58 protein-coding genes and 2 tRNA genes (1 of these 60 cut by a window edge) are annotated in these 54,609 nt (G+C 67.7%); 31 read left to right on the forward strand and 29 right to left on the reverse strand.

Translation table 11 applies throughout. From position 1 onward, the window contains the following. From IEY81_RS03770 to pknB, 6 genes are all read left to right on the forward strand, one after another. On the forward strand, nucleotides 1-476 hold the 3' portion of the coding sequence (locus tag IEY81_RS03770) for an FHA domain-containing protein FhaB/FipA (RefSeq protein WP_008355644.1). It extends 4 nt beyond the left edge of the window; only the last 476 of its 480 coding nucleotides appear in the window; the start codon falls outside the window, past its left edge; the stop codon is at nucleotides 474-476. Further along, on the forward strand, nucleotides 473-1,807 hold the full coding sequence (locus tag IEY81_RS03775; RefSeq protein WP_189117113.1) for a PP2C family protein-serine/threonine phosphatase: 1,335 nt from the start codon (nucleotides 473-475) through the stop codon (nucleotides 1,805-1,807). The genes IEY81_RS03770 and IEY81_RS03775 overlap by 4 nt, the downstream gene beginning before the upstream one ends. Further along, on the forward strand, nucleotides 1,804-3,234 hold the full coding sequence (locus tag IEY81_RS03780; protein ID WP_189117114.1) for an FtsW/RodA/SpoVE family cell cycle protein: 1,431 nt from the start codon (nucleotides 1,804-1,806) through the stop codon (nucleotides 3,232-3,234). The genes IEY81_RS03775 and IEY81_RS03780 overlap by 4 nt, the downstream gene beginning before the upstream one ends. Before the next feature lie 79 nt (nucleotides 3,235-3,313). Further along, nucleotides 3,314-4,780 (forward strand): peptidoglycan D,D-transpeptidase FtsI family protein, encoded by a 1,467-nt coding sequence (locus tag IEY81_RS03785; protein ID WP_189117115.1) that lies wholly within the window; start codon nucleotides 3,314-3,316, stop codon nucleotides 4,778-4,780. After that, nucleotides 4,777-6,357 (forward strand): serine/threonine-protein kinase, encoded by a 1,581-nt coding sequence (locus tag IEY81_RS03790; protein WP_189117116.1) that lies wholly within the window; start codon nucleotides 4,777-4,779, stop codon nucleotides 6,355-6,357. The genes IEY81_RS03785 and IEY81_RS03790 overlap by 4 nt, the downstream gene beginning before the upstream one ends. After that, complete coding sequence (pknB, locus tag IEY81_RS03795; protein ID WP_189117117.1) at nucleotides 6,350-8,146, forward strand: Stk1 family PASTA domain-containing Ser/Thr kinase; 1,797 nt, start codon at nucleotides 6,350-6,352, stop codon at nucleotides 8,144-8,146. Before IEY81_RS03790 ends, pknB begins: the two co-directional genes overlap by 8 nt. A gap of 25 nt (nucleotides 8,147-8,171) precedes the next feature. On the opposite strand, the gene IEY81_RS03800 is transcribed toward pknB, so the two are convergent. After that, complete coding sequence (locus tag IEY81_RS03800; RefSeq protein WP_229787304.1) at nucleotides 8,172-8,900, reverse strand: DUF881 domain-containing protein; 729 nt, start codon at nucleotides 8,898-8,900, stop codon at nucleotides 8,172-8,174. Nucleotides 8,901-9,003: 103 nt separating this feature from the next. On the opposite strand from IEY81_RS03800, the gene IEY81_RS03805 reads away from it, so the two are divergent. Beyond that, nucleotides 9,004-9,465, forward strand: coding sequence for a cell division protein CrgA (locus IEY81_RS03805; protein WP_189117119.1), 462 nt, complete (start codon nucleotides 9,004-9,006; stop codon nucleotides 9,463-9,465). Between the two features lie 156 nt (nucleotides 9,466-9,621). Here the strand turns inward: IEY81_RS03805 and IEY81_RS03810 are convergent, their stop codons facing one another. From IEY81_RS03810 to IEY81_RS03840, 7 genes are all read right to left on the reverse strand, one after another. Then, nucleotides 9,622-10,455, reverse strand: a complete 834-nt coding sequence (locus tag IEY81_RS03810) for a rhomboid family intramembrane serine protease (protein WP_189117120.1) — start codon at nucleotides 10,453-10,455, stop codon at nucleotides 9,622-9,624. A gap of 105 nt (nucleotides 10,456-10,560) precedes the next feature. Beyond that, nucleotides 10,561-11,076 (reverse strand): peptidylprolyl isomerase, encoded by a 516-nt coding sequence (locus IEY81_RS03815; protein WP_189117121.1) that lies wholly within the window; start codon nucleotides 11,074-11,076, stop codon nucleotides 10,561-10,563. A 70-nt stretch (nucleotides 11,077-11,146) separates the two neighbouring features. Further along, on the reverse strand, nucleotides 11,147-11,518 hold the full coding sequence (locus IEY81_RS03820) for a DUF3817 domain-containing protein (protein WP_229787306.1): 372 nt from the start codon (nucleotides 11,516-11,518) through the stop codon (nucleotides 11,147-11,149). After that, nucleotides 11,515-12,375 carry an SURF1 family protein gene (locus IEY81_RS03825; protein WP_189117122.1) on the reverse strand — a complete coding sequence of 287 codons (861 nt, stop codon included), beginning with the start codon at nucleotides 12,373-12,375 and terminating at the stop codon, nucleotides 11,515-11,517. The genes IEY81_RS03820 and IEY81_RS03825 overlap by 4 nt, the downstream gene beginning before the upstream one ends. A 22-nt stretch (nucleotides 12,376-12,397) precedes the next feature. Next, entirely contained in the window at nucleotides 12,398-13,297 is a 900-nt protein-coding gene (locus IEY81_RS03830; RefSeq protein ID WP_189117123.1) for a hypothetical protein, read from the reverse strand. Between the two features lie 81 nt (nucleotides 13,298-13,378). Further along, nucleotides 13,379-14,383, reverse strand: a complete 1,005-nt coding sequence (locus tag IEY81_RS03835; protein ID WP_189117124.1) for a TauD/TfdA family dioxygenase — start codon at nucleotides 14,381-14,383, stop codon at nucleotides 13,379-13,381. Nucleotides 14,384-14,669: 286 nt separating this feature from the next. Beyond that, a complete protein-coding gene (locus IEY81_RS03840) occupies nucleotides 14,670-15,089 on the reverse strand; it encodes a MarR family winged helix-turn-helix transcriptional regulator (RefSeq protein WP_189117125.1) in 420 nt (139 codons plus the stop codon). A 165-nt stretch (nucleotides 15,090-15,254) separates the two neighbouring features. Here IEY81_RS03840 and IEY81_RS03845 point away from each other — a divergent pair, with 165 nt between their 5' ends. Genes IEY81_RS03845 through IEY81_RS03855 form a run of 3 tightly spaced genes read left to right on the forward strand, consistent with a single transcriptional unit; the run spans nucleotide 15,255 to nucleotide 16,651 of the window. Beyond that, nucleotides 15,255-15,656 carry a DUF1304 family protein gene (locus IEY81_RS03845; protein ID WP_189117126.1) on the forward strand — a complete coding sequence of 134 codons (402 nt, stop codon included), beginning with the start codon at nucleotides 15,255-15,257 and terminating at the stop codon, nucleotides 15,654-15,656. A gap of 45 nt (nucleotides 15,657-15,701) precedes the next feature. Further along, the gene (locus tag IEY81_RS03850; RefSeq protein WP_189117127.1) at nucleotides 15,702-16,040 is read left to right on the forward strand and encodes an ArsR/SmtB family transcription factor; all 339 of its coding nucleotides are present in this window, start codon (nucleotides 15,702-15,704) and stop codon (nucleotides 16,038-16,040) included. Next, nucleotides 16,037-16,651, forward strand: coding sequence for an SRPBCC domain-containing protein (locus tag IEY81_RS03855; RefSeq protein WP_189117128.1), 615 nt, complete (start codon nucleotides 16,037-16,039; stop codon nucleotides 16,649-16,651). The genes IEY81_RS03850 and IEY81_RS03855 overlap by 4 nt, the downstream gene beginning before the upstream one ends. Here IEY81_RS03855 and IEY81_RS03860 read toward each other — a convergent pair. From IEY81_RS03860 to IEY81_RS03870, 3 genes are read right to left on the reverse strand one after another with little or no spacing between them, the layout of a single operon-like run. Further along, the gene (locus tag IEY81_RS03860; RefSeq protein WP_189117129.1) at nucleotides 16,624-17,958 is read right to left on the reverse strand and encodes an MFS transporter; all 1,335 of its coding nucleotides are present in this window, start codon (nucleotides 17,956-17,958) and stop codon (nucleotides 16,624-16,626) included. The two genes, IEY81_RS03855 and IEY81_RS03860, sit on opposite strands and share 28 nt — an antisense overlap. Beyond that, nucleotides 17,955-18,794 carry an SDR family NAD(P)-dependent oxidoreductase gene (locus IEY81_RS03865; RefSeq protein ID WP_189117130.1) on the reverse strand — a complete coding sequence of 280 codons (840 nt, stop codon included), beginning with the start codon at nucleotides 18,792-18,794 and terminating at the stop codon, nucleotides 17,955-17,957. Before IEY81_RS03865 ends, IEY81_RS03860 begins: the two co-directional genes overlap by 4 nt. Continuing rightward, nucleotides 18,791-20,140: a flavin-containing monooxygenase gene (locus tag IEY81_RS03870; protein ID WP_189117131.1), complete on the reverse strand. Its 1,350-nt coding sequence runs from the start codon at nucleotides 20,138-20,140 to the stop codon at nucleotides 18,791-18,793. Before IEY81_RS03870 ends, IEY81_RS03865 begins: the two co-directional genes overlap by 4 nt. Nucleotides 20,141-20,252: 112 nt before the next feature. Here IEY81_RS03870 and IEY81_RS03875 point away from each other — a divergent pair, with 112 nt between their 5' ends. Both IEY81_RS03875 and IEY81_RS03880 read left to right on the forward strand, forming a co-directional pair. After that, the gene (locus tag IEY81_RS03875; RefSeq protein ID WP_189117132.1) at nucleotides 20,253-20,894 is read left to right on the forward strand and encodes a TetR/AcrR family transcriptional regulator; all 642 of its coding nucleotides are present in this window, start codon (nucleotides 20,253-20,255) and stop codon (nucleotides 20,892-20,894) included. A gap of 4 nt (nucleotides 20,895-20,898) precedes the next feature. Further along, a complete protein-coding gene (locus tag IEY81_RS03880; protein WP_189117133.1) occupies nucleotides 20,899-21,744 on the forward strand; it encodes a pentapeptide repeat-containing protein in 846 nt (281 codons plus the stop codon). 461 nt (nucleotides 21,745-22,205) lie between these two features. Here the strand turns inward: IEY81_RS03880 and IEY81_RS03885 are convergent, their stop codons facing one another. Then, nucleotides 22,206-22,361, reverse strand: coding sequence for a hypothetical protein (locus IEY81_RS03885; protein WP_189117134.1), 156 nt, complete (start codon nucleotides 22,359-22,361; stop codon nucleotides 22,206-22,208). A 414-nt stretch (nucleotides 22,362-22,775) separates the two neighbouring features. Next, on the reverse strand, nucleotides 22,776-24,458 hold the full coding sequence (locus tag IEY81_RS03890) for a DUF6119 family protein (protein ID WP_189117135.1): 1,683 nt from the start codon (nucleotides 24,456-24,458) through the stop codon (nucleotides 22,776-22,778). Between the two features lie 262 nt (nucleotides 24,459-24,720). Here IEY81_RS03890 and IEY81_RS03895 point away from each other — a divergent pair, with 262 nt between their 5' ends. Beyond that, nucleotides 24,721-25,200 carry an HDIG domain-containing metalloprotein gene (locus tag IEY81_RS03895; RefSeq protein WP_189117136.1) on the forward strand — a complete coding sequence of 160 codons (480 nt, stop codon included), beginning with the start codon at nucleotides 24,721-24,723 and terminating at the stop codon, nucleotides 25,198-25,200. Here IEY81_RS03895 and IEY81_RS03900 read toward each other — a convergent pair whose 3' ends face one another. Both IEY81_RS03900 and IEY81_RS03905 read right to left on the reverse strand, forming a co-directional pair. Continuing rightward, nucleotides 25,201-25,692 (reverse strand): NUDIX hydrolase, encoded by a 492-nt coding sequence (locus IEY81_RS03900; RefSeq protein ID WP_189117137.1) that lies wholly within the window; start codon nucleotides 25,690-25,692, stop codon nucleotides 25,201-25,203. 17 nt (nucleotides 25,693-25,709) lie between these two features. Further along, nucleotides 25,710-26,444 carry a helix-turn-helix domain-containing protein gene (locus IEY81_RS03905; RefSeq protein WP_189117138.1) on the reverse strand — a complete coding sequence of 245 codons (735 nt, stop codon included), beginning with the start codon at nucleotides 26,442-26,444 and terminating at the stop codon, nucleotides 25,710-25,712. A 122-nt stretch (nucleotides 26,445-26,566) separates the two neighbouring features. On the opposite strand from IEY81_RS03905, the gene IEY81_RS03910 reads away from it, so the two are divergent. Genes IEY81_RS03910 through IEY81_RS03945 form a run of 8 tightly spaced genes read left to right on the forward strand, consistent with a single transcriptional unit; the run spans nucleotide 26,567 to nucleotide 32,287 of the window. Next, nucleotides 26,567-27,034 carry a plasmid replication, integration and excision activator gene (locus IEY81_RS03910; RefSeq protein ID WP_189117139.1) on the forward strand — a complete coding sequence of 156 codons (468 nt, stop codon included), beginning with the start codon at nucleotides 26,567-26,569 and terminating at the stop codon, nucleotides 27,032-27,034. Continuing rightward, a complete protein-coding gene (locus tag IEY81_RS03915; RefSeq protein WP_189117140.1) occupies nucleotides 27,034-27,378 on the forward strand; it encodes a hypothetical protein in 345 nt (114 codons plus the stop codon). The genes IEY81_RS03910 and IEY81_RS03915 overlap by 1 nt, the downstream gene beginning before the upstream one ends. Then, nucleotides 27,375-27,551 carry a hypothetical protein gene (locus IEY81_RS03920; RefSeq protein ID WP_189117141.1) on the forward strand — a complete coding sequence of 59 codons (177 nt, stop codon included), beginning with the start codon at nucleotides 27,375-27,377 and terminating at the stop codon, nucleotides 27,549-27,551. Before IEY81_RS03915 ends, IEY81_RS03920 begins: the two co-directional genes overlap by 4 nt. Continuing rightward, complete coding sequence (locus tag IEY81_RS03925) at nucleotides 27,515-28,975, forward strand: FtsK/SpoIIIE domain-containing protein (protein ID WP_189117142.1); 1,461 nt, start codon at nucleotides 27,515-27,517, stop codon at nucleotides 28,973-28,975. The genes IEY81_RS03920 and IEY81_RS03925 overlap by 37 nt, the downstream gene beginning before the upstream one ends. Further along, nucleotides 28,972-29,247 carry a hypothetical protein gene (locus tag IEY81_RS03930; protein ID WP_189117143.1) on the forward strand — a complete coding sequence of 92 codons (276 nt, stop codon included), beginning with the start codon at nucleotides 28,972-28,974 and terminating at the stop codon, nucleotides 29,245-29,247. The genes IEY81_RS03925 and IEY81_RS03930 overlap by 4 nt, the downstream gene beginning before the upstream one ends. Further along, the gene (locus tag IEY81_RS03935; RefSeq protein ID WP_189117144.1) at nucleotides 29,244-30,875 is read left to right on the forward strand and encodes a replication initiator; all 1,632 of its coding nucleotides are present in this window, start codon (nucleotides 29,244-29,246) and stop codon (nucleotides 30,873-30,875) included. Before IEY81_RS03930 ends, IEY81_RS03935 begins: the two co-directional genes overlap by 4 nt. 12 nt (nucleotides 30,876-30,887) lie before the next feature. Then, complete coding sequence (locus tag IEY81_RS03940; protein ID WP_189117145.1) at nucleotides 30,888-31,082, forward strand: helix-turn-helix domain-containing protein; 195 nt, start codon at nucleotides 30,888-30,890, stop codon at nucleotides 31,080-31,082. Continuing rightward, on the forward strand, nucleotides 31,079-32,287 hold the full coding sequence (locus IEY81_RS03945; RefSeq protein WP_189117146.1) for a site-specific integrase: 1,209 nt from the start codon (nucleotides 31,079-31,081) through the stop codon (nucleotides 32,285-32,287). The genes IEY81_RS03940 and IEY81_RS03945 overlap by 4 nt, the downstream gene beginning before the upstream one ends. Nucleotides 32,288-32,367: 80 nt before the next feature. On the opposite strand, the gene IEY81_RS03950 is transcribed toward IEY81_RS03945, so the two are convergent. The 4 genes from IEY81_RS03950 to IEY81_RS03960 form a co-directional block, all read right to left on the reverse strand. Beyond that, nucleotides 32,368-32,440 (reverse strand) — tRNA-Ala (locus IEY81_RS03950). 17 nt (nucleotides 32,441-32,457) lie between these two features. Further along, nucleotides 32,458-32,577 carry a DLW-39 family protein gene (locus tag IEY81_RS24045; RefSeq protein ID WP_229787308.1) on the reverse strand — a complete coding sequence of 40 codons (120 nt, stop codon included), beginning with the start codon at nucleotides 32,575-32,577 and terminating at the stop codon, nucleotides 32,458-32,460. Between the two features lie 80 nt (nucleotides 32,578-32,657). Continuing rightward, nucleotides 32,658-33,599 carry a hypothetical protein gene (locus tag IEY81_RS03955; protein ID WP_189117147.1) on the reverse strand — a complete coding sequence of 314 codons (942 nt, stop codon included), beginning with the start codon at nucleotides 33,597-33,599 and terminating at the stop codon, nucleotides 32,658-32,660. A gap of 112 nt (nucleotides 33,600-33,711) precedes the next feature. Then, a tRNA-Ile gene (locus IEY81_RS03960) sits at nucleotides 33,712-33,785 on the reverse strand. A gap of 153 nt (nucleotides 33,786-33,938) precedes the next feature. On the opposite strand from IEY81_RS03960, the gene IEY81_RS03965 reads away from it, so the two are divergent. Continuing rightward, nucleotides 33,939-34,661, forward strand: coding sequence for a type IV toxin-antitoxin system AbiEi family antitoxin domain-containing protein (locus IEY81_RS03965; protein ID WP_189117148.1), 723 nt, complete (start codon nucleotides 33,939-33,941; stop codon nucleotides 34,659-34,661). 68 nt (nucleotides 34,662-34,729) lie between these two features. Here IEY81_RS03965 and IEY81_RS03970 read toward each other — a convergent pair whose 3' ends face one another. The 5 genes from IEY81_RS03970 to recF all read right to left on the reverse strand — a co-directional run bounded on the left by IEY81_RS03970 (nucleotide 34,730) and on the right by recF (nucleotide 42,240). Then, nucleotides 34,730-35,275 (reverse strand): DUF3566 domain-containing protein, encoded by a 546-nt coding sequence (locus IEY81_RS03970; RefSeq protein WP_189117149.1) that lies wholly within the window; start codon nucleotides 35,273-35,275, stop codon nucleotides 34,730-34,732. Continuing rightward, the gene (gyrA, locus tag IEY81_RS03975) at nucleotides 35,275-37,977 is read right to left on the reverse strand and encodes a DNA gyrase subunit A (protein ID WP_189117150.1); all 2,703 of its coding nucleotides are present in this window, start codon (nucleotides 37,975-37,977) and stop codon (nucleotides 35,275-35,277) included. The genes IEY81_RS03970 and gyrA overlap by 1 nt, the downstream gene beginning before the upstream one ends. Nucleotides 37,978-38,085: 108 nt before the next feature. Then, a complete protein-coding gene (gene gyrB / locus IEY81_RS03980; protein WP_189117151.1) occupies nucleotides 38,086-40,176 on the reverse strand; it encodes a DNA topoisomerase (ATP-hydrolyzing) subunit B in 2,091 nt (696 codons plus the stop codon). 326 nt (nucleotides 40,177-40,502) lie between these two features. After that, nucleotides 40,503-41,081, reverse strand: a complete 579-nt coding sequence (locus tag IEY81_RS03985) for a DciA family protein (protein WP_229787310.1) — start codon at nucleotides 41,079-41,081, stop codon at nucleotides 40,503-40,505. Then, nucleotides 41,074-42,240: a DNA replication/repair protein RecF gene (gene recF, locus IEY81_RS03990; protein ID WP_189117152.1), complete on the reverse strand. Its 1,167-nt coding sequence runs from the start codon at nucleotides 42,238-42,240 to the stop codon at nucleotides 41,074-41,076. Before recF ends, IEY81_RS03985 begins: the two co-directional genes overlap by 8 nt. 54 nt (nucleotides 42,241-42,294) lie before the next feature. Here recF and IEY81_RS03995 point away from each other — a divergent pair, with 54 nt between their 5' ends. Together IEY81_RS03995 and IEY81_RS24050 are read left to right on the forward strand one after the other, a co-directional pair. Then, entirely contained in the window at nucleotides 42,295-42,717 is a 423-nt protein-coding gene (locus IEY81_RS03995) for an NINE protein (RefSeq protein ID WP_189117153.1), read from the forward strand. Between the two features lie 22 nt (nucleotides 42,718-42,739). Then, complete coding sequence (locus IEY81_RS24050) at nucleotides 42,740-43,138, forward strand: DUF2752 domain-containing protein (protein ID WP_229787312.1); 399 nt, start codon at nucleotides 42,740-42,742, stop codon at nucleotides 43,136-43,138. A gap of 85 nt (nucleotides 43,139-43,223) precedes the next feature. Here the strand turns inward: IEY81_RS24050 and gnd are convergent, their stop codons facing one another. From gnd to dnaA, 3 genes are all read right to left on the reverse strand, one after another. After that, on the reverse strand, nucleotides 43,224-44,192 hold the full coding sequence (gene gnd / locus IEY81_RS04005; RefSeq protein WP_268244484.1) for a phosphogluconate dehydrogenase (NAD(+)-dependent, decarboxylating): 969 nt from the start codon (nucleotides 44,190-44,192) through the stop codon (nucleotides 43,224-43,226). A gap of 19 nt (nucleotides 44,193-44,211) precedes the next feature. Next, nucleotides 44,212-45,351, reverse strand: coding sequence for a DNA polymerase III subunit beta (dnaN, locus tag IEY81_RS04010; RefSeq protein WP_189117155.1), 1,140 nt, complete (start codon nucleotides 45,349-45,351; stop codon nucleotides 44,212-44,214). A 695-nt stretch (nucleotides 45,352-46,046) separates the two neighbouring features. After that, nucleotides 46,047-47,897, reverse strand: coding sequence for a chromosomal replication initiator protein DnaA (gene dnaA / locus IEY81_RS04015; RefSeq protein WP_373292213.1), 1,851 nt, complete (start codon nucleotides 47,895-47,897; stop codon nucleotides 46,047-46,049). Nucleotides 47,898-48,312: 415 nt separating this feature from the next. Here dnaA and rpmH point away from each other — a divergent pair, with 415 nt between their 5' ends. From rpmH to IEY81_RS04040, 5 genes are read left to right on the forward strand one after another with little or no spacing between them, the layout of a single operon-like run. Further along, nucleotides 48,313-48,450 (forward strand): 50S ribosomal protein L34, encoded by a 138-nt coding sequence (gene rpmH, locus IEY81_RS04020; protein WP_141778545.1) that lies wholly within the window; start codon nucleotides 48,313-48,315, stop codon nucleotides 48,448-48,450. 25 nt (nucleotides 48,451-48,475) lie between these two features. After that, nucleotides 48,476-48,829: a ribonuclease P protein component gene (rnpA, locus tag IEY81_RS04025; RefSeq protein ID WP_189117157.1), complete on the forward strand. Its 354-nt coding sequence runs from the start codon at nucleotides 48,476-48,478 to the stop codon at nucleotides 48,827-48,829. Next, nucleotides 48,826-49,158: a membrane protein insertion efficiency factor YidD gene (gene yidD, locus IEY81_RS04030; RefSeq protein WP_189117158.1), complete on the forward strand. Its 333-nt coding sequence runs from the start codon at nucleotides 48,826-48,828 to the stop codon at nucleotides 49,156-49,158. Before rnpA ends, yidD begins: the two co-directional genes overlap by 4 nt. 3 nt (nucleotides 49,159-49,161) lie before the next feature. Further along, nucleotides 49,162-50,151 carry a membrane protein insertase YidC gene (gene yidC, locus IEY81_RS04035; RefSeq protein WP_189117159.1) on the forward strand — a complete coding sequence of 330 codons (990 nt, stop codon included), beginning with the start codon at nucleotides 49,162-49,164 and terminating at the stop codon, nucleotides 50,149-50,151. Next, a complete protein-coding gene (locus IEY81_RS04040; protein ID WP_444544143.1) occupies nucleotides 50,148-50,666 on the forward strand; it encodes a Jag family protein in 519 nt (172 codons plus the stop codon). The genes yidC and IEY81_RS04040 overlap by 4 nt, the downstream gene beginning before the upstream one ends. 72 nt (nucleotides 50,667-50,738) lie before the next feature. On the opposite strand, the gene IEY81_RS04045 is transcribed toward IEY81_RS04040, so the two are convergent. Both IEY81_RS04045 and IEY81_RS04050 read right to left on the reverse strand, forming a co-directional pair. Next, a complete protein-coding gene (locus tag IEY81_RS04045; protein ID WP_229787314.1) occupies nucleotides 50,739-51,494 on the reverse strand; it encodes a L,D-transpeptidase family protein in 756 nt (251 codons plus the stop codon). 648 nt (nucleotides 51,495-52,142) lie between these two features. Then, complete coding sequence (locus tag IEY81_RS04050; RefSeq protein WP_189117161.1) at nucleotides 52,143-52,433, reverse strand: GIY-YIG nuclease family protein; 291 nt, start codon at nucleotides 52,431-52,433, stop codon at nucleotides 52,143-52,145. Nucleotides 52,434-52,714: 281 nt separating this feature from the next. Between IEY81_RS04050 and rsmG the strand changes: the two genes are divergently transcribed. After that, the gene (gene rsmG, locus IEY81_RS04055; protein WP_229787316.1) at nucleotides 52,715-53,434 is read left to right on the forward strand and encodes a 16S rRNA (guanine(527)-N(7))-methyltransferase RsmG; all 720 of its coding nucleotides are present in this window, start codon (nucleotides 52,715-52,717) and stop codon (nucleotides 53,432-53,434) included. A 280-nt stretch (nucleotides 53,435-53,714) separates the two neighbouring features. After that, nucleotides 53,715-54,518, forward strand: a complete 804-nt coding sequence (locus IEY81_RS04060) for a ParA family protein (protein ID WP_189117259.1) — start codon at nucleotides 53,715-53,717, stop codon at nucleotides 54,516-54,518. Nucleotides 54,519-54,609: the final 91 nt, after the last annotated feature.

A 54,609-nucleotide genomic window follows, 5' to 3' on the forward strand; every position in this document is an offset into this window, starting at 1 on the left:
GCGAGCTGACCCTTTTCCTGATCCGGGTCGCCTACCTGGCGATCCTGTGGATCTTCGTGCTGGCCGCGTTGTCCGTGATCCGCTCCGACATGTTCGGCGCGCGGGTCACCAACGCCTCCGCCGGCCAGCCCGCAGCGGCGCCGGGTCGAGGCAAGTCTCCCGCGGCGCGGGCACCGCGGCGCGGCGTACCCACGCACGTCGCGGTCACCACCGGCTCCAACGCCGGTGTCACCGTGCCCCTCTCGCAGGCGCCCATCGTCATCGGCCGCGGCAGCGACGCCGCGATCATCCTCGACGACGACTACGCCTCCACCCGCCACGCCCGCATCGCCGTCTCCGGCGACCAGTGGTTCGTGGAGGACCTCGGATCGACCAATGGCACCTACATCGGGTCCGTCCGGATCAATCAGCCGACCGCTATCTCTCTCGGGACCCAGGTGCGGATCGGTAAGACAATCCTGGAGCTGCGCAAGTGACCGCTGCGACCGACCCCACGCCCGACCCGGCTCCCAGCCCCGGTGCCCCTGGCGGACGACCCTTCCGCCTCGAGTTCGCCGCGGTCTCCGACGTCGGCCGGGTACGCAAGGACAACCAGGACAGCGGGTACGCCGGTCCGTGGCTGCTGACCGTCTGTGACGGCGTCGGTGGCGCTGCCCGCGGCGACATCGCCTCCAGCACCGCCGTCCAGCAGCTGCGCAAGCTCGACGAGGAGCCTGCCCTCGGGCTGGTCGACGACGACCTGATCGGCCTGGTCTCCCACGCGCTGCACATGGCCCACGACGAGATCGGCCACCTGGTCGACCACGACCCGACGCTCAACGGCACGAGCACGACCTCGACCGTCGGCCTCTTCGACGGCTCCAAGCTCACCGTCGGCCACGTGGGCGACAGCCGCGCCTACCTGCTCCGCAACGGCGCGATCCACCAGGTCACCCACGACCACACCTTCGTGCAGACGCTTCTCGACGAGGGGAGGATCACCGAGGAGGAGGCCAAGACCCACCCTCACCGCAACCTGATCCTCAAGGCCCTCGACGGCACCCGTGAGCTCGAGCCCGACCTGTTCATCGTCGACCTCGCCGCCGGCGACCGACTGATGTTCTGCAGCGACGGCGTCTGCGGCTACGTCGACGACCCCCGGATCGCCGACATCCTGGCGACCGGCACGCCCGAGTACGCCGCCGTCGAGCTGGTCCGCGTCTCCCTCGACTCCGGCAGCACCGACAACGTGACCTGCGTGGTCGCCGACGTCGTGCCCAGCGACACCATGCCGTCGGCCGGACTCGAGGCCCAGATGGTGGGTGCTGCGGCGGAGCTCAAGCGGAGGACCACCAAGACCGGCCAGATGACTGCGCTGTTCCGCGGCCACCGGATGGGCGACACCGGCGAGCTCGACCCGATCGACGAGGAGATCCCCGACGGCGCGATCGCCGCCGACCCGGAGGAGATGCGCTACGCCCTCCAGGCGCCTGCCAGGTTCCTGAAGCTGCGCTGGGCCTTCGGGCTGCTGGCCATCCTCGGTGTGGTCTGGGTAGCGGCGGCGACGGCGTTCGTCTGGTCGCAGAACCAGTGGTACATCGGGCAGCAGGACGGCAACGTCACCATCTTCCGTGGTGTCCCGACCACGATGATCGGCCTCGACCTCTCCGAGCCCTACCAGACCTCTGACCTGAAGGTCGAGGACCTGGCCGAGACCTACCAGCACCAGCTCGAGGACGGCATCCACAGCAAGGATCTGGCCGGCGCCCAGGAGAAGGTGCAGTCGCTGGCCGACCAGAGCGCGGCCGACACAGGTAACGCGTCATGAGTGGGTTCACCCCGGCGAGCTCCATGCCCGTTTTCGTCCACCGGTCGCGCCGGGGGGCCGAGCTCGTCCTGATGATCCTGGCCCTGGCGGTCGGGATCGGCGCCTACGCCGCGGTCGGCCTCGGCGTGCAGGAGAAGGTGCCGGTCGACATCGTCGGCTACGGCACCTGGCTGGTCGCGCTGCTCGTGGCGGCCCACATCGGCGTACGTCTTCTGGCGCCGTACGCGGACCCCGTGCTGCTCCCGCTGGTCGCGATGCTCAACGGCTTCGGTCTCGCCGTCATCCACCGTCTCGACCTGGCCGCTGGGGCGAGCGAGTCCGACGCCTTCGCCCGCCAACAGCTGATCTGGATGTCGCTGGGCGTGGTGCTGTTCCTGATCACGCTCTTCGTGGTCCCCGACCACCGGATGCTCCAGCGGTTCACCTACACCGCCGGCCTCGGCGCGGTGGTCATGCTGATCCTGCCGATGCTGCCGATCATCGGAAAGACGATCAACGGCGCCCGGATCTGGATCAACCTCGGTCCGGTGAGCTTCCAGCCCGGTGAGGTCGCCAAGGTGCTGCTGGTGGTCTGCTTCGCCGGCTATCTGGCGGTCCACCGCGACGCGCTCGCCCTGGCCGGTCGTCGGTTCGTCGGCATCGACCTGCCCCGCGGCCGCGACCTCGGTCCGTTGCTGATGATGTGGGTGATCAGCCTCGCGATCCTCGTGCTGCAGCGCGACCTCGGCTCCAGCCTGCTCTTCTACGGCCTCTTCGTGGTGACGCTCTACGTCGCGACCGAGCGCAAGGGCTGGATCGTCGTCGGTGGGCTGCTCTTCGCCGGCGGTGTCTTCGCCGCGATCAGCCTCTTCAGCCATGTCCGCGTCCGCGTGCTGACCTGGCTGAACCCGTTCGACTACTACCCGGACCCGGTCAACGGCACATCCTCCGGTCAGCTCGTCGAAGGCCTCTTCGGGATGGCCTGGGGCGGCATGATCGGCCGCGGCTTCGGGTCCGGCGAGCCCTGGCGGGTCCCCTACGCCAACTCCGACTTCATCATCCCGGCGATCGGTGAGGAGCTCGGTCTGACCGCGCTCCTCGCGCTGCTGCTGTGCTACGGCCTGATCGTCGAGCGCGGCCTGCGCACGGCGATCGTGGCCCGCGACGACTTCGGCAAGCTGCTCTCGGTCGGCCTGGCCACCTCGGTCGCCCTGCAGACCTTCGTGGTCGTCGGTGGCGTCACCGGCCTGATCCCGCTGACTGGTCTGACCACCCCCTTCCTCTCGTATGGTGGGTCTTCGCTGGTCGCCAACTGGGTGATCGTCGCCTTGCTGTTGCGCGTCTCGGACCAGTCCCGCCGTCCACTGCCGACGGCTCCGTCCGACGAAGACCTCGCCGCTGAGGAGACCCAGATCGTCAAGCTCGACAAAGGGGCGATGAACAAGTGAGCGAGCGCCAGCGAGCGAACCACGAGCTCAACACGCGACCGCGTCCGTACACTTGCGCTCGCGCTACGGAGGTGGCCGCGTGAACCGCCCCATTCGCACGCTCAGCGTCGGCTGCCTGATCCTCTTCGTGGCGCTGATGCTGAACCTGACGTACGTCCAGTTCTTCAAGGCGAGCTGGTACAACGACCGCGCCGACAACCGCCGGGTCACCGAAGAGGCCTACGCACAGCAGCGCGGCGACATCCTGGTCGGCAAGAAGGCGATCGCCACGAGCAAGCCGAGCGACGACAAGTACGAGTGGCAGCGCACGTATCCCGGCGGCAAGAAGTACGCCCCGATCACGGGCTTCATGTCCTACTCCTACGGCCAGACCGGGATCGAGAGGTCGCAGGACTCGGTGCTCTCGGGCCAGGACAACAAGCTCTTCACCAACCGCCTGGTCGACCTGGTCACCAACTCCGAGCCCGCCGGCGGCAACGTCGAGCTCACCATCGACCCGAAGGTCCAGGACGCCGCGTACGAGGGCCTGACCGCTCTCGGTGAGGACGTCCAGGCGGCCACGGTGGCGATCGAGCCGAAGACCGGCCGGATCCTGGCGATGGCCTCGACCCCGACCTACAACCCCTCCAAGCTGGCGACCCACGACTTCGGCGCCGCGAGCAAGTCCTTCAACAACCTCTCGAAGGACGAGGACGAGCCGCTGCTGAACCGCTCCATCCAGACCGCGCTTCCGCCGGGCTCGACCTTCAAGCTGGTCACCGCCGCGGCCGCGATCGAGAAGCTCGGCATGGACGGCGACAGCAAGGTCTACGGCGGTGCCAGTCTCGACCTGCCGGGCACCACCACCGACCTGCCCAACCTCAACGGCACCAGCTGTGGCGGCGAGCAGATCACCCTCACCCGGGCCCTGGAGGTCTCCTGCAACACCGCGTTCGGCCAGCTCGGCATGGACCTCAGCGACGAGGACATGCGGGCCCAGGCCGAAGCGTTCGGCTTCGGTCAGCACTACCTCGACGACATCGGCCCGCAGGCCAAGAGCCGCTACCCCACCAACGACGGCAAGGACAAGCAGGCCCGCGCCGCGATCGGTCAGCAGGACGTGATCGCGACCCCGCTGCAGATGGCGATGGTCTCGGCCGGCATCGCCAACGGCGGCGAGGTCATGAAGCCCTACCTGGTCGACCGGGTCACCTCGTCCTCGCTGGACGTCATCGACCAGGGCAAGCCGACCACGATCGACAACCAGCCCGCGATCTCGCGGGACACCGCCGAGATCCTGACCCAGATGATGGTCAGCGTCGTCGACAACGGCACCGCCGAGGTCGCCTCGATCCCCGGGGTGAGCGTCGCCGGCAAGACCGGCACCGCGCAGAGCTCCAAGGAGCGCGCTCCCTACGCCTGGTTCACCTCGTTCGCCCCGGCGGAGAACCCGTCCATCGCGGTCGCCGTGATGGTCCAGAAGAGCGGCACCGAACGCAGCGAAATCGCCGGCGGACGGCTGGGCGGACCAATCGCGAAGGCCATGATGGAGGCAGCGATCTCATGAGTCGTTACGTATTCCACGAGCTCATCGGCACCGGCGGGATGGGCGAGGTGTGGCGGGCGACCGACACGACCCTCAACCGCGAGGTCGCGATCAAGCTCCTCAAGCCCGAGCACGCCGAGGACCCGATCGGCCGCTCCCGGTTCGAGTCCGAGGCGAAGCACGCCGCCGCGCTCCACCACCCCAACGTCGTCGCCGTCTACGACGTCGGCGAGATGCCGACCGCCTCCGGCCTGATGCGTCCGTTCCTGGTGATGGAGCTGGTCGACCACAAGCCGCTCTCCGAGCTGATCCGTGACGGCCGTCCGCTCGACCCCGAGGTCGTACGCGACCTGCTCGGTCAGGCCGGCGACGCGCTGGCCGCCGCTCACCGAGCCGGCATCGTGCACCGCGACGTGAAGCCCGCCAACCTGCTGATCACCCCGCAGCGGAAGGTGAAGGTCACCGACTTCGGCATCGCCCGTGCACAGGCCTCGACCGGCATCACCGGCACCGGCCAGGTGATGGGCACGCCGCAATACCTGAGCCCCGAGCAGGCTCGAGGCGAGAAGGCCACCCCGGCCTCCGACGTCTACTCGCTCGGTGTGGTCGCCTTCGAGTGCCTGGCCGGCTACCGGCCGTTCCAGAAGGAGACCCCGGTCGCGACCGCGATCGCCCACCTGCACGACCCGGTCCCGCCGCTGCCCGACCACGTCCCCGCCGACCTGGCCGCGGTCGTGATGCGGAGCCTGCAGAAGGACCCGAGCCTCCGCTACGCCGATGCTGCCGCGTTCACCACCGCGATGATCGGTCACGGTGGTGGTGCGGACCCGGACGCCGAAGCCACCACCGTCGTTGCCGCCGCGCCTGGTGACGCGACCGCGACGTCGGTCATGGACCCGGTGCCCTCGCCCTCGGCCACCCAGAACTACGTCGGCATGCAGGGCGGCGCGGGCGGCCCGATGGGCCCCGAGGGCCCGCCGCCGCCCCGCTACCAGGACCCCTACGACAGCTACGACGACGATCAGGACCAGCGGCCCTGGTACAAGAAGCCGTTCAACATCGTCGTGCTCGTGATGCTGGTCGCGGTGATCGTCGCGATCATCTGGATCATCTCGACCCTCGCGTCGGGCCCGGACAACAGTCCGGCCGACGACGCCTCCCCGACGCCATCAGCATCTCCGACGCCCACGCAGACGGAGCAGGCGGAGGAGGAGCCGAAGCCCGTCGAGATCGACGAGGACGACTACGTCGGCCGCAACGTCGACGAGGTGCGCCGCGAGCTGAGCGACCTCGGACTGGTCCCGAAGGTCTCGGTGCAGGAGAACGACGGCAGTCAGGGCGCCGACGTCGTCTCCGGGCTCGACCCGACCCGCAACCTCTACGAGGGCGACCCGATCACCATCCGCTACTACGGCGAGCCGCCGGCCGCCCCGCCTCCCAGCCAGGAGGAGCCCGACCAGGGCGAGGGTGACAACGAGGAAGAGGAGCCCACCGACGACGGCGAGTCCCCCGACGGCTGGAACTTCCCGGACCTCCCCGGTGGCGACGAGGGCACCGGCAACGGGAACGGGAACGGCAACGGGGGCGGCAATGGCTGAGCCGGCACTCCTCGCCGGCCGCTACGAGGTCGGGGAGCTGCTCGGCCGCGGCGGGATGGCGGAGGTCCGCAAGGGCACCGACCACCGGCTCGGTCGCGTGGTCGCGATCAAGCGGCTGCGGATGGACCTGGCCAGCGACGCCACCTTCCAGGCGCGCTTCCGGCGCGAGGCGCAGTCCTCGGCCAAGCTCAACCACCCCTCGATCGTGTCGGTCTACGACACCGGCGAGGAGAAGAGCGACGACGGCGTCGCCCAGCCCTACATCGTGATGGAGTACGTCGCCGGCCGCACGCTGCGCGACGTGCTCCGCGAGGGTCGCAAGATCCTGCCCGAGCGCGCGCTGGAGATCAGCTCCGACGTGCTCAACGCGCTCGACTACAGCCACCGCAACGGGATCATCCACCGCGACATCAAGCCCGGCAACGTGATGCTCACGCCGGCCGGTGACGTGAAGGTGATGGACTTCGGCATCGCCCGGGCGCTCAACGACGCCCAGTCCACGATGACCCAGACCGCGGCCGTCGTCGGCACCGCGCAATACCTGAGCCCCGAGCAGGCCCGCGGCGAGCAGGTCGACGCCCGCTCCGACGTCTACTCGGCCGGCTGCCTTCTCTACGAGCTGCTCACCGGCCGACCGCCGTTCGTCGGTGACTCGCCGGTCTCGGTGGCCTACCAGCACGTACGCGAGCACGCGCAGCCTCCTTCGACCCACGACCCCTCGCTGACCCGCGAGCTCGACGCGATCGTGATGAAGTCGCTCGCCAAGCGGGTCGAGGACCGCTACCAGTCCGCGCAGGAGATGCGCACCGACATCGAGCGCTATCTCGCCGGGCGTCCCGTCCAGGCGGCCGTCCCGCCGAGCATGGACCAGACCCAGGTCGCTCAGAACCGCGCCGTCCCGCCCTACGGAGACCCCAACAGCGGCTACTACCCGCCCCAGGACGACCGGCCCCAGGGGCCGCGCCCCTGGGTGCTCGTGCTGCTCGGTCTGGTGATCATCGGCCTGATCGCGGTGGGCGCCTACTTCCTGCCGACCGCTCTCGGGCCGCAGAGCACGCCCGCGCCCGACGTCACCGGTCTCACCCAGGAGAAGGCGATGGCCGAGCTGAGCGCGGCCAAGCTCAAGGGCAAGGTGAAGCAGGAGCCGAGCGACAGCGTCGCGGTCGGAGTGGTGATCTCGCAGGACCCACCTGCCGGCCAGGAGATCGAGGAGGGCGAGACCGTCACCCTGACGGTCTCCACCGGTCCACCCAACCGCGAGATGCCCAACGTGGTCGGGATGTCGCAGAAGGCGGCCAAGGACCTGCTCGAGGACGATCCCTACAGCTTCTCCGTGAAGATCGAGACGGTCGACTCCGACGAGCCCAAGGGCACGGTGATCGAGTCCGACCCGGTTGCGGACCAGAGCGTCACGACGGGGAAGAGCACCGAGGTCGTCCTCTCCGTCTCCAAGGGTCCCAACAAGGTCCCCAACGTGGTCGGGAAGAGCGTTCAGGAGGCTGAGGAGATCCTCCGCAACGCCGGCTTCACGCCTGTACGCAAGGACGAGCCCAACACCGACAAGCCCAAGGACACCGTCGTCGAGCAGACGCCGGGCAAGGGCACGCCGCTGAAGAAGAACGGCGAGGTGATCATCTTCGTCTCGACGAAGGAAGCGCCGCTGCCGAGCTGTCAGACCCTGGTGCCCAACCCGGACGACCCGTCGGCCACGGCCACCCAGACCGCCGAGCCCGGCGACCCGCCGACGTGCGACCCGGCGCTGCCGCCGACCTCTCCAGCGGCCCCCTGACCGTCGCTCCGCCGAGGCCCCTGTCTCAGTCGCCCTGAGGCAGGGGCTTCGCGTACTTCACGTCGAGCAGGCCGTCGTAGGCGGGCGCGGTGAGGTAGGTCAGCGGCTTGAGGGCCCAGCCGATCTGGACGTTGGGGTCGCGGGCGTCGGCGCGGTAGTTCTGCACGTGGTCGTCACGGTCGATCGCGGCCTGGAGCTGGTCGGGGTCGCCGACGGCCTCGATGACGTACGGCTGGGGATAGGGGACGCCGTCGAGCTGCACCGTGCTGCCGGAGCACTTGATGCCGGTGGTGGTGATGATCCGCTCGCCGGCGATGGTGATCGCCTCGGCGCCACCGGCCCACAGCGCGTTGACGACCGCCTGGATGTCCTGCTGGTGCACGACGAGGGAGTTGGGGTCGTCACCGGTGTAGCTCTTCTGGACCTCCGAGGGCGCGTCGCCGAGCACGATCTGCATCCCGGCGCCGCTGTGGTCGGAGGTGCCGGCCGGGTCGGCGAGCCGCGCGGACTGCCGCTGGAGCTTCTTGACGTCCTTGTCGGTGACGCCGCTGGTCATCCCGTCGACCTCGCTCTGCAGCTCGGCGAGCTGGGCCTCGAGACGGTCGTAGCGGCTGCGCTCTCCGTCGACGAGGGTGGCAAGGTCCTCGTAGCGGCCCGGCCGCAGGTCGGTGCCGTCGGCGTTGACAAAGCTCACCGCGAGCAGGCCGCCGCAGAGGATGACGACGATAGGCGTACCGAGCCTCCATGAGGTCATGCGGGACCAACGCTTTGGCTTAGAGGTGGGGTTAGCCTGGGTTCCGGAGCTCACGACCATTAGGGTATGCGCAGCAATCACATTTGTCTGAGGAGCATCACCCGTGGCCAAGCTCAAGCTCTCGAAGAAGAGTGATCTCGACCTGCCCAAGGATCCGATCTTCACTCCCCGCTTCGGGATCGCCCTGTTGCTGATCGCCCTCGGCATCGGCTGGATCGTCTACTACTACACCGGCGTGCGCCCCAACGAGGTCGGCGGCGACTTCACCGGCCCGAAGCCGGTGCAGAAGCTCGAGGGGTGGAACTACCTCATCGGCTTCATCCTGCTCTTCGCGGGCCTCGCGTTCGCCGCCCACCCGAAGACCCCGCTCGGCCGTGGCCGCGGCGTCGTGGTCGGCATGCTCGGCTGCTTCCTGATCGGCCTGGTCTGGATCTGCGTCTTCTACATCTTCGCCAACGACCACCTGGACAAGATCTGGGTCTTCAACGACCTCGGTCAGAAGAACCTTCTGGTCGGTATCGGCTTCATGGCGGTGGGTTTCACCTTCGCCACGAAGTGGGAGTGAGCCCCGGTCCACTCCGGCCGACACGACACGAAAGCGGCGCAACCCTTGGGGTTGCGCCGCTTTGCGTTACACGGGTGTGATTCTCCACAGGCTCCTCCACACCTGTGGATTTGTCCACGGCGGGAAAACGCGCCGAAAACACCTGCCGCGAAGGCGTCAGAACACCAGGATCCGTACGCCGACGAGAGCAAGCAGCACCACGGTGAACCCGCCCAGGGCAGCCCACTGCAAGGGAGCCTTCCGGTCGGCCCGGAACGTGGTGAAGATGCCCGCGACCGCGAGACCGCCGATGAAGCCACCGACGTGACCCTGCCAGGAGATGCCCGGGCCGAAGAAGGTGATCGCCGCGTTGATCAGCAGCACCGGGAGCAGCGGGGAGAGCGACTGCCCGGCGCGGACGAAGAGCACCACCAGCACGCCCAGCAGCCCGAAGATCGCGCCCGAGGCGCCGACCGTCGTGGCGGCCGGAGCGGTCGCCCAGACCACCAGCGCCGAACCGGCCAGACCGGAGATCAGGTAGAAGACGAGGAACCGCAGCCGTCCCACGATCGGCTCGAGGAACGAGCCGAGCATGTAGAGCGAGAACATGTTGACGGCCAGGTGGAGGATCGCGACGTGGGTGAACGTCGAGGTCAGCAGCTGCCAGACCGCGCCGTCGTCGACACCGAGCACCCAGTGGGCGGCCGCCCCCGAGCTCTGCAGCGTCGAGCAGATCTGGTCGGTGGTGACGTTGGGGAAGTAGCCGTTGCCGTCGTCGGCGACGCACGCACCCCGGAAACGCAGAGCGACTAGGTCGGCGATCCTCGACCCGGCGCCGCCGGTGAGGATGATGCCCAGCCAGACCAGGACGTTGACGCCGATCAGCGAGAAGGTCACCGGGAGCGCCCGGAAGCCGATCCGCGCGCCCGTGAACCGCTTGGGCCGGCGTACGGACTTGTTGCCCTCACGCACGCACTCGGGGCACTGGAAGCCGACCGAGGCGGCCGTCATGCAGTCAGGGCAGATCGACCGGGAGCAGCGCTGACAGCGGATGTGCGTCTCACGGTCGGGGTGTCGGTAGCAGACCGGCACCCCGACCGGGGTCGTCTCGGACAATCAGCCCTCGACGATCTCGACGGTCTCGATGACGACCGGCTCGACCGGACGGTCCATCGCACCGGTCTTGGTGCCGGAGATCGAGTCGACAGCCTTCTTCGACGACTCGTCGGCGACCTCACCGAAGATGGTGTGCTTGAAGTTCAGCCACGGCGCCTGGCCGGTGGTGATGAAGAACTGCGAGCCGTTGGTGCCGGGGCCGGCGTTCGCCATCGCGAGCAGGTAGGGCTTGTCGAAGGTGAGCTCGGGGTGCGGCTCGTCCTTGAAGGTGTAGCCCGGGCCGCCCGTACCGGTGCCGAGGGGGCAACCGCCCTGGATCATGAACCCGTCGATGACGCGGTGGAAACCGAGGCCGTCGTAGTAGGGCACGCCGGAGCGGCCGGCGTCGTCCGTGTACTCCTTGGTCCCCGTCGCGAGGCCGACGAAGTTGGCGACCGTCTCCGGCGCGTGGTTGGGGAACAGGGTGATCGTGATGTCACCGTGATTGGTGTGGAGGATGGCCTTCTGGTCAGCCATGACCTGCCCTTCCGACATTGGGATTGGTACGGGGTGCAACGCCTCGATCCTCCCACATGGCGGGTCGGGATCAGGCGGCTGAGGCCTCGATCGCGACCTTCGTCAGCTTGGTGGCGCGGTGCTCGGCCCAGAAGCTGAGCACCGGGATGGTGCCGCACAGCGCCGTGACGATCGTGAAGGGCATCGGCCAGGCCGCCTTGCGGGACAGCAGGAACGCCGTCAGCAGGAAGATCATGTACAGCCAACCGTGCGCGACACCGAGGTACTGGGAGATGTCAGCGCCCAGCTGCCAGCCGGCGCCGCTGCCCTCGGCCAGCCAGGCTGCGTCGCTGACCCAGTAACCGTAGTGGAGCGGGAGGCCGATCAGGCACAGCACGACGAGCAGCACACCCACGATGGTGGCCATGATCCGATAAGCGATCAGATTGCCGGAGAGACTCACGCCTCGGAGGGTACGTGGCTTTCCTGAGGCGCTTTCTCAGGGGGCGGCGTCGCGTCGTCACCCTCGTCACCCTCGTCGTCCTCGTCGTCGGGCCGGCGCAACGTGTCCCGCACGTAGCGCCACCACACGTAGATCGCGAAGACGCCGAAGAGCCACCACTCGATCGCGTACAGCAGGTTGCGCAGCCCGGTCGTGGCCTCGGGCTCGGGCAGCTGCGGGGCGGGTACGTCGGCGACGTCGGTCGCACCGTCGTTGACCGGCATCGAGCTGGCCGGCCAGTTGTCCTCGACCGGCGAACGCACCATGTAGGCGCTGTAGAGGTCGTAGCTGGTGCGCGAGATCAGGTCGGCGATGTCGAGCTGCGGGAAGACGTTGTCAGACTTGCGGTCGTCGGCGACGTCGGCCCAGTCGCTGGGCTGCAGCCAGCCGGTGACGGTGACGTGACCGCGCGGCGCCGGCGGGGCGGAGGCGACCTCCGGTGTCCACCCACGGACGACGTAGACGGCCGACCCGGTGTCCTCCACCAGCACCGGCGTCACGGCCCAGTAGCCGACCTCGGACCCGCGCTCCATCCCGTCGATGAAGATGGTCTCGCTGGACATCCAGATGCCGGAGACGGTCACCGGGCGGCCGATCTGCTCCCACGGGAAGGAGTCGTTGGGACCGATCAGGTCGGTGAACGACTTGGGCTTCGCGTGCACCAGCTGGGCCACCTGGTCCTGCTTGTCCTGCTGGCTCGACTCGTACTGCCACACCCCGAGCATCACCGCACCCGTCACGAAGACGATCACGAGTGCGTGGGCGCCCCACAACCTGGGGGAGAAGATGCTCCGCGGGGGGCTGGTCTGGGCGGCCATAGCACCCCCAGCGTACGGCCCCTCAGTCGCAGACCGCGAATGGCACGGGCTTGCTGGTGACCAGCGTGGCGGCCGTCACGGGGTTCTTCACCCGGAAGCCGATCCGACCGGTGGACGGGTCCGCGACCCCGTGCGTGAACGTCTTCTTGTACGCAGCCACCCGGTCGCCCAGCTTCAGCCGGTGGAACAGGTCGTCACGGTCCTCGCCGAGGCGCAGGGTGGCCAGTCCGCCACCGAACTCGACCGAGTAGGCCTCGACGGGCGCCAGCCTGGTCTTCTCCTTCGGCCCGCCCTCGGCGCAGCCCTTGACCACGTAGGTGGAGGTGGCCGGGCCGCCGGCGACGGCGGTCATCGTCTCCTCCGAGGCCCAGTTCTCGTCTCCGGGTGCGGCGGTGTGCTTGGTGATCAGGTGGGTCTCCCGATCGAACTTCGCCCCCTTCAGTGGTCCGACCCCGGCCTTGATCGCCGGGCCCGGCTTGATCCGGTCGGGGACCTTGATGACGAACCCGCCCTTGCCGCCGGTGAACCTGGCCTCCCAGACCACGTCGGCAGCGCCCCAGTCGTACTTGTCGAGCAGCTGCTGGTCGACGTCTCGCAGCACCCCGCCGCTCACCTGGGCGGCTTCCTTGTCGGCTCTGCTCCACAGCTCGTTCTGCTTCGCGGGATTGGACTTGCCGGTGACGTCGTCGAACCCGAAGAGCGATTTCACCTCGTCGTAGTCGGTCACGGCCAGCGTCTTCGCGCTCGCCGGCACCAGCGTCATCGCCGCCATGACCGGGTCCATGTCCGCGGCGTAGACGGGAACAGTCGTCTCGGTCGGCGCGGCCTCGGGCCGCTTCGGCTCGTCGTCGCCCCCGCAGCCGGCCAGCGCCAACGTCAGCCCGGCGGCCAGCACTGCAACGCTCCATCGCCTCACGCTCACGCGGTTGAGTATCCCTGATCCTCGCCGGGAAATAGATGGAGGCCGCAGGCTGAACGCCTGCGGCCTCCGTGATCCCGAGCGTCAGCGACCGGCGCCTGTGAGCTCAAGGGATGTGGGAAGTGGCTCGAGCACCGGGTCGATGATCCGCGAGGAGGCCTCAGACCGTGCGACCCGACTGCGGCGCAGGTCCTTGACAGTCGTGAGGCGGCGGAGCCAACGGTCGGTGCCGTCGTAGCGAGCCGTGAACGGCTTACGGCCGTGCAGAGCACGGTGGTTGTCGACGATGAGGATCTCGCCGGGGGCCAGCGCGACGTCCTCGACGTTCGCGGAGAGCTCCATGATCAGCAGCTGCAGCGCCCGGTCGGCCTCCACGTCGCCCGGGAGGGCGGACATGTAGGGCGGGTCGAGCCGGACGTCGGGGGCCTGCGGGGAGCCGGAGAGCACCGCCGTCGGCGCGGCGAGCAGCTCGTCCTCGCTGACGCCGGCCTCGCGCAGGTTGCGCAGGTGCTCGTCGTCGGGGTGGATCACGTAGCGCGGCTCGAAGAGCGGCGCGAACTCCGGGCCGCTCACGTCGATCGAGCTGATGCCGACCGCGGTGGTCGGGATCAGGTCCTCGTTGCGCAGCGAGATCAGACCGAGGTGGTCGCAGCGCAGGCTGCTGAAGGCGTCCTCGATGTGCAGGTCGAGGACGACGTCGCTGCTGTGGCCGGTCTGCAGGCTCTCCTGCTTCTGGATCGGCAGGATGTTGTTGACCAGCTGGCCGCCCTGCAGCGAGGACCAGGAGACGGCGTCACCGAGCTGCGCCATGATCAGCGCGAGCCAGAAGTCGGCCATGTGCGGCGCCTGGGCGTCGGGGTGGTTCCAGTGCGGCGGGGTCGGACCGGCCGTCACCGGGAGGCCGCTGATCACGAGGGCGTCGGTCGCATCGCCGTAGCGGAAGGAGCGGATGGCTCGGGCGACACTCTCGGGGAGGTCGCCGCCGAGGAACGGGGCGGTCTCCAGGAACTCCGAGGAGACCGGGCTCTGGAAGCGGTCGAACAAGGACTCTGCCAGCTTCGCTGCGGCCTGGGACTCTGCGGTGGTCATCTCGACCCGGGTGACTACGGACTGTGCGCCCACAACATTGACCTCTCGGACTTTGCGGTGGTGGGTTTCGTCAGAGCGATTTCTGGCGCCCCGCCAAAGGATTGCCTAAGTTCAGAGCCACTTTGTTCCGCCGTACGGAATTCAAACGAGTGATAGGTCCAAATGTCGAGACGATAGGTATTAGGCCCCTTGCGCTGGCGGCGCGAACGTGTTTAGGGAATGTATCTCCGTTGCGGTCTCGTAGTTACCAGTGCTTTGCCTGGCCCGAAGGCGATTTCGGCGTCTCTCACCGGTAGGGATCGACGAGCTCGCGCAACGATGTGAGCGCCTCACGCAGCGCCGTTGCGAGTGGCGGTCCGAGGTGGTCGTTCCACTCCTGCTCGACCGCCATCACCAGCTCGCGAGCATGATCCGCCGCAGCCTGACCCTCGGCCGTGAACCTGATCAGGCGCGCCCGGCCGTCGCTCGGGTCCGGCACCCGCTCGACGTACCCCTTCTGCTCGAGGGCGGCGACCAGCATGCTCGCCGTCTGCTTGGTGACCTGCGCCTGCTCGGCGAGATCGACCAGGCGCGAGCCGTCCTCCGCGATCCGCTGCGCGAGGCGGGCCTGCGCCACGGTGATGTCGTAGCCCGCCTCCCGCATCGCCGAGACGATCCGGTCGTCCATCGCCCGATAGGCGATGAACATGAGCGTTGCGACATCCATCCGACCCCTTGACAGTCTCGACGACCAGGCGAAATATGGTCAGTAAGACTGACTATATCGCTCTCCGGTGTCCAGACAGCCGTCTGTTCACGGGGTTCTGCCGGACGCGTGTTGCCTCCCCGATCTCCACACCTCGCACCGCGAGGCCGCCCCGAGCAGGTCATCATGAACGCAGTCGCTCAACTCAGCGCCGGCATCTCCGCGCTGGTCCTCATCGCCGTCTTCCCCTTCGAGGCGTTCTTCATCGACCGCCCCGGGGTCCAGCGGTTCCTCGACATCGAGCCGCACGGCATCCGCAACGTCCACCTCTGGTCGTTCTGCATCGGCGCCCGCAACGCCCTCGTCGGCGTCGGCACGCTCATCGGCCTGTGGATCGTGAACTTCGGCGACGAGTCCATCGGTGTCACCGTCGTGGTCGTCACCTGCATCTACATGCTCCTGTCCTCGCTCTTCATGGCGGTCGCCGACCTCCTCGGGTTCTGGCTCCCGCGGGGCGGCAGCGTCAAGGGCACCCTCGCCTCCGCCGTCCTTCCGGCCGTCACACTGATCGCGATCGCAGTCTCCTAGTTATATTCCTTGACAGGAATATTCCGGTTGAGGCATGTTTGAGAGGTGCCCAGCCGTGACGTCTTCACCGCCATCGCCGACCCCACCCGTCGGCAGATCCTCGATCTGCTCTGCCAGCGGGAGATGGGGGTGGGCGAGCTGGTGGAGACTCTCGGGCTCGCCCAGCCCAACGTGTCCAAGCACCTGCGGACCCTGGGCGAGGCAGAGCTGGTGCACGTACGCGTCGACGGACCGCGCCGTCACTACCGGCTTCGACCCGACCGGCTCCGCGAGCTGGAGGAGTGGCTGGCTCCGTACCGACGGATGTGGGCCGACCGTCTGGATGCCCTCGAGCGCCACCTGGACCGCTCGACGACCCCGACCACGAGGAGGACTGAGAGATGACCACGACGACCGGACCGATGGGCGAGGTGATCCGCGAGGGCGAGCGGACGGGCCTGCGCTACGTACGCCTTCTCCGGCACGCGCCGGAGAAGGTGTGGCGGGCGCTGACCGAGTCCGACGGCCTGCGGCACTGGTTCCCGACCGACATCGTCGGCGAGCGGGTCGCCGGGGCTCGCCTGAGCCTGCCGTTCTGGCCCGAGGGCCTCGAGCTGGCGAACACCACCGATGCGATCGAGGAGATGGGCGTCGACCCGGAGAGCTTCGTCTCCGCAGGTGAGCTGCTGGTCTGGGACCCGCCGCACACCTTCGAGTTCAGCTGGGGGATGGACGGCCGCGCCGACCTGACCGACCTGCTCCGCTTCGAGCTCGAGCCCACCGACGACGGCACCCGGTTGACCTTCACCACCTGGTTCGGTGACCCCACGCCCAACACCGACACCGCGGTCGGCTGGCACGTCTGCCTCGACGAGCTCACCGGCCTCCTCGACCACGGTCCCTCGTCGCCGACCGGGGACGCGGCCGCGGTCGTGCAGAACGTGATGTCGCAGGCGGACGAGCTGCGACCGGCGTACGTCGACCTCCTTCAGGACGCGGTGGAGTCCAGCTCGTAACGACGCTGGAAGAGGATCGCGCCGGCCATCAGCACGGCGGGGACGATGGTGAACCCGATGATCACCGCGGTCAGCGCCGAGTCGGACTGGACGACGTCCTCACCGGCCGTGGCCGAGACGAATCCGCCGAGGCCGAGCACGCCAGCGTAGATGTAGGGTCCCAGCGCCGTGCCCAGCGCCTCGGTGGCCGTCCAGGCGCCGGTGTAGGCGCCGGCGCGCGAGACCCCGGCGGAGCGTGCGGCGTCGACCGCGTCGGGCACCATCGAGAACGCGAAGAGCTGCAGCCCCGCGAAGGCGACGCCGAGGGCGACGACGGCAGGTGCGGTGACCGCGATCCCGACCGCAGCGCCGGCCAGGAGCACGAGCGAGCCCACCACGAAGATCGCCTGGCACAGGAGCAGCCCGCGCTGCTTGCCGATCCGCTTCGACAGCGCACGCCACGCGGGTCCGGCGACCAGTGCGGGGCCGAGGAAGAGGCCCATCAGCAGCGCGGTCAGCTTGTTGTTCTCGAAGATGTGGTCGGTGACGAACGGCAGCGCGGCCAGGAACAGATGGGTCGTGGTGCCGGTCAGCAGGTAGGAGAGCGCCAGGAAGCGGAAGTTGCGGTCGCGCCAGGCGACCCGGAGGTCGTCGAGCACCGAGTGGGTGGCGTTCGCCTCGGGCGGCCGCACCCCGCACCGCTCGGTCAGCCGCCGTACGCCGCGGATCGCGACGAACGCGGTGACCACGATGACGACGCCGAGGATGACGGCCATCCGGGCGTACGCCGAGCGTTCGCCGGACGCGGTCAGCGCCGGGGCGATCACGCCGGCGCTGAGCAGCCCGACGGTCAGGAAGGCCATCCGGTAGACGAAGACCCGGGTGCGTTCGTGATAGTCGATGTCGAGGTCGGACGCCGTCGTCAGGTAGGGCACCTGGAAGCTCGCGAAGAGCAGGTTGCCGACGACCAGCCAGCAGCAGACCCAGATCGCGGCCGTCCAGCCGTCCAGACCGCCGGGCACGGCGAAGAGCGCGGCCATCGCCACCCCGAGCATGGCGCCGCGGGTCATCATCGAGCGGCGGTGGCCGAGGCGTACGGCCTCGCGGTCCGAGCGGGAGCCGAGCAGCGGGTGGACGATGACGTCGACGATCTTCGGCGCGAGGATCGTCAGACCGGCCAGGAACGGCGTGACCCCGAGGACGTCGGTGAGGAAGTAGAGCAGCAACAGGCCCGGGACGGTGACCCAGACGCCCATCCCGATGGAGCCGGTGCCGTACGCCGACAGGGTGCCGGGAGTCGCGCCCCGCACGGTCGGGACGGTGGTCATGCCAGCTCCCGGTGTCTGCGCACGACGCCGGCGGCGAGCTCGGCCGCGTCGAAGGCGCCTGCTCGTGCTCGGGAGGCCAGGGTGCGTTGGACGATGCGGTCGGAGAGGGCAGGCAGGTGGCGCGCGATGAAGAACTCGATCGCACCCTTGCGGGTCGTGGTGACGTCGCGGAGCACCCGGGTCGAGAACGCTGCCCGGACGATCGCGTCCACGACGCCCTCGAGCGGCTCGTAGGTGCTCATCCCTTCCAGGGAGAGCCCCGCCGCCGCGGTGGAGTCGTGGATCGGGCTGCGCACCGCCGACGGGTAGACGCAGGTGACGCCGACGTGGGTGCCGAGCTCGTGGCGCAGCGCGTCCGCGTAGGCGACCATCGCCCGCTTGGAGGCGCCGTACGCAGCAGCGAGCGGCAGCTGGAGCACGGCCATCCGCGAGGTCACCATCACCACCCGGCCGCGGCTCGCGACGAGCGCGTCCACGCAGGCCGCGGTGACCCGCCAGGTGCCGAGGAGGTTGATGTCTAGCTGACGGCGCACCTCCTCGCTGGGTGCCAGCTCGGCCGGAGCCGGGCCGCCGACACCGGCGTTGTTGACCAGGACGTCGAGCCGTCCACCGAGCCGCGCGACGGCGTCCGCGACGGCCGCGGTCACGCTGGCGTCGTCGGTGACGTCGCACTCGACGACCGGGAAGAGCTCGTCGCCGGTCGGGCGCAGGTCGAGGCCGACGACCTGGGCGCCCGCGGCGACCAGCCGGGCGCCGAGCGAACGGCCGATCGTTCCGGACGCGCCGGTGATCAGCACCCGCTTGCCGCGTACGTCCTGCTGGGTCTGCTTGCTCATGCGCGGGCTTCCTCACTGCTGGTCGAAAGTGTCCGGGGCGGGCCGACGCGGCCGATCCCGGCCGCGAGCTCCCGAGGCACCGCGGCGACGTACTGGTCGAAGTCGATGCGCATCATCGGCCGCTTCGCGCCCCAGCGCGCCAGCGCCGCTGCGTACGCCCTGGTGGTCGCGGCGCGCTGGGCGGCCGGTGCGGGCAGGCCGTAGCGACCGCTGAAGCAGGCCGCGACGAGCTTGGCCTGGGCCTCGACGACCGGGAGCGCGGCGCCGGTCGACTGCATCAGTCCGGTGAAGGCCAGGGTCGGGTCGTCGAGGTGGAAGACGCGCATGAACAGCGGCATCGACTCGGGGTCGCTGCCCGTCCACTCCTCCCCGAGGAACGGCAGGCTGACGCGGTATCCGGTCGCCCAGACGATGACGTCGACCTCCTCGGTGGTCCCGTCGGTGAAGGTCACGGTGCTGCCGTCGAAGCGCTCGATGCCCGGCCGCGCGACCACCTCGCCGTGGGTCAGCCGGTGCAGGATCGTGTCGCTGATGGTGGGGTGGTTCTGGAAGAGGCCGCCGGCCGGCGCCGGCAGGCCGTACGCCTCGGGCCGGCCGACCGCGACCCGCAGCATCGTCTCGGCGATGCGCTGACGCAGCCGCCAGGGGAGTCGGGCGAGGGCGGCGCCGGTGGCGTCGGCGGGGCGGCCGAAGAGGTACTTCGGCACGATGTGGGTGCCGTGGCGGGCGGAGAGCAGCACCGGCCCGTTGCTGACGTGCGAGGCGTCGACCGCGATGTCCATCGCGGAGTTCCCCATCCCGACCACCAGCACCCGCTGACCGGCGAAGACACTGGGGGAGCGGTAGTCGTGGGCGTGCATCTGGCGTCCGCTGAAGTCGCCGGGGTAGGGCGGATCCGGCCAGCGCGGGTCCCAGTTGTGACCGTTCGCGACCACGACCGCGTCGTACGTCTCGGTCGCCGGGCCGTCCGGGCCTGCGGCGGTCACCTCCCAGCGCGCGCTCGTGCGGCGTACGTCGGTGACGGTCTCGCCGAAGCGGATCCGCTCGGTCACGCCGTGCTCGTCGGCGTAGGTCTTCAGGTAGCCGGCGATCATGTCCGCGGACGGATAGTCGGGCCAGTCCTCGGGCATCGGGAAGTCGGCGAACTCGGTCCGGCCCTTGCTGGTGTTGAGGTGCAGGCTGTCGTACGCGGGCGAGAGACCGCTCGCGTTGTCACGGGCCCAGAGCCCGCCCGGACGGTCGCCGCGCTCGAGCACGGTGACCGACAACCCCTCGTCGATCAGCGCCTTCGCCGCGGTGAGACCGGCAGCACCGGCACCGATCACTGCCACGTCGGTGACGTCCATGAGCCCTCCTGATTGCTCCAACTCGGCCGTCAGTCAATCGCATGATGGAGAGACCGACAAGAGGTTGTCGCGGATTTCTCCAACAACTGATGGAGACGGTTATCCTCGGGCCATGAGCCAGCGGCCGGACGACGTCCACAGTCGAGAGCGCATCCTGGCTGCGGCGACGACGCTCTTCGCCGAGCGCGGCTACGACGCCACCAGCACCCGAGCGATCGCGGACGCCGTCGGTCTCAACATCGCCACCGTCGCCTACCACGTCGGCAGCAAGCCGCAGCTCTACCGCGAGGTGATGCGCCGCGCCCACGAGGCCCAGCGCGACGTCGTCCTCGAGGCGCTGAAGCGGCTGGAGACTGTCGACCCGACGCCGGCCGCGACCGTCGCCGGGCTGATCGACTTCGTCGACGCCTACCTCGCGTTCTGCCTCGACCACCGCGAAGTTCCGGCCCTGTGGATGCGGCGCTGGCTCTCGGAGGGCAAGGACCTCATCGAGTTCGAGAGCGACCTCGCCGGGCCGCTGATCGCCGACGTGGTCGCCTCGGTGCGCACGGCCCTGTCGCGCGCCGGGATCGACGCCGACGTCGACGTCGAGATGCTCGTCTTCACCATCGTGTGGACGGCACACTCCTTCGGTCAGGCCGGCGTCATCGACGCCTCCGGCAACCGTGTCCCACCCGGCGAGGGCGCCGCTCTGGACCGCTTCCGCGCCCACCTGCACACCGTGATCGAGCGAATGGTGCCGACGCTAGGCTGACGAGGTGGACAGCCGCACGTACGTCCCGCTCGGCCGCGCGGAGCTCAGCGCCGACTGCTCGAGCTGCTTCGGCCTCTGCTGCGTGGCCCTGACGCTCGTGAAGTCCGCCGACTTCCCCCGCGACAAGCCCGCCGGCGAGCCCTGCGAGCACCTCGACGATCACGACGCCTGCCGCATCCACCCCGCCCTGCGCGACCACGGCTACAAGGGCTGCACCGTCTTCGACTGCTTCGGCGCCGGCCAGAAGGTCTCTCAACACACCTTCTCCGGCCGCTCCTGGCGCGAGGATCCGCAGGTCAGGGCCGAGATGTTCACCATCTTCCCACTCGTACGCCGCCTCCACGAGCTGCTCTGGTACCTCTCCTCTGCCGTCACGCTCGCCGAAGGTCACCGGGACGGCGTGTCGCCATGGGTCTCCGCCCTCGAGCGGGTCCGCACCCTCAGCGAACTGCCGGCTCCCGAGCTCTCGAGCGTGGATGTGGATGCCGAGTACGACGCCGCGCGGTCGCTCCTCGTCGAGGCCAGCGAGATCGCCCGGTCGGTCGCCTCGCCCGGCCGTCGAGCTCGGTCCCTCGGGCCAGGCAGCGACCTGCTCGGCGCGAACCTGGCCGGTGCCGACCTGTCGGGCGCCTGCCTCCGCGGCACCACCGCCATCGCCGCTGACCTCTCCGACGCGACCCTGCACCTCTGCGACCTCCTCGGCGTGGACCTCCGCGACGCCGACCTACGCGGAGCGGACCTTCGTGGCGCGATCTACCTGACCCAGATGCAGGTCAACAGCGCCCGAGGCGACGCTCGAACGATCCTTCCCGAAGGTTTCGAGCGACCTGCGCACTGGACCGCTCGCTGACCAGCGACCCTGCAGCCGTCGACCTCCGGTGGTCGAGCCTGTCGAGACCACGCCCTGAAATGACATCAGGGGCGACCGGCTTGCGGTCACCCCTGAACGAGGTGGTGGAGCGTAGGGGACTCGAACCCCTAACCCCCTGCTTGCAAACGACAATCCCGCTGAGCTCAGGGACCCGGTTTACGCGGGGAAACGTCCGTGTTCGTCCACCTTCGGCGCTGCCGGGCGTCGTTCATTGTCAGGCAGTTTGTCAGGCAACAGCGTCAGTCCGTATCGCGGGGGCGGAGCGTGACCCTGGCCGGCACCTGGCCCCATTGGCGGGGGTCTGGGGGCTTGCCCCCACGCTGCTTAGCCTCGCCCGACATAGAAGCGTCGCGGGGAGTGTCCCCACCGGCAGCAGCGCCCACCTCCCCCTCGTCATCAGCCATAGGACTGTAGCGGGCTGGTCGGGGCTGGCGACGCGTCTAACTCTGGCGGCGGGTGAACCATTTGACGACTGTCTGAACCTTGCCGATGACGGCCTCGTAGTGGACGCCGATGGACGTGATCACGATGCCGACCGCGAGCATGCCGGCGAGACCGAGGTGATCGTGGAGTGCGTCGGCGATCGGGTTGTACATGATCGAGGAGGCTAGCGGTCGTAGCGGTTCGGGATGACGGGTATCGCTGATGCTGTCTCGAGCTGTCGCACCTGGGAAGTGAGCGCTTGGTCTACGGACTGGGCGCTTTTCTTCATTTGCGCGGCACGTAGGGGGACCGGCCGCCAGGCCGCACGCCCCCGGAGGCCGCGCCCGCGGCCGGAGGCCGCCTTGAGTCAGTAGAGAAAGTTCTCACAGATCTGACCACGTCGGCGAAGACCTGAGGCTTGCACCGCCCGCCGCTCCCGATGCCGCGGGACATTCGCCCCCGGACACAGATCGGTCGCGTGGCAGAAGACGACGCCAGCAGGCGAGAGGGACCATTGGCATCCCCCGGCTCGCCAGGCGCGACCGGCAGCATGAGCACAGACGAGTCACACCGTGAGTCGCTTGAGGCTATTGGTGCGCCTCACCGTCAATAGACACGATCCGAACGGGCACGCTGCGCCCTTCAAGGGCCTCCACGTGTCGCACCAGGTTAACCATGGTAAACGTGAACAAGTCATCCGCAGTAAATGGTCTACCGTTCCTGCGATGCATTGCCAGGATCACACGTTTCGGCTTAAGACCGATGCCGACGGGATCGCCAGCCGCCTCGGTGATCCGCGCACGGACTTTATCGCGCGCCTTCTCGTCCTTGCATAAGGCATCTGCCGAAACCAGCGCTTGCGCAATCAGGTGACTCGCAGCCGTAGAGCGTCCGACTTCCTTTACGTGGATCAATGTTCCGTCTGGAAGATAGACGTCACAAGCCTCGATTCCACGGCGATGCAATTCCGTGGTGATCAACTTCTTGTCAAGACAAACTCCACCAAGCGCCTTGGCCAACTTCTTGTTGTATTTGTCTTCATCATCCTTCTCTAACCACGGAATAAAGTCCAGATCTTCAACCTTCCGGGCAAAGATTGCGGCCGTCCTCCTTTTAATATTCTTCGCATAGTCGTGGTGTATCTGGAACCACGCCCCGTCGTAAAGCGCGAAAGTGTGACCATCCATCTCCGCCTGATACGCGATCCAGCGGCGAAGCGGGATGGCCGAACTGATTGCGCTCTCTCCTCCCGCATCTCGGAACAGTTGAATCGCAGACCGATCAAGACGGGCGAGCCGGTCGCCGGGCGGCCATTGCTCCAACGCCTCTAAGATCTCACTCCACTCAGGCTGCCCTGGCTTGACCTCTTTCCGTCTCCGACCGGGCCAGAGGGCCACTGGCAGCCAAGCGTCCGGCGTGCCGTTCTCGTCGACACGTTCATGAGGCCACGATAGGCCGATCGCACCCGGCGACCCGTCAGCCACTGCTTCGTTAAGCGCCTTGGCTAGGACGACGTCGAGTCGATCCTTGACGTCAGGGTTCTTTACTGCCGTGAGCTGCTCTAGGAGCTTAAGCGCCTCAGGCGGCTTCTTGGCGAGAAGAGTCTCGAGCGCGTCCAAGTCTGAGATAACTTCTGCAGGGGTGCGCCCGAGCGGCACATTGAGAGCGTCCGCACCGCGTATCTGGAACGGCTTCCCGTCCGACCTTGAAAGGCTCGGGAGGTTTGCGATCGCGACGACCCTACTCACCGCCTCACCCACATCGCCTAACCCAAAGCCAAGCAGTCCGTCACCTTGCGCGATGGTTGCTCGCGAAGTTCGAGAACGCTCGTCCATTGTTGTTACCGTGAGCGAGCGGAGCTTGTTGGGCTCGGCAGTGCGTATCGCGATTTTCTGCCCGAAGAGGTTGTCTAGACGCCCTTGATCCAATAGTTGGAAGCCCATCCCGTAGGTGAGGGCATACGCTACATCGGCATCACCGGTCGCCTTAGAGGACTCGCTCGACGGCCGCACGATCAGAATTCCAACAGGAGTGACGCTGTTGACGGCAATATCGGTCTCGGTGAGAACCGAGACGGCCTCGCACCATTCGGCCTTTTCTTTGAACATCGATCCAGTGACCAATAACCCACTGCGCGCGCCGACATTCACGGTAACCAAATCGAACCGTTCGTCGAGGCGATACTTCGAACGAATCGCTTGCTCGAAGTTCTCTACGCCCGTCAACCTGTAGATAGTTGTGCGCCTACCCGCCTGCGCCCGTTCGGTCACGCTACCCCCTGAAAGTCTGCGTTGTTCGAGGCTAGGCCGTTGGGGCGGCGCAGCAGACCAGACCGACAAAATTTCACGGCAGGCATCCCCGATTGTGGGTACGACGCCCCCGCGGCAGAGAGAAAGTTGCCGAGATGCGGCTCTTGCCCCCTCCAGCCGCCTGTCTCTCACCCTCAGCGCTAGCGTGGTCAGTGTGAGCCGAAATCTTCAAGCCGCCCGCGACGAGGCCCGATCACTCGTAGAACCGTTAGGCCAGAGGTGGATGCACGTTTCAGCGGTAGGCCGGAAGGCGGAGACGGTTGCTGTTGAGCTCGGCTTAAGCTCAGATCTGCTCGGGGCAGCCTGTTGGCTCCATGACATTGGGTACGCCCCCGCATTGGTCCAGACGGGGATGCATGCGATCGACGGAGCACGTTACCTCCGTCGCACGGGATGGGACGAGCGGATCGTCTCGATGGTTGCCCACCACTCCTGCGCGATCCTCGAGGCCGAAGAGCGCGGGCTTGCGCATGAGCTTGCCGACTACCAGCGCCCCCCAGAGGTGTATGAGGATGCAGTCTGCTTCTGCGACATGACCACAGGGCCCGACGGGTCCCCCGTCATTGTCCGTGACCGGCTGGCCGAAATTGAGGTCCGCTACGGGCCAGAGCACTTGGTGACGCGGTTCATCCGTCGGGCTCGTCCGCAAATTATCGACGCGGTTGTGCGCGTTGATGAGCGACGTGCGGCTGCTTCGGCGTGATTAAGTCGAGGCGTTAATTTGGTCGATGTGGGGCCAACGCTTGTTGAGCGCCCAGTCGATGCGTACGCGCTGGCTGCGGTCCATCTGGAGGCTTGGCACCTTCTCGGGGTCGACCCATTCGACGCTGAGGCTCTCCTTGCTCGGCTTCGGATCGCCGGAGAGGTATCGGCCGGCGTAGATGACGGTGAACTCTTGGCGGACCTCGCCGTCTGAGGTGTACTCGATCCGGTGGAGCGGGTCGGTCCAGATGCCGACTAGATCCGTGATGGCGACAGAGATTCCGGTCTCCTCGAACGTTTCTCGAGCTGCGCATGCAGTGAGGGATTCGCCGGGGTCCATCGCTCCGCCGGGCATTGACCAGTTGCCGTTGTCGTCGCGGCGGATGAGCAGGACTCGCCCGTCCTCGTCGCGCACGAACGCTCCAGCGCTCGGTTTGATGCTGTTGACCTCCGGCGCGGCGGGGTCGTCGTACCAGTCGATCCTTCGGCCCATGCCCAACAGGCTACGACTCAGGCGGGCGCGGCGTCCTTCCAGACCCGATCGAAGGCGGCGGCGTAGTAGTTGAAGAGATGCGCGTCGGCCGCTCGCTGGTAGTGGAAGACGGGCGAGTCTTTCGCCGGCGCTCCGTGGGTGTGCGTGTTCGCGAGGACCTCATCGTCGAAGCGGTAGAGCGATACGTACAGCGGGGCGTCCTGCTGTCGCACCTCCACGCCAGGCAGGCCCTTGACCTCGGCGAGGTACTCCAGGGTGGATCGCGCCCGCTCGGGAAGCGCCGGCAGACCTTCGTTGAGGCCTCGCAGACGGACGGCTTCGCTCTCTGGGTCACCCAAAGCAATACGGACCTGTCCCCCGGCCGCTGAGATGCGCTCGATCTCCGCAGCCAGCCCGTAGACCTCGACCAGGAATCCACCGGAGTAGGCGAGCACGTCCAGGCGCTTCGATGTGCGCGTTAGCAGGGAGCGCCACACATCGCCGGGGACGCTCTCACGACTGGGCCACAGCTGCACCAGCTCGGACTGAGCAGATGATGCAGCTCGAGAGTCCAAGAGCAGCTGAGGCCACAGGTGGGTCTCCTCGTAGCCGAGGGCCTCCGCCACGCGTGCGCGGGTTCCCGGGTGAGGCACACGTCCCTGACTGATCCAGCGCTCAACGCTCTTCGGGTCGACGCCTACAGCCCCGGCCAGGGACGCGGCAGTCATGCCCTTGTTCGTGAGTGCGGATCGGATGCGCTGGTTCGCTGCCATGACTCCATTCTCGGGCAAATGTCCCCAAATGTCCATCGTTTGAGGTGAAGACGTCCCCTGGTTTCGCGGGTCAATGGATACAAGCCGGAAGAGGTCCGGCCAACCACATTGGAGATCAAGTCATGGCGATGAAGCAGCGTTTCGCAGTCCAGCACGGCGACGTGTTCCCGCAGGGAGCGTTCCTCAAGGGCGAGGTCGAGCCGGTCCTCGACTTCCAGGCCGGCAAGCGGGCCGATGGGTCGATGCCCCAGCAGCTCGACAAGGACACCGGCCTCCCGGTCTGGCAGGTCGTCATCCTCGACGCCGACGACACCGCGGGAAAGAAGGACACCGCGATCACGGTCAAGTTCGCCGCCAAGCACCAGCCCGTGCCCCCGGCCAACGACACCCCGTTCCCCTGGACTCCGGTGGAGTTCGTCGGTCTGACCGCTCTGCCGTACGTGGAGTACACGGGCGGGAAGAACAAGGAGAACCAGGACCGGACCCGGATCACCTGGTCCTACCGCGCCGAGTCGATGGTCAAGCCCGGCGAGAACCCCGCACGCAAGCCCGCTGCCGGTGCTGCTGCCGCGAACTCGAAGGCCGCGTGATGAGTGCCGCCCCCGCCTCCGACAAGCCCGCGGGGATCGTGCTGACTGCGGTGAGCCGACGTTTTGCTCTCGTCGATGCCCCGGCACTGACGGACTCGAAGGGCAAGACCTTCTACGCCGCGGTGCTGCTGGTCGAGGAGTACACCGACGATGCGGTGGCGGTGACGATCTCGGGGCAGATCTTCGACGAGATCGGCCCGGTCGACCGTAGCTCGTCCATGCGTTGGCTCGACGGCGAACGGTTCGCGGGCGGGATCGCCAAGGGCATTCCCGCCCTCGCGACCGCTCCCGGCTGGGTGGTCGACCTCGTCGAGGACGTCCTGATTCCTAGGGACGCAGCGTGAGTGTCTACCTGGTGTGGATCGGCGATGGGTCCGACCCCGCGCACTTCGCCGGGCTCAACGCCGATCTCACCCTGTGCGGGCGACCCAACGCCGGGACCTCCTGGACCTGGGACTACCCCGATCTCTCAACCCCGGTGTGCCCGACCTGCCGCGCCAAAGCCGCTCGCCTGTGAGCACACCCCACATTCGCCCGCCGGCCGTCATGGAAGGGGAAGCCGTGGCGGCTGGCGGGATCCAGCAACAGCAGCAACACGAATGGAAGGAGTACGTGATGAACGAGACGATCATCTACGGCCTCGGCGGCTTGGTCGCCTTGGCGATCGCGGTCCTGGTCGTGATCAAACCGACCCGACCCGCTGCGCTGGCTGCCCTGGGGTGGCTGGCCTCGATTGGCCGGCGGGCCTGGTGGTGGCTGCGGTTCCGCCTCACCTGGAAGTCAGTCGCCCGTGAGGCCGGCCTGTCCAAGCGCCGCACGAAGCGCGTCAAGCGGATGGGTGTTGGTGAGGAGTCCATCGAGAAGTGGCGCGATCCTCGCCTCAAGCGAGTGAAGACCTCCGCGCACTCGGTGACGCTCAAGGTCCGTACCCGCAGGGGCCAGGCCCTGGCCGACCTCGAGGCCTTCGCCCCCAAACTGGCCGCGACCTACAGCGCCGACGCCTACCGGGTGTTCCCGGCCAAGCGCCGCGCCGGCTCGACGGTGATGTTCGAGCTGGTGATGCGGGACCTGATCAAGACCCCCGCTGTCGCGGCGAAGCCCGACCCTCGGATGCAGACCGAAACCGTCCGGCTCGGCCGCCGGCAGTCCGGCAAACCGTTCGATCTCCAGATCGAGCAGCGCCACACCGTCGCGGTGGGTGCCTCCGGCTCCGGGAAGGGCTCAATCCTGTGGGGCGTCGTCGGTTCCCTGGCTCCCTCGATCGCTGTTGATGCGGTCCGTGCCTACGGCATCGACCTCAAAGGCGGCATGGAACTCACCATGGGCGCCCCGCTGTTCACCAAGATCGCCGTCACTGGTGAGCAGGCCGTGGAGATGCTGCGCGACTTCGTAGCGATCGCTGACCAGCGCACCGAGGAACTCCGTGGGCACTCGCGCAATCACAAGCCCGGACCGGGGGATCCGCTCTACCTCCTGGTCATCGATGAGCTGGCCTCGCTGACCGCCTATGCGGATCGGGAGGTGAAGCAGGAGGCCGAGCGGCTGTTGAAGCGGCTTCTCTCCATCGGCCGCGCTGTGGGCGTCGTGGTGGTCGCGTTCGTGCAGGACCCGCGTAAGGAGGTCATCGACATGCGCGGCCTGTTCACCCAGACCATCGCGCTCCGGCTCCGCTCGGCCATGGAGACCAACATGGTCCTGGGCGACGGCATGGCCCCCTTCGCCCCGGCACACCGGATCCTCAAGGGAGCACAGGGCACGGCATGGATCATCGACGAGGACGGCTCCACCGACCGCGTACGGGCCGACTACTGGTCCGATGACCTCATCCGCCGTGTGGCTTCGCTCTACCCGGCAGAGCCGGAGCTGGTCACGATTTCGGACGCTGCTCCTGGTGACCTGCCGGGAATGCAGCTCTCCCTCACCGATGGGGGCTCGCGATGACTACGCCGGCTTGGATGGAGCACGCCGCGTGCACGACGCGAGAGACTCGCGGTCTGCCGTGGACCACCGACGAGATCGAGACCCCGTCGGTCCTGGTCGAGCTGATGCAGGAGACCTGCGCCAGCTGCCCGGTCCGGCTCGCCTGCGCCGCGTACGCCCGTACCGCTACCGGTGGCTGGTGGGCCGGCGTCGACCGCGCCTCTGAGCCTGCCGACCTCCTCGACTTGCTGGACGTTCTCCCCGTGACTTCCCTCCTGGACGGTGCCGCGTGACCATCTCGACCAGCTCGACCATGGATGCGCCGGGCATCCACAGTGACGCATCGTCCTCGGCTCGGGGCTCGTTCCCTGGGTATGGGGAGGATGCGCCGCTGGATCTGTCCGGACTCACCCCGGCCGCCTTCAGCGCCGTGGGCGCCCGACTTCTCGACGGCTCGTTCGACGCCTGGGCCGAGACCGCAGCCGCGGTGAAGTACTGCGCCCACCCGATCCGGCTCTCTGGATCCTCGACCACGATTGATGCCCGTAGCGGGGAGCTTGTCGGCACGTTCTCGTCCGCGAATGCCCCGCTCGGGGTGCTCTACCGTCCCTGCGGCAACCGCCGCGCCGACGTCTGCCCCTCCTGCTCGAGGACCTACGCCCGCGACACCTACGCCATGATCAACGCCGGCCTGGTCGGCGGGAAGACCATCCCCGCCACGGTCGCAGACAACCCGCTGCTCTTCGTCACCTTCACCGCACCCTCCTTCGGCCACGTCCACGGACCCCGCCCGAAGAACGGACAACCGGTTGGCGGACGGTGCCGGCCACGCTCCGCCAGGCCCGGACAGCCTGTCACCTGCGAGCACGGCCGCCCCCTGGGCTGCATGAGCGTCCACGGTCCCGACGATTCCGCCAATGGCGCGCCACTGTGCCCCGAGTGTCACGACACCAACAGCGCCGTGATCTGGCAGTGGCACGCCCCGGAACTGTGGCGACGCACCACCATCGCCCTGCGCCGTGCCCTGGCGCACCAACTCGGCGTCACCGAGACCCGCCGCAAGCCCACCAAGAAGAACCCGACCCCTCCGCCGCCCCTGGCCGATGTGGCCTCGGTGCAGTTCGCCAAGGTCGCCGAATACCAAGCCCGCGGCCTGATCCATTTCCACGCCCTCATCCGCCTGGACGGTCCCGATGGTCCCGGATCACCGGCACCCCTGGACGGCCGCACCCTGGGCCGGCTCCTGGAGCACGCCGCCGGCGACGTCCACCTCGAGGCACCTCCCGTCGACGACAGCGACACTGCCCGGGTCCTGTGCTGGGGGAAGCAGCTCGACGTCCGGGTCGTACGCGACACCAACCGCACCGACGACCCCGACGGGCCGCTGACCCCGGGACAGGTCGCCGGCTATCTGGCGAAGTACGCCACCAAGGACGCCAACTCGATCCGAGCTGACCGGCCGGTCGAGCACATCGCCGAGTTCGCCTCGAGGTGCCGACTACTCAGCGCTCGAGCACGTGAGCACTACGGGCCCCACGTCGACGCCAACGGAACGCCGGCCAACCCCTACCAGCTCCTGGGGAAGTGGGCGCACATGCTCGGGTTCCGGGGCCACTTCTCCACCAAGTCCCGCCGCTACTCCGTCACCCTCGGCCAACTCCGCCGCGCCCGCGCCAAGTACCGCGACCTCGTAGCGACCGCCGAGCACGACGAAGACGCCCGTAAAGCCCTGCTCGACCTCGAGGAGCTCGAAGCCCGGCTCCTGGCCGACGACACCGAAACAACCCTCGTCATCGGCAACTGGACCTACCAAGGCACCGGCTGGACCAACCCCGGCGACGAAACCCTCGCCCTCGCGGCCGCGGCTCGAGCCCGTGAGTACGAGCAATGGAAAGCCCAGACCAAGAACACCAACCGATGAAGGAGTGAAGTGATGAGCGAGACAGTCGTCGTCCCGGTGCTCTACCGGGTTGAGGAAGCGGCCGAGGCGATGCGCATCAGTCGGTCTGTCATCTACGAGCTGATCCGTTCGGATCGTCTGCGGACGGTCAAGGTCGGTCGTAGCCGCCGGGTTCCGGTCGATGCCCTGGCGGAGTGCGTCGCCCTGCTCGCTGAGGAGGCGGCATGAGCACCGAAGACAAGAAGTCTCGTCGAGCTCGAGGCGATGGTGGTGTGCGCTGGGATGAGAGGCGCCAGCGCTACATCGCTGAGAAGACGGTGGGATACGACGGTCGCGGGAAGCGCATCGTCAAGACCGGCACCGGCAAGAGCGAGTCGGCGGCTCTGCGCAACCTGCGCGATCGCATCCGTGAGTACGAGGTCGGCCTCATGCCCGCGGCTCATCGGGTGACCGTGGCTCAGGTCTGTGAGGACTGGTTGAAGTTCGAGCGCTCGGACGTGGGGGAGAAGACGAAGGAGGGCGACAGTGACAAGTACCGGGTGCACATAAAGCCGCATCTGGGCGGGCGTCGTCTGAAGGATCTTCGTCCGGATGAGGTCGACAAGTGGCTGCTCAAGCTGTCGTCGGATCTGTCGACCTCGACGCTCAAGCAGGTTCGCTCCGTGCTGCGGCGGTCGATCAATCGGGCGGTGAAGCGTGGGCTGGCTGAGCGAAACGTCGTCGACCTGTGCCCTGCTCCGAAGGGTCGGACGGGTCGTCCGTCGAAGTCGCTGACGCTCCAGCAGGCCTCGGACATCCTGGAGAAGACGCGCACGCACCATATTCACCCGTACATCGCGGTCTCGCTGCTCGTCGGCGTACGTCCTGAGGAAGTCCGGGCGCTCCGGTGGGATCGTGTGCACCTCGACGAGGCGACCCCCTACATCGAGGTGTGGCGTTCCGTGCGGGCCGGCGGAGACACGAAGACGAAGAAGTCGAAGCGGACTCTCGCGGTCTCCGGTTACGTCGTGGCGATGCTTGAGCGTGCCCGACGTGAGCAGGTCGAGATTCGGGAACGTGCGGGGGATCGGTGGCAGGAGAACGACCTGGTGTTTCCGTCCCTCGTCGGCACCGAGCAGGATGCACACAATGTGCGCCGGATGTTCCGCGATGCTCTTCGCCTGGTTCCCGGCATCGATCCCGACGAGTGGGTGCCTTACGAGCTGCGTCACTCGTTCGTCTCGATCCTGTCCGAGCGGGGGATGCCGGTCGAGGAGATCTCGCGTCTCATGGGCCACAAGGGAACGGCGGTGACTGAGCTGGTCTATCGTCACGAGCTGCGACCGGTGATCGAGTCCGGGGCCAGTGTCATGGACAGCGTATTTCCGCTCTCCCTCGAGGACGCCGGCGAAGACGTCGAGGACGAGGAAGGCAACGACGATGATGCAGCGTAGTCAGGCAGTTCGTCAGGATTTGGCCCTTCGGCCGCTGCCCTCGGCTCAGTCGCTCTCGCGTTTTGCCTGGTCAGAGTGGGTGGAGCGTAGGGGACTCGAACCCCTAACCCCCTGCTTGCAAAGCAGGTGCGCTACCAATTGCGCCAACGCCCCGGACGGGTGTCCGTCGGTCAGTTCACCTTGTCGGTCGCATCGGCCCAGTGGCCCCGCTCGGGGGTGGTCTGGTCGAGCTTCTTCTTGGCGAGGATGATGCCAGCCGCGGCCAGCAGTACGAGGACGAGCTTCTTCATGTCTTCTCCTGCGAGTCGTGGTGAGCATCGCTGCCCGTTAGACCCGGAAAGCGTACCGGCCCGCCATGATGCGTACGAAATCAACCGGCCTCGGGGTCCGGCGCCAACCCGAGGGCGGCGATCGGGGTGCAGGTCATGTGGGTGCTCGCCCACATCCGGCCGATCAGGATCCCGAACCCGTACGCAGCCGGCCGGCTGTAGGACGAGGCGCCGGACTCGTAGGTGGTGATGAGGTCGCCCGCGACCTCGACGATGGCCTCGGCCATGTTGGGGAACTTGTAGGTGCGCTGCACTGCCCCGACGCCGCCGTCACGTTTGCGCTTGCAGATGTAGATCTTGCTCGGGCGGTGGCGGCCGAACGAGGAGGAGAAGACGTACTCGTTCTCGCGCACGACGACGCCCTGGACCTTGGGCGGGGTGGTGGTCGAGACCACGGGCTCGTCGAAGTTCCAGGTGCCGTCGTCGTTCTTCTCGTAGGCGTACAGCTTCTGGTCGGCGAAACCGCCGACGTAGATGCGGTTGCCTCGGACGCGGCAGTAGGAGCCGGCCGCCACCTTCGCGGGGGTCTCGACCGGCTCGACCTCGGCACCCTTCTCCGACTCGCGGATCGCGGCGAGGGAGTAGCGGAAGAGACGAGAGTTCTTGCCGCCCTTGGAGACCCAGACGTCGTCGCCGTCGATCGCGACCCCGCCCGCATGCCCCGGCCCGGCCTTGCCGCCGCGGCCGACCAGGAGCACCTCGGCCGCGGTCTTGCCACCCTTCAGGTCCACCAGCACCAGCGCCGAACCCTTGTCGTGGGAGTAGTAGCTCTGGGCGAGCGTCTTGCCCTCCGGGTCGTACCCCAGCCCCTGCGGCGTCCAGTCGTCGGCGCCACCGGTGGCGAGGGTGTTGGGGATGAGCGGGCCCACGCGCCCGCCGAGCTTCCGCCCCCACCTGTCGGTCCGCTTCATCCCGCCTCTGACCCACCGGCGAGTGCGGCGCGGGATGGAATCGAGGTCGAACGGCAGGTCGATCTTCGTCATGGGGGCGATGTTCGCATGCGACCCAGCGAGACGGAACGACCAACCCGTAGGGCGGCCGAACGAGCCGCCGAGAAGCAGAAACGCCCCGGACCGGAGTCCAGGGCGTGTGCTGTGCGCTTAGGAGGACTTGAACCTCCGACCCCCACATTATCAGTGTGGTGCTCTAACCGTCTGAGCTATAAGCGCAGGCGCCAACTGGGGGTGGAAGCCCCACCAGCAGGCGAGAGGAAACATTACCCGGCCGCCGCCCCGGGAGCCAAAACGATGAGACCTCGTCGACCCTGGGGAGACTCTTCCGAGCCCGGTTCGGACAGAGCTCCCCAGGGTTAGGGTTCCAGCATGTCCGACGCCACGGATGAGCAGGCAGCCTTCGACCGCGAGCACGCGGCGCTGCTGCTCGATGCTCAGCGGCGGATGCAGGATGGTGTCACGAGCCACGCTCAGCTCGTCGCGAGCGGCCTCAGCCGCATCGACATCGAGCGAGGCGTACGCCGCAACGAGCTGCGGCGCGTGCATCCGCGGGTGTACGTGAATCACACCGGCCCGCTCACCTGGGAGCAGCGCGCTTGGGCAGCGGTGCTCTATGCCGACCCGGCGGTGCTGTGCTGGGGGAGTCTCGAGGCGCCGAAGGGACGCGACGACGGGCGGCCGATCCATGTCGCCATCGACCATTCCCGCAAGGTGATGCCTCAGCCTGGCATCGTCGTCCATCGGATGCGCGGCCTGAGCCTGAAGGCGTATGGCGGTACGCCGCCACGGCTCGAGGTCGAGGACAACGCGTTGGCAATGGCCAACGAGGCGAAGACGGAGATCGATGCGATCGCCCGGGTGGCCGAGGTGGCGAGCAGGTCGTACGTCACAGCGGCGACGCTCCAGTCGGCTCTCGACCGGGCGCGCTTGGACGATCTGGCGCAGCTGGGGGCGGTCACCGCCCGGCTGAGGTTCCACCAGGTCTTCGGCACCCCGCGCCAGACAGCAGCACGCCTAGGCCGGATCCTCACCCGGAACGGATGGACGGGCACGATCCGCGACTGCGGGGAGAGCTGCACGGCAAACCAATGAGACCTGGGGAGGGCCATCCGAACACTGTTCGGACGACCCTCCCCAGGTCTTCGAGAAGCTCAGTCGGCTCAGTTCTCGGTGAGCTCGACCTCGACGCCGCCCAGGAGGGCGGCAGCCATGTTGTAGAGGAACGCGGCGAGGGTGGCGACGGCGGTCATCAGCACGATGTTGACGACCGAGACGACCATGGTGAAGCCCATGACGCGGGCGAGACCGAGGTAGTCCTGCACGTTCCAGCCGGCGCTGGAGTCGCCGACGACGTCCTGGACCGCCTGGTTGATCGCATCCCACACGCCGGCGGCACCGAGCACCGACCAGATGACGAAGACGGCGACGATCAGCACGACGCTGAGGGCGATCGAGAGCAGGAAGGCCATCTTCATGACCGACCACGGGTCGATCCGGCTCAGCAGGAGACGCGCACGGCGGGACGAGCCGCCGGCTGCGGCCCGCTCAGCGCCGGCCGGGCCGGAGGTGCGAGCGGTCGAGGCCACCGCGGAGCCGGTGCGCTTCGCCGCGTTGGCGACCGAGCCCGTGATCCTCTGGGTTGCGGTCTCGTTCCGCTCGGTCATCGCGACTCCCCCAGTCGTGCTGTCGGCGGTGCGGTCCGTCATCAGGATTCATCTTCCGTAGTCGTCTCGGACGACGCTCCGTGCTCGCCGTCTGCACCGATTGTGTCATCATCCGCAACCTCTGTCCCGGCGGCGACGTCACCGTCGACCTCGCGGGCCTCGACGGAGCGTGCGACGACGGCGACCGAGTCACCCTTCTTGGGCGAGACGAACTTGACGCCCTGGGTGGAGCGGCCGGTGGCTCGGAAGTCGGAGTTGATCGGGCTGCGTACGACCTGGCCGTTGGCGGTGATCGAGAGGATCTCGTCGCCGTCGACCACGATGAACGCACCGACCAGACCGCCGCGGTCGGCGTTGGTCAGGGCCATCGTCTTGATGCCGAGACCGCCGCGCGACTGCAGCCGGTACTCCGAGATCTTCGTACGCTTCGCGTAGCCGCCGTCGGTGATCGTGAAGACGAACTGCTCCTCGACCTCCTCCGGCGACTCGGCACCGGTGACGGGAGCCTCGACGTCGGCGGTGTCCTCGTTGGCCTCGGAGAGCCCGGCCGCGATCTCGGCGGCGACGTGCTCGGCCCGGATGACCGACATCGACAGCAGCGAGTCGTCCTCGCGGAACTTCATGCCGGTGACACCCGAGGTCGCCCGGCCCATCGGCCGGAGCTGGCTGTCGTCGGCCCGGAAGCGGATCGCCTGGCCCTTGCGGGAGACCAGCAGGATGTCGTCCTCGGAGTTGACCAGCTGGGCGCCGATCAGCTCGTCGTCGTCCTCGCGGAAGTTGATCGCGATGACGCCGGCCTGACGCGGCGAGTTGTAGTCGGCGAGCCGGGTCTTCTTGACCAGACCGGAGCGGGTCGCCAGCACGAGGTAGGGCGCCTGCTCGTAGTCGCGGATCGCGAGCACCTGAGCGATCGACTCGTCCGGCTGGAACGAGAGCAGACCGGCTACGTGACCGCCCTTGGCATCACGTGCCGCCTCGGGGAGGTTGTAGGCCTTGATCCGGTAGACCCGGCCTGCGGTGGTGAAGAAGAGCAGCCAGTGGTGGTTGGTGGTCGCGATGAAGTGCTCGACCACGTCGTCGCCGCGCAGGGTGGCGCCGCGTACGCCCTTGCCGCCGCGCTTCTGGGTGCGGTACTCGCCCGCGAGGGTGCGCTTGGCGTAGCCACCGCGGGTGATCGAGACGACCAGGTCCTCATCGGGGATGAGGTCCTCCATGGAGAGGTCGCCGTCGGCCGCGATGATCTGGGTGCGGCGGTCGTCGCCGTACTTCGCAACGATCTCGTCGAGCTCCTCGCCGACGATCTGACGCTGGCGGGAGACGTTGGCGAGGATGTCCTCGAGGTCGGCGATGATCCGCTCGAGCTCGGCGAGCCGGTCGACGATCTTCTGCCGCTCCAGCGCCGCGAGACGACGCAGCTGCATGTCGAGGATCGCGTTGGCCTGGACCTCGTCGATCTCGAGCAGCCGGATCAGCCCCTGGCGGGCGTCGTCGACCTCGGGGGAGGAGCGGATCAGCGCGATGACCTCGTCGAGCTGGTCGAGCGCCTTGACCAGACCGCGCCAGATGTGGGCGTCCTCCTCGGCCTTGCGCAGCCGGAAGGCGGTGCGCCGGCGGATGACGTCGATCTGGTGGTCGACCCAGTTGCTGATGAACTGGTCGAGCGAGAGCGTACGCGGCACGCCGTCGACCAGCGCCAGCATGTTGGCGGAGAAGTTGGTCTGCAGCTCGGTGTGCTTGAGCAGGTTGTTGAGTACGACCCGGGCGACCGCATCGCGCTTGAGCACGACCACGAGCTGCTGCCCGGTGCGGGAGGAGGTGTTGTCCTTGACGTCCGCGATGCCCTGCACCTTGCCGGTGTCGGCCAGGTCGGCGATCTTCTGGGCGAGGTTGTCCGGGTTCACCATGTAGGGGAGCTCGGTGATGACCAGGGTGGTGCGGCCCTTGCTGTCCTCGTCGACGTCGATCACCGCACGCTGGGTGATCGAGCCGCGACCGGTGCGGTAGGCCTGCTCGATGCCCTCGCGGCCGACGATCAGCGCGCCGTTGGGGAAGTCGGGGCCCTTGACCCGCTCGATGAGCGCGTCCAGGAGCTCCTCGCGGGTGGCGTCGGGGTGCTCGAGCGCCCACTTCGCACCGGCGGCGACCTCACGCAGGTTGTGCGGCGGGATGTTGGTCGCCATCCCGACCGCGATGCCGGCGGAGCCGTTGACCAGGAGGTTGGGGAACCGGCTGGGCAGGATCGCCGGCTCCTGGGAGCGGCCGTCGTAGTTGGGCCCGAAGTCGACGGTGTCCTCGGTGATGTCGCGGACCATCTCCAGCGCCAGCGGCGCCATCCGGCACTCGGTGTACCGCATCGCCGCGGCCGGGTCGTTGCCGGGCGAGCCGAAGTTGCCCTGACCGTTGATCAGCGGGTAGCGCAGCACCCACGGCTGCGCCAGCCGGACCAGGGTGTCGTAGATGGCCGAGTCGCCGTGGGGGTGGTAGTTACCCATCACCTCACCGACGACGCGGGCACACTTGGAGAACCCGCGGTCGGGGCGGTAGCCACCGTCGTACATCGCGTAGAGCACGCGCCTGTGGACGGGCTTGAGGCCGTCGCGTACGTCGGGGAGTGCTCGGCCGACGATGACGGCCATCGCGTAGTCGATGTAGCTGGCCTGCATCGAGGACTGCAGCTCGATGGTCTCGATCCGGCCGCCGTTGGGGACGATCCCGGAGGATCCTTCCGGAGGAGTCTCGGTCACGAATTCTCTTTCTGCGTGCGTCTATCGGTATCTAGGGCCTCGGCGAGACTCAGATAACTCGGCCATATCGACATCATTGCGGGGCTCCTCGCTTGCGCTCGTCACTCCTCAGATGTCGAGGAATCGGACGTCCTTGGCGTTGCGCTGGATGAAGGAGCGTCGCTCGGCGACGTCCTCACCCATGAGGATGGAGAAGATCTCGTCGGCGTGGGCGGCGTCCTCGAGGGTGACCTGGAGCAGCAGTCGCTGGCTCGGGTCCATCGTGGTCTCCCACAGCTCGTCGGCGTTCATCTCGCCCAGACCCTTGTAGCGCTGGACCGGGTTCTCCTTGGGGAGCTTCTTGCCCTGCTCCAGACCGTCGCGCATGAGCGCGTCACGCTCGGCGTCGGAGTAGACGAACTCGTGCTCGGCGGGCTTGTTCCAGCGCAGGCGGTAGAGCGGCGGCTGGGCGAGGTAGACGTAGCCCTGCTCGATCAGCGGCTTCATGAACCGGAACAGCAGCGTCAGCAGCAGCGTGTTGATGTGGTGACCGTCGACGTCGGCGTCGGCCATCATCACGATCTTGTGGTAGCGCAGCCGGTTGATGTCGAAGTCGTCGTGGACGCCGGTGCCGAGCGCGGAGATGATCGCCTGCACCTCCTGGTTGGCGAGCACCTTGTCGATCCGCGCCTTCTCGACGTTGAGGATCTTGCCTCGGATCGGGAGGATCGCCTGGATGCGCGGGTCGCGACCGGACTTCGCCGAACCACCCGCGGAGTCACCCTCGACGATGAAGATCTCGCACTCTTCGGGGTTGGTCGACTGGCAGTCGGCCAGCTTGCCGGGGAGGCCGCCGCCACCGCCGATGCCCTTGCGGTTACGGGCCAGGTCGCGGGCCTTGCGGGCCGCGATCCGCGCAGACGCGGCGGCCATCGACTTGCGGATGACCTCCTTGCCCTCGGCCGGGTTCTGCTCCAGCCAGGCGCCGAGCTCGTCGTTGACCGCGCCCTGCACGAAGCCCTTGACCTCGGTGTTGCCGAGCTTGTCTTTGGTCTGACCCTCGAACTGCGGCTCGCCGATCTTCACCGAGATGATCGCGGTGAGACCCTCGCGGATGTCGTCACCGGTGAGCCGGTCCTCCTTCTTCTTGATCAGACCCCACTCCTCGCCCCAGCGGTTGACCAGGGTGGTGAGCGCGGCGCGGAAGCCCTCTTCGTGGGTGCCGCCGCCGGGGGTGTTGACCGTGTTGGCGAAGGTGTGGACCGACTCGTTGTAGGAGGAGGCCTGCCATTGCATCGCGATCTCGACGCTCATCGGGTTGGGCGCCTTCTCGTCGGTCTCCGCCTCGAACGCGATGATGCTGGAGACCGGCGTCTTCCGCTTGTTGAGGTGGTCGACGTAGTCGGCCAGGCCGCGCTCGTAGTAGAAGGACTGCTCGAGCACCCGCTCACCGTTGCCGGTGCCGTGCAGCTCGTCGGCGTTGTCGGTGTCGTTCTCGATCGTGCCGTCCTCGACGGCCTCGGCGATCGCGGAGGCCTGCGGACGCTCGTCGCGCAGCTCGATCCGCAGCCCCTTGTTGAGGAACGCGGTCTCGCGGAAGTGGCTCGAGATGGTCTCGAGGTTGTATTCGGTCGACTCGAAGATGTCGTCGGAGGCGTTCCAGGAGATCGTCGTGCCGGTGCGCTCACCGTCCTCGAGCTCGCGCACCTCACGGAGGTCGTAGTCGGGTACGCCCTTCGTGAACTCCTGCTCCCACAGCCGGCCCCGGTTCTTGATCTCCATGTGGAGCTTCGAGGAGAGCGCGTTCACCACGGAGGAGCCGACGCCGTGCAGACCACCGGAGACCTTGTAGCCGCCGCCACCGAACTTTCCACCGGCGTGCAGCACGGTCAGCGCCAGGGTCGCGGCCGGGATGTCCTGGCCGGCGGCGGTGTCGGTCGGGATGCCTCGACCGTTGTCGGAGACGCTCACCCAGCCGTCCTCGCGCAGCGTCACCTTGATCGTGTCGCAGTAGCCGGCGAGGGCCTCGTCGACCGCGTTGTCCACGATCTCCCAGATCAGGTGGTGCAGGCCGCGGGCGCCGGTCGACCCGATATACATACCGGGTCGTTTGCGGACCGCTTCGAGTCCTTCGAGAACCTGGATGGCAGACGCGTCGTATGCGACTCCGTCTGCGGTCTTGTCGTCCGGCGTAGGAGTCGTCTGGTCGGCAGCGGTCACCGGTGCGATCCACCTGTCATTTCGGTCCGGATACGGACGTGGTGTCGGTCGGGCATGCAACGGGCCGACCAGCTCCGGGGAAGTGGAACCTACGGCGATCGACCCAACTCCTATGTTACCCCGTAGAACGCCGGATTCCACGCACGCGGCGTTCCCTGAGGGGGAACTGTGATCGAAATGAGCGTCTGTGCGTCTCGTGACGGTGTCTCTGCGCGCTCGGCAGGGTGCTCGGTGAGTCCCTATACGTTCACGGTGCGCTCAGAGCGGCAGATCGCAGCTCAGACATCGCGCCTCGAACATCTGTTCATCCGCCGTCGTTCTCAGGCTCAGCCGTACGTGTCGCGGGGTCCGCGGCCGTCGCGGAGTCCGCGCGGGCCCTTCTTCCACGTCGGCAGATGCGGGCCGAGCACCTCGATGACCAGGACGGTGCCGTGGCCCAGCTCCTCGTTGAGCCGCTTCACCAGGGTGGGCGCCAGCAGCTTGAGCTGGGTCGCCCAGGCGGTCGAGTCGGTGCGCACGGAGAGCTTGCCGTCGGCGTACGACTCCGGGGTGGTGTGGTCGGCGATCTCCTCGCCGACGATGTCGGGCCAGCGCGCCATCACCCCGTGGACGCGCAGCGAGGTGTCCCAGCCGTGGTCGTCGACCATCCGGCTCACCACCGAGTCGATGAGCTGGGGGTCGCGGTCGTCGGGGCGGGCACCGGAGACGGCACCGCGGCGCGTGGTCGAGCCGGGCGAGAGGCCCGGAGACTTGCGGCGGCGCTTCGGGCTCGCCTTCGGCGCGGGCATGTTGGCGGTGGCTCGGGTCAGGGAGCGGGCGAGGTCGAGGCCGTCGGGACGTTTCTCCTGATCCTCTTCCTCGGCAGTGGTCTCGCCAGGCTCGACCACCTCAGGGTCGTCACTCACCGCGGGTCACCTCACCTGCGGTGACGTGGTAGCGGGCGCCCGCGAGCGCTTCGGGTACGTCCTCGGGGACCGCGGCGGTCACCAGCACCTGCTCGGCGTCGGCGACCAGCTCCGCCAGCTGCACCCGGCGCTGGCTGTCGAGCTCGGCGAAGACGTCGTCGAGGATCAGGATCGGGTCGTCGCCGTCGGCGCGCAGCAGGTCGTACGCAGCCAGTCGGAGAGCCAGCGCGAACGACCAGGACTCACCATGGCTCGCGTAGCCCTTCACCGGGAGGCGCTCCGCGCCTGCACCGTGGCCGAGGAAGAGCAGCAGGTCGTCGCGGTGGGGGCCGACCAGGCTGATGCCGCGGTCGAGCTCGTCCTTCTGGCGGCGGGCGAGCTCGGCGAGGATCGCCTCGCGGAGGGACTCCTGGGTCGGGGTCGTGGTCTCGACAGGCTCGACCACCGGCTCGACCACCGATCTATAGGTGATCTCGGCGTCATCCCGGCTGGCGCCTCGGGCGACGGTCTCGTAGGCCTTGCCGACGTACGGCCTCAGCGCCTCGACCAGGGAGAGCCGCTGGGCGAGGATCTCGGCACCGATGGTGGCGAGGTGGTCGTCCCAGACGGCCAGGGTGGCCAGGGCGCCCTCGCGGGCAGAGCCTCGGGCGAGACCGGCGGTCTTGAGGAGCGAGTTGCGCTGCTTGAGGACGCGGTCGTAGTCGCTGCGTACCCCTGCCAGCCGCGGGGCGCGCAGGATCATCAGGTCGTCGAGGAAGCGGCGCCGGTCGGAGGGGTCGCCCTTGACCAGCGTCAGGTCCTCGGGGGAGAAGACGACGGTGCGGACCAGGCCGACCAGGTCGCGGGTGCGGGGGAGCGGGCTCCGGTTGATCCGGGCCTTGTTGGCGCGGCCGGCGTTGATCTCGACCTCCAGCGTGGCGGTACGGCCGTCGCGCACCACCGCGGCGCGTACGACCGCCTGGTCCGCACCGGCCCGGACCAGCGGGGCGTCGCTGGCGACGCGGTGGGACTGGAGCCGGGAGAGGTAGTCGATCGCCTCGACCAGGTTGGTCTTGCCCTGGCCGTTGCGCCCGACGAAGGCGGTCACGCCGGCTTCGAGCGGGACCTCGACGGTCGGGTAGGAACGGAAGTCGTGCAGCGAGAGGTGCGAGACGTACATCGTGTTTCCTCTCTCGGTGCTGCGTCGTTCGGCGCGAGTCTTTAAGGTTCCTGCATGACCCAGTCTCCCAACCCTTACGGGCCGCCTCCAGGTCAACCCGCCTTCGGTGCGCCCGCCGGGCCTTTCTACCTGTCGGTGATGGGCCAGGTCCACGGCCCCTACCCGGTCCAGCAGCTCGCCCAGATGGCCGCTGCCGGTCAGATCAAGGCGGACACGCCGGCCAGCCTCGGCACCGACCAGCAGTGGTTTCCCGTGAAACAGATCCCGAACGTCTTCTCGAGCCGGGAGTGGCTGATCACTCTGCTGCTGTCGATCTTCCTCGGGTCCCTGGGCGTGGACCGGTTCTACGTGGGCCAGATCGGCCTGGGCATCGTCAAGCTGATCAGCTGCGGTGGGTTCGGGATCTGGACGATCGTGGACATCATCCTCGTCTGCGTGCGAAAGTTCCCGGATGTCGACGGCAAACCCCTCGCCTGACCTGCGGCGACGTGTCGCGGCGGTGAGCTCCACGGAGGTCACCGCCGCCCTCGGCGTCGGCGGGCTGGCGGTCGCGGCCCTGCTGCCGGCCGGCGGCATCGAGGACGGCCCGATCCTCTGCCCGTTCCGCTTCCTCACCGGGCTTCCCTGCCCCGGCTGCGGCCTGACCCGTTCGTGGGTCTACCTGATGCACGGCGACCTCGGCTCCGCCCTGGCCAGCAACTGGTTCGGTCCGGTGCTCATCGTCGCGGTCGTCGCGCTGACCGTGATCACCGCACGCGCCCGGTTCGGCCGCCGGCGCCCCGCCGACCTGGACGAGCTCGTGAAGAACCCGATCGTCCTCGGCCTCTTCGGTCTCTTCCTGGCCTACGGCACCGTCCGCCTGGCCCTCACCCTCACCGGAGCCATCCCCGCAATCTAGGTGGAACCGGTGGTCGAGCCTGTCGAGCACGCCATGAACCGGTGGTCGAGCCTGTCGAGACCACCAGACCCGACCCCGACGCGGATCAGGCCTCCGACTCCGAGATCACCGCATGCCCACCGAACCCGTTGCGCATCGCGGCGATCGCCTTCATCGCGTGGTCGTCCTCCTGCCGGGAGACGAACCGCGCGAACAGCGACGCCGAGATCGCCGGCATCGGCACGGCGTTCTCGATCGCGGCCTCGACGGTCCACCGGCCCTCACCGGAGTCGTCGGCGTAGCCCTTGATCTTGTCGAGGTGCTCGTCGGCGCGCAGCTGGTCGACCAGCAGGTCGAGCAGCCAGGAGCGTACGACGGTGCCGGTGCGCCACGAGGCGAAGATCTCCGGGACGTTGTCGACGATGTCGACCTTGTCGAGGAGCTCCCAGCCCTCGGCGTAGGCCTGCATCATGGCGTACTCGATGCCGTTGTGGACCATCTTCGAGAAGTGGCCGGCGCCGGGCGTGGTGCCGCAGTGGACCAGGCCGTCCTCGGTGCCCGACGGCTTGAGCGCCTCGAAGGCCGGCATCACCTTGGCGGCGTCCTCGTCGGATCCGCCGTACATCAGCGCGTAGCCGTTCTGGAGACCCCAGACACCACCGGAGACACCGCAGTCGACGAAGCCGATGCCCTTCTCGGCCAGGTTGGCGGCGTTCTTGGCGTCGTCGGTGTATTTCGAGTTGCCGCCGTCGACGACCACGTCGCCCTCGCCGAGCAGCCCCTTGAGCTCCTCGATGGTGGAGCGGGTCGGGTCGCCGGCCGGCACCATCACCCAGACGACCTTCGGCGAAGGCAGCGCCTCGACCATCTCGGCCAGGCTCGCCACGTCGGCGAGGTCGGGGTTGCGGTCGTATCCGACGACGGTGAGACCGGCCTCCCGCATCCGGGTGCGCATGTTGCCACCCATCTTGCCGAGACCGACGAGTCCGATGTGCATGGCGAATTTCCTCTCGAAAGCATTCGGTGGTCGAGCTTGTCGAGACCACCCTCCGTGCGCGACAGGTGGTCTCGACAAGCTCGACCACCGCCCGACATCAGGAAAGCAGACGACGTGGCATCAGCAGGTAGCGGAAGCCCGGGTCCTCGCCACCCTCGGCCGGCTTGCCGCTGATCACGACCGGTTTCGGAGCCTGGGTGAAGGCGAGCTGGACGACCTGTTCGTCGATGGCCTGCAGACCGTCGAGGAGGAACTGCGGGTTGAACCCGGTGGTCAGCCCCTCGCCCTCCATGGTCGCCTCGATCGACTCGGAGGCCTGCGCCTCGTCGCCGGAGCCGGCGTCGAGGGTGAGCACCCCGTCGTCGAAGACCATCTGCACCGCGGTGTTGCGCTCGGCGACCAGGGCGACGCGCTTGACCGACTCGACCAGCGAGGCCTTGTCGACCAGCGCGGTGGTGAGGTGCTCGGCCGGGAAGAGGCTGCGCACCTTCGGGAACTCGCCGTCGAGCAGGCGCGTCGTGGTGCGACGTACGCCGCCGGCGGCCGCGCCCTCGAAGCCGATGATCCCCTCACCGGTGCCGGTGGTGGAGAGCGCGAGGGTGACCTCGCTGCCGCTGGTGAGCGACTTGGCGGTGTCGCCGAGGACCTTGGCCGGCACCAGCGCGGCCATGCTCTCGTCGGGGGTCGCCGGGTTCCACTCGAGCTCGCGGTGGGAGAGCCGGAAGCGGTCGGTGGCGAGCAGCGAGATCGTGGAGCCCTCGATCTCGAGCCGCACGCCGGTCAGCACCGGCAGCATGTCGTCGCGGCCGGCCGCGGTGACGGCCTGGGCGACGGCGTGGGCGAAGAGCTCCGACTTCACGGTGCCGGCCGCGGTCGGCATCTCCGGCAGCGTCGGGTAGTCCTCGACCGGCATGGTCTGGAGGCTGAACCGAGCGCTCCCGCACGTGAGCGAGACGCGCGCGCCGTCGGTCACCATCTCGACCGGCTTGGCCGGGAGGCTGCGACAGATGTCGGCGAGCAGCTTGCCTGAGACCAGTGCCTTCCCCTCGTCGGCGACCTCGGCCGAGAGCGTCGCCCGCGCGGAGGTCTCGTAGTCGAAGGTCGAGAGCACGAGGCCCTCGTGACCCGCCTCGATGAGGAGACCTGAGAGCACCGGGGTGCTGGGGCGGACCGGAAGGCTGCGGGCAGCCCAGGCGACGGCATCCGCGAACACGTCGCGGTCGACGCGGAACTTCACGATGACCTGTCCTTCTTCTAGCTCGACATCGGGGCGTTTGCAGACATGCGGTCCGGGCTGTGCTTGAACCTCCGGGGAAGACGCCACCGGTTCCGGAACGCCCCCGCGTTGACATGACCTGGAGTACGCATCCTGCCACGGACCGCCGACAACCGGTAAGCGCTCAGGCCTGGTGGCTCTGCACAGGCCCGTCTGTGGACTCGGCTCGTGGATCGAGTTGTCCCCAGGGAAGGGCGTTCGTGGAATTTCACCGAGGATCCATGGACGTAAATAGTTGGGTACGTTGTAAGAGCATCTGTGGGAAATGTGGATGACGCGAGTTTTCGCAGTTCACTCCATAAAATGTGAATCCACAGGGGGTGTGGACGCGTTGCTGAAATGACGCACGTCACTGTGGGCTGTGGAGAGTCGTCGGCACGTTTCGGTGTTTTGTGCACAGGCCATCCCCTTTTCCATCCCATTTGAACGGCCGGTTCTCCACAGGTTTCACCCAGCCTGTGGGCTGTGGACAACCTGGGAAATCTCGGCCTGTGGGTTTTCGAAATCCCACAACGCGGACGAGCGCCCTCGTGCCCCGGTCCCTTCGGGAGCAAAAGCAACCGGTGGCCGAGCCCGTCGAGACCACGCCGTGAGTCACGGTCTGGTGTCTCGACGAGCTCGACCACCGGTGTGGTCGTGCTGCGTACGTCTTCCGGTTAGCCCTGACGCGCCTGCATCTTGACGCGGTTGGTGAGCTCGGAGACCTGGTTGAAGACCGCCCTGCGCTCGGCGAGGAGCTGGTTGATCTTGCGCTCGGCGTACATCACGGTCGTGTGGTCGCGGCCGCCGAAGTGCTTGCCGATCTTGGGCAGGGAGTCCTCGGTGAGCTCACGACACAGATACATGGCGATCTGACGGGCCATGACCAGGTGGCGTCCGCGCGAGGGTCCGGTGAGCTCGTCGATCGAGAGCCCGAAGTAGGCAGCGGTCTGGGCGATGATCAGGCCGGCGGTGATCTCGGGCTCGCCGCCCTCGGGGATCAGGTCCTTGAGCACGATCTCGGCCAGGGTCAGGTCGACGTCCTGGCGGTTGAGGTTCGCGAAGGCCGTGACCCGGATCAGCGCACCCTCGAGCTCGCGGATGTTGGTCTGGATCTTGCTCGCGATGAACTCGAGCACGTCCGGCGGCGCGGTGAGCCGCTCCATTGCCGCCTTCTTACGGAGGATCGCGATGCGGGTCTCGATGTCGGGCGGCTGGACGTCGGTGATCAGACCCCACTCGAACCGGTTGCGGAGCCGGTCCTCCAGCGCCTCGAGCCGCTTGGGCGGGCGGTCGGAGGTGAGCACGATCTGCTTGTTGGCGTTGTGGAGCGTGTTGAAGGTGTGGAAGAACTCCTCCTGCGTCTGTGTCTTCCCCTCCAAGAACTGGATGTCATCGATCAGTAGTACGTCAACGTCGCGGTAGCGACGTTTGAACCGGTCCTGGCGGTCGTCGCGGATCGCGTTGATGAACTCGTTGGTGAACTCCTCGGAGCTGACGTAGCGCACCTTCGCCCCGGAGTAGAGGCTGCGTACGTAGTGACCGATCGCGTGCAGCAGGTGGGTCTTGCCGAGACCGGACTCCCCGTAGACGAGCAGCGGGTTGTAGGCCTTGCCCGGCGCCTCGCTCACCGCGACCGCGGCCGCGTGCGGGAACCGGTTCGAGGAGCCGATGACGAAGGTCTCGAAGGTGTACTTCGGGTTCAGCCGGGTCTCGAGGACGTTGTGGCTGGGCTCGCTGGGCCGCGTCGGCGGCCCGGGGACCAGCGGGCGCGGCGGGACCGGCTCCTCGACGGGCGCCACCTGCGGCGGGGGATTTGTCGACAAATCGCCGTATCCAGGACGTACGTCCTCGTGGCCGGCAGGCGGGGCCGGCTGCTGCGCGGGCGGCGGCGCGATGGGCGCCTGCGGCGGGGCGTATGCAGCGGGCGCGTCCTCGTGAGGGGTGTTCGCCGGCGGGACGCCGGAGATCAGGCCGGGAGAGGACGGCGGATAGACGGACTGGTGCGGGAACGCCGACTGGTTGGGGAAGGCGTTCTGCTGCTGGAGGGCGGCCGCCGCTGCGGCGTCGGCCGCGGCGATCTCGCGCTCGGAGATCAGGATCGCCTGGGTGTCGGGGTCGGGCGTGACGTCGAGGTCGGGGTTCACCGTCACCGCGATGCGGATCTCCTTGTGGAAGATCTCGCCCAGCGACTTCTCCAGGGATCCGCGCAGGCGGCCCTCGATCTGGTTGCGGGTGAAGTCGTTGGGGACCTCGACGATCGCGGTCGACCCGTGAAGAGTCAGCGGCTCGCTGTCGCGGAGCCAGGCTCGCTGGTTCGGCGGGAGCTCGGCGACCACCCGCGTCCATGCGGACTGGAGATCTGGCTGTGGTTCTGGCGCTAGGCCGGAGTGCTCCACAGGTTCCTGCCTTCCCTGATGGCTCGGGTGATGGTCTGGTGTTGATGCAGCCTGGATTGATGCAGCGGTCTGGTCTACATCCTCCACAGACTTTTCCACAAGCTGTGGAGCATCCCCGAATGTAGGCATCGGAGACCAGCCGAGACACGTCGCCGCTCTCGAGAATCCAGCCGTTTCGGCAGGTCAGATGGGAAAATGGAATCCCAGGGTGGCATCCCCCCGAATGCGGCCGATGCTCCTGACGATGTGCAGGGAAACCTCGGTAGAGGACGAAACTACCGGCAGGCGAGGGTGGCGGGCAACCCGTCCTCCACAGGATGAGGGATAATCACAGGGGTGTGATAGGGCGTGAGTTTGACCCTGGTTTCGCCGTCCACGTACCGTTGCTAGGTCGCCCGGTCTACGGGTGCCGCATGTCCACGCCCCGGTCGCTGGGGCGCGGACGGGCGGTGCTTGTTGAATCGGCCCGCTTGGAACCCCCGAGGGCGACCACATCAGACCCAGCCGGACGAGCAGCCGGCCCCACACAACTAAGGAAGCACCCGTGAGCAAGCGTACTTACCAGCCGAACAACCGCCGCCGTCACAAGACGCACGGTTTCCGCCTGCGCATGCGCACCCGTGCCGGCCGTGCCATCCTCGCGACGCGCCGCCGCAAGGGTCGCAAGAGCCTGACCGTCTGAGGCCCCGGCCTCAGCCACCACGCGCGTGCTGCCACGTCGCCACCGACTGGTCGATTCGTCGGGCTTCAAAGAAGCGGTACGACGAGGCAAGCGCGCGGGCTCGAAGAGCCTGGTGGTCCACCTCCTCGTCCCGGGGTCCGGCGATCGTGCCGACCTCCCGACCGAGCCGCAGGTGGGCTTCGTGGTGAGCAAGGCCGTCGGTCCGGCCGTCGTCCGGAATCGCGTGAAGCGCAGACTGCGTCATCAGGCCCGGGAGTCCCTGAGCGGACTCCCGGGCTCTGCTGTGCTTGTGGTCCGTGCACTTCCCGCAGCCGCCGACGCCGACTACGACGCGCTGGGCGCTGATCTGCGGCGCTGCCTGGAGCGGGTGCTCCGATGAGTGCAGCTGTCCGCGTCGTACGTGGTGGTCTCGACAAGCTCGACCACCTGATCGGGGCGGTCCTGGTCGGGCTGCTCCACGTGTGGCGGACCCTCATCAGCCCGCTCTACGGCGACGTCTGCCGCTACTACCCGTCGTGCTCGGCGTACGGCCTCGAGGCCGTCAAGACGCACGGCCCCTGGCGCGGGAGCTGGCTGACGGCACGCCGTCTGGCCCGCTGCGTCCCCTGGGCGAAGACCCGGGGCTTCGACCCCGTGCCTTCACCCGAGAATGTGAAGACCCTGAAGACCACGTCCGTGCAAGCGGACGCCCCAACCCGAGGAGCCTGATCCGTGGGAGCCATAGGCGATCTGTTCGGATGGATCGCAACACCGCTGTACTACGCCATCTCGGGCATTCTGCTCGTCTGGCAGAAGGCGTTCTCGTACGTCGTCCCGTCTGAGGGCTGGCAGTGGGCGCTGGCCATCGTCGGCCTGACCGTCACCATCCGCGCGATGCTGATCCCGCTGTTCGTCAAGCAGATCAACTCCAGCCGGAACATGCAGCTGCTGCAGCCGAAGGTCAAGGAGCTGCAGAAGAAGTACGGTCACGACCGCGAGAAGCTCGCCAACGAGACCATGAAGCTCTACAAGGACTCGGGCACCAACCCGTTCGCGTCCTGCCTGCCGCTGCTGCTGCAGATGCCGATCTTCTTCGTGCTGTTCCGGATGCTGGAGCACGCCTCGGACGGTCGGGGGAAGGGCTTCCTGACCGACGCGGCGGCGCACGAGTTCGCCACCTCGACCTGGCTGGGCTCGCTGCTCTCGGACCAGTTCACCACCGCCGACCACATGTCGACGCGCATCCTGACCGGGTTCCTGGTCGTGGCGATGATCGCCACCACCTTTCTCACCCAGCGTCAGCTGATGTCGAAGAACATGCCGGCCGACGCGATGACCGGTCAGTACGCCCAGCAGCAGAAGCTGCTCCTCTACGTGCTCCCCGTCGTCTTCGCCGTCGGTGGTATCGCCTTCCCGGTCGGAACGATCCTCTACTGGACCTCCTCCAACCTGTGGACGATGGGCCAGCAGTTCTACGTGATCCGCAACAACCCCGCGCCCGGCACGCCGGCGTTCGAGGCCAAGCAGGCTCGCGAGCGCGAGAAGCGTAAGAAGAAGGGCCTGACCGACGCGGAGATCGACATCGCCGAGGCCAACGACGCGGCGACCGAGAAGCGTCCGGCCCAGCGCACCCAGCCCAAGAACCAGACCCGGAGCCAGCGGAAGAAGGCCGGCACCAGCGCCGGTCGCTCCACGACCCAGAAGAACGGGGGAACCAAGTGACGACTCAGGACGTGAGCGAGACCGTGGCCGAGGCCGCGGAGGTCACCGACGAGGCACGCCTCAAGCTGCTCGAGCAGGAGGGTGACATCGCGGCCGACTACCTCGAGGAGCTCCTCGACATCGCCGACCTCGACGGTGACCTCGACATGGACGTCGAGGGCGACCGTGCCGCGGTCTCCATCGTCGGTGGCGACCTGCAGCAGCTGGTCGGCCGCCACGGCGAGGTCCTGGACGCGCTGCAGGAGCTGACCCGGCTCGCCGTCTACCGCGAGACCGGCGAGCGCTCCCGCCTCATGCTCGACATCGGCGGCTACCGCGCCGACCGTCGCTCCACGCTGATGGCGCTGGCCGAAGAGACCGTCGCGAAGGTGAAGGAGTCCGGTGCGCCGGTCTCCCTGAAGCCGATGTCGCCGTTCGAGCGGAAGGTCGTCCACGACGCCGTCGCCGCCGCCGGCCTCACCTCGGAATCCTCCGGCGTCGAGCCCCGGCGCTACGTGGTCGTCCTCCCCGACTGACCTCGCGCCTCTCAACGAGGAACGCCCCCTGTGCCGACCGGCACAGGGGGCGTTCTCTGTCTGTCGTGGTGACTACGACCGGTAGACGACCACGCGGTCGCCGATGCGGATCTGGTCGAAGACCCACGCGATGGTCTTCTTCTTACGGACGTTCACGCAGCCGTGGGAGCAGCCGTTGTAGCCGCGCGAGGCGAAGTCGGCCGAGTAGTGCACCGCCTGGCCGCCGGAGAAGAACATCGCGTACGGCATGGGCGTGTGGTAGATCGACGAGACGTGCTTGCGGCTCTTGCGGTAGACCTTGAACGCACCCTCGCGGGACTTGTTGTTCGAGCAGCCGAAGCGGGCGTCCATCGCCCGCACGATCTTGCCGCCGCGTACATAGCGCATCCTGCGGTCGGTCTTGTCGACGCAGAGCACGCGACCGGTGAGGCAGCGCTTGTCGAGGTTGTACATCTTCGCGTCGGTCGGCGTCTTGGTCAGCGACCGCAGGCGCTTCATGGTGCGCTCGTTGACCTTGCCGGTGACCGTCAGGTGCTGGTTGCGCTGGAACGCCTTCACAGCGCCGACGGTCTTCTTGCCGTAGTAGCCGCTGACGCGACCCTTGTAGATGTGGCGCTCCTTGAGGCGAGCCTGGATCCTGCGCACCCCCTTGCCGGTGGCGCCCTTCTTGTAGAGGGTCTTGTACGCCGCGTGCAGCCCGATCTGCCCGACGGACGTGGAAGGCGCGCTGGCCTGGGCGCCGCTCGGCGCCACGATCGAGCCCAGGGAGAATCCCAGGGCGAGGACGGTGGTCAGCAAGATCGCCACCGGGGTTCTACGGACGTTCACATCAGCTCCGTGATCATGAAATGGAGGCCCGGTCGCACGGGCCGCGGGTGTCGCTCGAGGCGACTTCTACGACTGAGACGTTCGAGCAGCGTGCGCGGTTGCATGAGATCCCCGCGCAAGGCTGCTCGCGGACTTTAGCGCACCGTGGGGCTCTTCTGCGCGATTCTCTTTCGTGGGTTTCACGTGAAACGGGAAGGGGGAGGTCGAGCTTGTCGAGACCTCTCCGAGGGTTCACGTAGTGGTCTCGACAGGCTCGACCACCGTCTCCGGACATCGAGCTTGTCGAGTTGACTCCTGAATCCACTGGGCGGGGCGGCGACTGGCTGGTGGTCTCGACAGGCTCGACCACCGTCTCCCGGTCATCGAGCTTGTCGAGATGTCTTGCTCATACGGGGGTCGAGGCGTGGTCTCGACAGGCTCGACCACCGTCTCCCGGTCATCGAGCTTGTCGAGATGTCTTGCTCATACGGGGGTCGAGGCGTGGTCTCGACAGGCTCGACCACCGTCTCCCGGTCATCGAGCTTGTCGAGATGTCTTGCTCATACGGGGGTCGAGGCGTGGTCTCGACAGGCTCGACCACCGTCTCCCGGTCATCGAGCTTGTCGAGATGACTCTGTCTGGAACACGCATGAGTAGGCGGTGGCGTAGTCAGTCGTGAGGAGTAGCCGAGGTGTTCGCGAGCCGAGGGAGGTCGCCGAGGCGGCCCTGGATCAGCGCGATCCTCTTGGCACGACTCCAGTTCTGAATCTGTTTCTCCCTCTCGTAGGCATGCGCGACGTTGTCGTACTGCTCGTACCAGACCAGCTGCACCGGAAGGCGTGATCGCGTGTACTCCGCACCGAGGCCGACTCGGTGCGGGGACATGCGGTAGTCGAGGTCGGTCGTGCTGCCGACGTAGAGAGACCGGTCGGAGCAGAGGAGCATGTAGGTGTAAGCCATCCCCACATCATGAGTGCGACCACCGACAGTCTCCGTCGCTCCGGAGGTCGAGCTCGCCGAGACCTCTTCGGGGTGGCACGTGGATGGTGGTCTCGACAGGCTCGACCACCGGGGTTCGGGGGACTCGTGGTCTCGGCAGGGTCGACCACCGGGGTCGGTCATCGAGCTTGTCGAGATGACTTCCTCGGAACGAGGGTCGCCAGGCTCGTGGTCTCGACAGGCTCGACCACCGGGCAGGCACGGAGTTCTGGTTTGCCGGTTTCACGTGAAACAGTTTGAGCGTGAGCGAGGAAGAGGGCGTGGACCCACGGGCTGCGAAGGTGTTTCCGGCGGACCGGCTGGAGCTCGCGGAGAAGTACGCGGCCTGGTTGGCGGACGCTGGCGTTGTCCGGGGGCTGATCGGGCCGCGGGAGGTGCCGCGGCTGTGGGATCGGCACATCCTCAACTGCGCGGTGCTGGGGGAGGTGATCCCTCATGGGGTGACCGTCGCGGACATCGGCTCCGGCGCAGGACTGCCTGGGATCGTCCTCGCGATCGCTCGCCCCGATCTGCAGATCACGCTGATCGAGCCCCTGCTGCGACGTACGACCTTCCTTGAAGAGGTTTCCGAGGACCTCGGGCTCGACAACGTCACGGTGCTGCGAGGGAGGGCGGATGCCTTCCATGGCGAGCTCGGGTTCGACGTGGTGACCTCGCGTGCGGTCGCCGGCCTGGAGAAGCTGCTCGACTGGTCGCTTCCGCTCGTCGTCCCGACGGGCGCGTTGGTCGCGATGAAGGGGTCGAGCATCGAGCGGGAGATCGAGGAGGCCGCGCCCGCACTGAAGAAGTGGGGTTGTGCGCCTCCGACGGTCTCGGAGCTCGGTGTTGACGTTTTGGAGACGACAACTGTCGCGGTTCGGGTGGTTTGGTCGGATCCCGCACGGGTAGATTGGCCGCCGGTCCCAAAGGGCGGCCAGAAGAGGTCCACGGGTGGATCGCGAAAGAAGAAGCGCCGCGGCTGAGTGGTGGTCGAGCTTGTCGAGACCACGACATCTCGGATGCAGGGTGGTGGTCTCGACAGGCTCGACCACCGACGACGGAGGATGAGGAAACATGCCGTACGAGGACGAGAGCGCACAGAACTCCGTTTCACGTGAAACCGACGAACCGGTGTCGATCAGGCTCCGTACGGCCGGCGACATCGCATCCTTCGAGAGCGACTTCACCGCAGAGACGACGCCGCTGGCCGCTGCTGCCGAGCACACGCTCTTGGCGCGCGGGGCGGCGAGCAACCGTCCGCCGATGCCGCGCCCGGCGCGCACCCGCGTGATCGTCTCGGCCAACCAGAAGGGTGGCGTCGGCAAGACCACCTCCACGGTGAACATCGCGGCAGCGCTCGCCCAGCTGGGCCAGAAGGTCTTGGTCATCGACCTCGACCCACAGGGCAACGCCTGCACCGCGTTCGACGTCGATCACTACCAGGGCACCCCGGGCACGTACGAGGTCCTGGTCGAAGGTGCTCCGCTCGAGGACGTCGTGGTGCCGGTGCCGAAGCTCGAGGGGCTCGAGCTCGTACCTGCCACGATCGACCTGGCCGGCGCGGAGGTCGAGCTCGTCGAGGAGGGCGGCCGCGAGCAGCGGCTCAAGACCGCGCTCGCCAAGTCGCCTCGCGTCGGCGACGCGGAGGACCGCTGGGACTACGTGCTCATCGACTGCCCGCCCTCCCTGGGCCTGCTCACGGTCAACGCGCTCGTCGCGAGCACCGAGGTGATGATCCCGATCCAGGCGGAGTACTACGCGCTCGAGGGTCTCGGCCAGCTCCTCAAGACGGTCGAGATGGTGCGCGCCGCGCTGAACCCGTCGCTGAAGGTCTCCTCGATGCTGATCACGATGTACGACGCGCGCACCCGCCTCGCTTCGCAGGTGGCTGAGGAGGTGCGCGAGCACTTCGGCGACACGGTGATGCGCACCTTCATCCCCCGCGCCGTACGCGTCTCCGAGGCGCCTTCGTTCGGCCAGACGGTGATGACGTACGACCCGGGCTCGCCGGGTGCGCTGAGCTACCTCGAGGCGGCCAAGGAGCTCGCCAAGCAAGGTGAGAAGTGACCGTCGACTCGGTGGTCGAGCTTGTCGAGACCACTGATACCGCAGTCGGCGCGCTGGTGGTCGAGCTTGTCGAGACCACTGACATCGCAGC

The organism is Nocardioides luteus (assembly GCF_014648595.1).
GTDB classification, from domain to species: Bacteria; Actinomycetota; Actinomycetes; order Propionibacteriales; family Nocardioidaceae; genus Nocardioides; species Nocardioides luteus.

What these genes read in the sequence shown, in the direction of transcription:
- yidD (WP_189117158.1), top strand. Translation starts at nt 48,826, where the DNA reads ATGAGTGCAGCTGTCCGCGTCGTACGTGGTGGTCTCGACAAGCTCGAC.
- IEY81_RS03915 (WP_189117140.1), top strand. Translation starts at nt 27,034, where the DNA reads ATGAGTGCCGCCCCCGCCTCCGACAAGCCCGCGGGGATCGTGCTGACT.
- IEY81_RS03940 (WP_189117145.1), top strand. Translation starts at nt 30,888, where the DNA reads ATGAGCGAGACAGTCGTCGTCCCGGTGCTCTACCGGGTTGAGGAAGCG.
- IEY81_RS03895 (WP_189117136.1), top strand. Translation starts at nt 24,721, where the DNA reads ATGCACGTTTCAGCGGTAGGCCGGAAGGCGGAGACGGTTGCTGTTGAG.
- IEY81_RS03780 (WP_189117114.1), top strand. Translation starts at nt 1,804, where the DNA reads ATGAGTGGGTTCACCCCGGCGAGCTCCATGCCCGTTTTCGTCCACCGG.
- IEY81_RS03930 (WP_189117143.1), top strand. Translation starts at nt 28,972, where the DNA reads ATGACTACGCCGGCTTGGATGGAGCACGCCGCGTGCACGACGCGAGAG.
- IEY81_RS03945 (WP_189117146.1), top strand. Translation starts at nt 31,079, where the DNA reads ATGAGCACCGAAGACAAGAAGTCTCGTCGAGCTCGAGGCGATGGTGGT.
- IEY81_RS03835 (WP_189117124.1), bottom strand. Translation starts at nt 14,383, where the DNA reads ATGACCACCGCAGAGTCCCAGGCCGCAGCGAAGCTGGCAGAGTCCTTG.
- IEY81_RS03825 (WP_189117122.1), bottom strand. Translation starts at nt 12,375, where the DNA reads ATGGCCGCCCAGACCAGCCCCCCGCGGAGCATCTTCTCCCCCAGGTTG.
- IEY81_RS03970 (WP_189117149.1), bottom strand. Translation starts at nt 35,275, where the DNA reads ATGACGGACCGCACCGCCGACAGCACGACTGGGGGAGTCGCGATGACC.
- IEY81_RS03840 (WP_189117125.1), bottom strand. Translation starts at nt 15,089, where the DNA reads ATGGATGTCGCAACGCTCATGTTCATCGCCTATCGGGCGATGGACGAC.
- IEY81_RS03965 (WP_189117148.1), top strand. Translation starts at nt 33,939, where the DNA reads ATGTCCGACGCCACGGATGAGCAGGCAGCCTTCGACCGCGAGCACGCG.
- IEY81_RS03900 (WP_189117137.1), bottom strand. Translation starts at nt 25,692, where the DNA reads ATGGGCCGAAGGATCGACTGGTACGACGACCCCGCCGCGCCGGAGGTC.
- dnaA (WP_373292213.1), bottom strand. Translation starts at nt 47,897, where the DNA reads ATGCCTACATTCGGGGATGCTCCACAGCTTGTGGAAAAGTCTGTGGAG.
- IEY81_RS03955 (WP_189117147.1), bottom strand. Translation starts at nt 33,599, where the DNA reads ATGACGAAGATCGACCTGCCGTTCGACCTCGATTCCATCCCGCGCCGC.
- IEY81_RS03845 (WP_189117126.1), top strand. Translation starts at nt 15,255, where the DNA reads ATGAACGCAGTCGCTCAACTCAGCGCCGGCATCTCCGCGCTGGTCCTC.
- IEY81_RS03885 (WP_189117134.1), bottom strand. Translation starts at nt 22,361, where the DNA reads ATGTACAACCCGATCGCCGACGCACTCCACGATCACCTCGGTCTCGCC.
- IEY81_RS04060 (WP_189117259.1), top strand. Translation starts at nt 53,715, where the DNA reads ATGCCGCGCCCGGCGCGCACCCGCGTGATCGTCTCGGCCAACCAGAAG.
- recF (WP_189117152.1), bottom strand. Translation starts at nt 42,240, where the DNA reads ATGTACGTCTCGCACCTCTCGCTGCACGACTTCCGTTCCTACCCGACC.
- IEY81_RS03810 (WP_189117120.1), bottom strand. Translation starts at nt 10,455, where the DNA reads ATGACGGCCGCCTCGGTCGGCTTCCAGTGCCCCGAGTGCGTGCGTGAG.
- IEY81_RS03870 (WP_189117131.1), bottom strand. Translation starts at nt 20,140, where the DNA reads ATGGACGTCACCGACGTGGCAGTGATCGGTGCCGGTGCTGCCGGTCTC.
- IEY81_RS03860 (WP_189117129.1), bottom strand. Translation starts at nt 17,958, where the DNA reads ATGACCACCGTCCCGACCGTGCGGGGCGCGACTCCCGGCACCCTGTCG.
- pknB (WP_189117117.1), top strand. Translation starts at nt 6,350, where the DNA reads ATGGCTGAGCCGGCACTCCTCGCCGGCCGCTACGAGGTCGGGGAGCTG.
- IEY81_RS03995 (WP_189117153.1), top strand. Translation starts at nt 42,295, where the DNA reads ATGACCCAGTCTCCCAACCCTTACGGGCCGCCTCCAGGTCAACCCGCC.
- IEY81_RS03790 (WP_189117116.1), top strand. Translation starts at nt 4,777, where the DNA reads ATGAGTCGTTACGTATTCCACGAGCTCATCGGCACCGGCGGGATGGGC.
- IEY81_RS03910 (WP_189117139.1), top strand. Translation starts at nt 26,567, where the DNA reads ATGGCGATGAAGCAGCGTTTCGCAGTCCAGCACGGCGACGTGTTCCCG.
- IEY81_RS03800 (WP_229787304.1), bottom strand. Translation starts at nt 8,900, where the DNA reads ATGACCTCATGGAGGCTCGGTACGCCTATCGTCGTCATCCTCTGCGGC.
- IEY81_RS24045 (WP_229787308.1), bottom strand. Translation starts at nt 32,577, where the DNA reads ATGAAGAAGCTCGTCCTCGTACTGCTGGCCGCGGCTGGCATCATCCTC.
- IEY81_RS04050 (WP_189117161.1), bottom strand. Translation starts at nt 52,433, where the DNA reads ATGGCTTACACCTACATGCTCCTCTGCTCCGACCGGTCTCTCTACGTC.
- IEY81_RS03815 (WP_189117121.1), bottom strand. Translation starts at nt 11,076, where the DNA reads ATGGCTGACCAGAAGGCCATCCTCCACACCAATCACGGTGACATCACG.
- IEY81_RS03865 (WP_189117130.1), bottom strand. Translation starts at nt 18,794, where the DNA reads ATGAGCAAGCAGACCCAGCAGGACGTACGCGGCAAGCGGGTGCTGATC.
- IEY81_RS03875 (WP_189117132.1), top strand. Translation starts at nt 20,253, where the DNA reads ATGAGCCAGCGGCCGGACGACGTCCACAGTCGAGAGCGCATCCTGGCT.
- IEY81_RS03855 (WP_189117128.1), top strand. Translation starts at nt 16,037, where the DNA reads ATGACCACGACGACCGGACCGATGGGCGAGGTGATCCGCGAGGGCGAG.
- IEY81_RS03905 (WP_189117138.1), bottom strand. Translation starts at nt 26,444, where the DNA reads ATGGCAGCGAACCAGCGCATCCGATCCGCACTCACGAACAAGGGCATG.